The sequence below is a fragment of the Sorangium sp. So ce693 genome, assembly GCF_051521375.1.
Taxonomy (GTDB): Bacteria; Myxococcota_A; Polyangia; order Polyangiales; family Polyangiaceae; genus Sorangium; species Sorangium atrum.
The window spans coordinates 3,618,357-3,676,027 of the sequence record NZ_CP150347.1 but is presented as its reverse complement, the minus strand read 5'-3'; the positions used below and the strand labels follow the sequence as shown (position 1 = coordinate 3,676,027).

The 57,671-nt window shown below is 71.3% G+C and carries 44 protein-coding genes and 1 tRNA gene (2 of these 45 cut by a window edge); 19 read left to right on the top strand and 26 right to left on the bottom strand.

Translation table 11 applies throughout. The annotated features are described in order from the left end of the window. Together WMF14_RS14060 and WMF14_RS14055 are read left to right on the top strand one after the other, a co-directional pair. Window positions 1-683 carry the 3' portion of a transglycosylase SLT domain-containing protein gene (locus tag WMF14_RS14060; RefSeq protein ID WP_272103285.1) on the top strand. The gene continues 19 nt to the left of window position 1, outside the view, so 683 of the gene's 702 nt are visible here — the last part of the coding sequence; its start codon lies off the left edge, out of view; its stop codon occupies window positions 681-683. 233 nt (window positions 684-916) lie between these two features. Next, window positions 917-2,302, top strand: a complete 1,386-nt coding sequence (locus tag WMF14_RS14055; protein WP_272103284.1) for a KamA family radical SAM protein — start codon at window positions 917-919, stop codon at window positions 2,300-2,302. A gap of 54 nt (window positions 2,303-2,356) precedes the next feature. Here the strand turns inward: WMF14_RS14055 and WMF14_RS14050 are convergent, their stop codons facing one another. The 4 genes from WMF14_RS14050 to WMF14_RS14035 form a co-directional block, all read right to left on the bottom strand. After that, the gene (locus WMF14_RS14050; protein ID WP_437801461.1) at window positions 2,357-3,508 is read right to left on the bottom strand and encodes a helix-turn-helix transcriptional regulator; all 1,152 of its coding nucleotides are present in this window, start codon (window positions 3,506-3,508) and stop codon (window positions 2,357-2,359) included. A gap of 560 nt (window positions 3,509-4,068) precedes the next feature. Next, window positions 4,069-4,701: a hypothetical protein gene (locus WMF14_RS14045; protein WP_437801460.1), complete on the bottom strand. Its 633-nt coding sequence runs from the start codon at window positions 4,699-4,701 to the stop codon at window positions 4,069-4,071. 143 nt (window positions 4,702-4,844) lie between these two features. Next, window positions 4,845-6,905: a MopE-related protein gene (locus WMF14_RS14040; protein WP_437801459.1), complete on the bottom strand. Its 2,061-nt coding sequence runs from the start codon at window positions 6,903-6,905 to the stop codon at window positions 4,845-4,847. Between the two features lie 222 nt (window positions 6,906-7,127). Next, a complete protein-coding gene (locus WMF14_RS14035; protein WP_437801458.1) occupies window positions 7,128-8,795 on the bottom strand; it encodes a hypothetical protein in 1,668 nt (555 codons plus the stop codon). 211 nt (window positions 8,796-9,006) lie between these two features. On the opposite strand from WMF14_RS14035, the gene WMF14_RS14030 reads away from it, so the two are divergent. Both WMF14_RS14030 and WMF14_RS14025 read left to right on the top strand, forming a co-directional pair. Next, window positions 9,007-10,335, top strand: coding sequence for a porin (locus WMF14_RS14030; protein WP_437801457.1), 1,329 nt, complete (start codon window positions 9,007-9,009; stop codon window positions 10,333-10,335). Between the two features lie 11 nt (window positions 10,336-10,346). After that, window positions 10,347-13,991, top strand: coding sequence for a PHP domain-containing protein (locus tag WMF14_RS14025; protein ID WP_437801456.1), 3,645 nt, complete (start codon window positions 10,347-10,349; stop codon window positions 13,989-13,991). Window positions 13,992-14,153: 162 nt separating this feature from the next. Here WMF14_RS14025 and WMF14_RS14020 read toward each other — a convergent pair whose 3' ends face one another. Continuing rightward, a complete protein-coding gene (locus WMF14_RS14020; protein ID WP_437804205.1) occupies window positions 14,154-15,884 on the bottom strand; it encodes an OmpA family protein in 1,731 nt (576 codons plus the stop codon). A gap of 761 nt (window positions 15,885-16,645) precedes the next feature. Here WMF14_RS14020 and WMF14_RS14015 point away from each other — a divergent pair. Further along, window positions 16,646-17,425 carry a formylglycine-generating enzyme family protein gene (locus WMF14_RS14015; protein WP_437801455.1) on the top strand — a complete coding sequence of 260 codons (780 nt, stop codon included), beginning with the start codon at window positions 16,646-16,648 and terminating at the stop codon, window positions 17,423-17,425. Between the two features lie 307 nt (window positions 17,426-17,732). Here the strand turns inward: WMF14_RS14015 and WMF14_RS14010 are convergent, their stop codons facing one another. Together WMF14_RS14010 and WMF14_RS14005 are read right to left on the bottom strand one after the other, a co-directional pair. Continuing rightward, the gene (locus tag WMF14_RS14010; protein ID WP_437801454.1) at window positions 17,733-19,484 is read right to left on the bottom strand and encodes an FG-GAP-like repeat-containing protein; all 1,752 of its coding nucleotides are present in this window, start codon (window positions 19,482-19,484) and stop codon (window positions 17,733-17,735) included. 264 nt (window positions 19,485-19,748) lie between these two features. Further along, complete coding sequence (locus WMF14_RS14005) at window positions 19,749-21,200, bottom strand: IgGFc-binding protein (protein ID WP_437801453.1); 1,452 nt, start codon at window positions 21,198-21,200, stop codon at window positions 19,749-19,751. Window positions 21,201-21,345: 145 nt separating this feature from the next. Here WMF14_RS14005 and WMF14_RS14000 point away from each other — a divergent pair, with 145 nt between their 5' ends. Further along, complete coding sequence (locus WMF14_RS14000; RefSeq protein ID WP_437801452.1) at window positions 21,346-21,480, top strand: hypothetical protein; 135 nt, start codon at window positions 21,346-21,348, stop codon at window positions 21,478-21,480. A 401-nt stretch (window positions 21,481-21,881) separates the two neighbouring features. On the opposite strand, the gene WMF14_RS13995 is transcribed toward WMF14_RS14000, so the two are convergent. Both WMF14_RS13995 and WMF14_RS13990 read right to left on the bottom strand, forming a co-directional pair. Continuing rightward, complete coding sequence (locus WMF14_RS13995) at window positions 21,882-22,910, bottom strand: cytochrome d ubiquinol oxidase subunit II (protein ID WP_437801451.1); 1,029 nt, start codon at window positions 22,908-22,910, stop codon at window positions 21,882-21,884. Next, complete coding sequence (locus tag WMF14_RS13990) at window positions 22,900-24,411, bottom strand: cytochrome ubiquinol oxidase subunit I (RefSeq protein WP_437801450.1); 1,512 nt, start codon at window positions 24,409-24,411, stop codon at window positions 22,900-22,902. The genes WMF14_RS13995 and WMF14_RS13990 overlap by 11 nt, the downstream gene beginning before the upstream one ends. A gap of 146 nt (window positions 24,412-24,557) precedes the next feature. Between WMF14_RS13990 and WMF14_RS13985 the strand changes: the two genes are divergently transcribed. The 3 genes from WMF14_RS13985 to WMF14_RS13975 are packed head-to-tail and all read left to right on the top strand — an operon-like array spanning window position 24,558 to window position 27,707. After that, window positions 24,558-25,868: a thymidine phosphorylase gene (locus WMF14_RS13985; RefSeq protein ID WP_272103264.1), complete on the top strand. Its 1,311-nt coding sequence runs from the start codon at window positions 24,558-24,560 to the stop codon at window positions 25,866-25,868. Window positions 25,869-25,927: 59 nt separating this feature from the next. Continuing rightward, the gene (locus tag WMF14_RS13980) at window positions 25,928-26,953 is read left to right on the top strand and encodes a sensor histidine kinase (RefSeq protein WP_437801449.1); all 1,026 of its coding nucleotides are present in this window, start codon (window positions 25,928-25,930) and stop codon (window positions 26,951-26,953) included. Window positions 26,954-27,002: 49 nt separating this feature from the next. After that, window positions 27,003-27,707 (top strand): response regulator transcription factor, encoded by a 705-nt coding sequence (locus WMF14_RS13975; protein ID WP_272103262.1) that lies wholly within the window; start codon window positions 27,003-27,005, stop codon window positions 27,705-27,707. A 32-nt stretch (window positions 27,708-27,739) separates the two neighbouring features. Here the strand turns inward: WMF14_RS13975 and WMF14_RS13970 are convergent, their stop codons facing one another. Together WMF14_RS13970 and WMF14_RS13965 are read right to left on the bottom strand one after the other, a co-directional pair. Continuing rightward, entirely contained in the window at window positions 27,740-28,180 is a 441-nt protein-coding gene (locus WMF14_RS13970; RefSeq protein ID WP_272103261.1) for a hypothetical protein, read from the bottom strand. Window positions 28,181-28,309: 129 nt separating this feature from the next. Then, entirely contained in the window at window positions 28,310-28,777 is a 468-nt protein-coding gene (locus WMF14_RS13965) for a DUF3293 domain-containing protein (RefSeq protein ID WP_012235064.1), read from the bottom strand. Window positions 28,778-29,072: 295 nt separating this feature from the next. On the opposite strand from WMF14_RS13965, the gene WMF14_RS13960 reads away from it, so the two are divergent. The 7 genes from WMF14_RS13960 to WMF14_RS13930 all read left to right on the top strand — a co-directional run bounded on the left by WMF14_RS13960 (window position 29,073) and on the right by WMF14_RS13930 (window position 37,304). Continuing rightward, window positions 29,073-30,152 carry an ABC transporter ATP-binding protein gene (locus tag WMF14_RS13960; RefSeq protein ID WP_272103260.1) on the top strand — a complete coding sequence of 360 codons (1,080 nt, stop codon included), beginning with the start codon at window positions 29,073-29,075 and terminating at the stop codon, window positions 30,150-30,152. Then, a complete protein-coding gene (locus tag WMF14_RS13955; RefSeq protein WP_012235062.1) occupies window positions 30,149-30,895 on the top strand; it encodes an ABC transporter permease in 747 nt (248 codons plus the stop codon). The genes WMF14_RS13960 and WMF14_RS13955 overlap by 4 nt, the downstream gene beginning before the upstream one ends. Continuing rightward, a complete protein-coding gene (locus WMF14_RS13950) occupies window positions 30,895-32,589 on the top strand; it encodes a GldG family protein (RefSeq protein ID WP_437801448.1) in 1,695 nt (564 codons plus the stop codon). Before WMF14_RS13955 ends, WMF14_RS13950 begins: the two co-directional genes overlap by 1 nt. Next, window positions 32,589-34,928: a DUF4340 domain-containing protein gene (locus tag WMF14_RS13945; protein ID WP_437801447.1), complete on the top strand. Its 2,340-nt coding sequence runs from the start codon at window positions 32,589-32,591 to the stop codon at window positions 34,926-34,928. Before WMF14_RS13950 ends, WMF14_RS13945 begins: the two co-directional genes overlap by 1 nt. A gap of 69 nt (window positions 34,929-34,997) precedes the next feature. Next, complete coding sequence (locus WMF14_RS13940; RefSeq protein ID WP_272103256.1) at window positions 34,998-35,912, top strand: SH3 domain-containing protein; 915 nt, start codon at window positions 34,998-35,000, stop codon at window positions 35,910-35,912. 125 nt (window positions 35,913-36,037) lie between these two features. Then, window positions 36,038-36,610, top strand: a complete 573-nt coding sequence (locus WMF14_RS13935) for a hypothetical protein (RefSeq protein WP_437801446.1) — start codon at window positions 36,038-36,040, stop codon at window positions 36,608-36,610. A gap of 346 nt (window positions 36,611-36,956) precedes the next feature. Then, window positions 36,957-37,304 carry a hypothetical protein gene (locus tag WMF14_RS13930; RefSeq protein ID WP_272103254.1) on the top strand — a complete coding sequence of 116 codons (348 nt, stop codon included), beginning with the start codon at window positions 36,957-36,959 and terminating at the stop codon, window positions 37,302-37,304. 105 nt (window positions 37,305-37,409) lie between these two features. Here WMF14_RS13930 and WMF14_RS13925 read toward each other — a convergent pair whose 3' ends face one another. From WMF14_RS13925 to WMF14_RS13880, 10 genes are all read right to left on the bottom strand, one after another. Beyond that, a complete protein-coding gene (locus WMF14_RS13925; protein ID WP_272103253.1) occupies window positions 37,410-37,895 on the bottom strand; it encodes a response regulator in 486 nt (161 codons plus the stop codon). Window positions 37,896-38,224: 329 nt separating this feature from the next. Next, window positions 38,225-38,297 (bottom strand) — tRNA-Phe (locus WMF14_RS13920). 86 nt (window positions 38,298-38,383) lie between these two features. Continuing rightward, window positions 38,384-39,298: a hypothetical protein gene (locus WMF14_RS13915; protein ID WP_437801445.1), complete on the bottom strand. Its 915-nt coding sequence runs from the start codon at window positions 39,296-39,298 to the stop codon at window positions 38,384-38,386. Then, window positions 39,295-41,322: a M1 family metallopeptidase gene (locus WMF14_RS13910; RefSeq protein WP_437801444.1), complete on the bottom strand. Its 2,028-nt coding sequence runs from the start codon at window positions 41,320-41,322 to the stop codon at window positions 39,295-39,297. The genes WMF14_RS13915 and WMF14_RS13910 overlap by 4 nt, the downstream gene beginning before the upstream one ends. A gap of 112 nt (window positions 41,323-41,434) precedes the next feature. Further along, complete coding sequence (locus WMF14_RS13905; protein WP_437801443.1) at window positions 41,435-42,769, bottom strand: hypothetical protein; 1,335 nt, start codon at window positions 42,767-42,769, stop codon at window positions 41,435-41,437. Window positions 42,770-42,803: 34 nt separating this feature from the next. After that, complete coding sequence (gene dnaK, locus WMF14_RS13900) at window positions 42,804-44,633, bottom strand: molecular chaperone DnaK (RefSeq protein WP_272103249.1); 1,830 nt, start codon at window positions 44,631-44,633, stop codon at window positions 42,804-42,806. Window positions 44,634-44,793: 160 nt separating this feature from the next. After that, complete coding sequence (locus WMF14_RS13895) at window positions 44,794-46,605, bottom strand: DnaJ domain-containing protein (protein WP_437801442.1); 1,812 nt, start codon at window positions 46,603-46,605, stop codon at window positions 44,794-44,796. Window positions 46,606-46,689: 84 nt separating this feature from the next. Next, window positions 46,690-47,292 (bottom strand): hypothetical protein, encoded by a 603-nt coding sequence (locus WMF14_RS13890; RefSeq protein ID WP_437801441.1) that lies wholly within the window; start codon window positions 47,290-47,292, stop codon window positions 46,690-46,692. Continuing rightward, the gene (locus WMF14_RS13885; RefSeq protein WP_437801440.1) at window positions 47,292-48,146 is read right to left on the bottom strand and encodes a hypothetical protein; all 855 of its coding nucleotides are present in this window, start codon (window positions 48,144-48,146) and stop codon (window positions 47,292-47,294) included. Before WMF14_RS13885 ends, WMF14_RS13890 begins: the two co-directional genes overlap by 1 nt. Further along, window positions 48,143-48,805 carry an RNA polymerase sigma factor gene (locus tag WMF14_RS13880; protein WP_437801439.1) on the bottom strand — a complete coding sequence of 221 codons (663 nt, stop codon included), beginning with the start codon at window positions 48,803-48,805 and terminating at the stop codon, window positions 48,143-48,145. Before WMF14_RS13880 ends, WMF14_RS13885 begins: the two co-directional genes overlap by 4 nt. Before the next feature lie 310 nt (window positions 48,806-49,115). On the opposite strand from WMF14_RS13880, the gene WMF14_RS13875 reads away from it, so the two are divergent. The 3 genes from WMF14_RS13875 to WMF14_RS13865 all read left to right on the top strand — a co-directional run bounded on the left by WMF14_RS13875 (window position 49,116) and on the right by WMF14_RS13865 (window position 52,347). Then, the gene (locus tag WMF14_RS13875; protein ID WP_437801438.1) at window positions 49,116-50,120 is read left to right on the top strand and encodes a rhomboid family intramembrane serine protease; all 1,005 of its coding nucleotides are present in this window, start codon (window positions 49,116-49,118) and stop codon (window positions 50,118-50,120) included. Between the two features lie 93 nt (window positions 50,121-50,213). After that, entirely contained in the window at window positions 50,214-50,915 is a 702-nt protein-coding gene (locus WMF14_RS13870; RefSeq protein ID WP_272103243.1) for a PA14 domain-containing protein, read from the top strand. A gap of 130 nt (window positions 50,916-51,045) precedes the next feature. Then, window positions 51,046-52,347 carry a GTP-binding protein gene (locus tag WMF14_RS13865; RefSeq protein WP_437801437.1) on the top strand — a complete coding sequence of 434 codons (1,302 nt, stop codon included), beginning with the start codon at window positions 51,046-51,048 and terminating at the stop codon, window positions 52,345-52,347. 21 nt (window positions 52,348-52,368) lie between these two features. Here the strand turns inward: WMF14_RS13865 and rodA are convergent, their stop codons facing one another. The 5 genes from rodA to WMF14_RS13840 form a co-directional block, all read right to left on the bottom strand. Beyond that, complete coding sequence (gene rodA / locus WMF14_RS13860; RefSeq protein WP_272103241.1) at window positions 52,369-53,505, bottom strand: rod shape-determining protein RodA; 1,137 nt, start codon at window positions 53,503-53,505, stop codon at window positions 52,369-52,371. Continuing rightward, on the bottom strand, window positions 53,502-55,457 hold the full coding sequence (gene mrdA / locus WMF14_RS13855; RefSeq protein WP_272103240.1) for a penicillin-binding protein 2: 1,956 nt from the start codon (window positions 55,455-55,457) through the stop codon (window positions 53,502-53,504). The genes rodA and mrdA overlap by 4 nt, the downstream gene beginning before the upstream one ends. Continuing rightward, window positions 55,454-55,978 carry a hypothetical protein gene (locus WMF14_RS13850; protein WP_272103239.1) on the bottom strand — a complete coding sequence of 175 codons (525 nt, stop codon included), beginning with the start codon at window positions 55,976-55,978 and terminating at the stop codon, window positions 55,454-55,456. Before WMF14_RS13850 ends, mrdA begins: the two co-directional genes overlap by 4 nt. A gap of 4 nt (window positions 55,979-55,982) precedes the next feature. After that, entirely contained in the window at window positions 55,983-56,840 is an 858-nt protein-coding gene (gene mreC, locus WMF14_RS13845) for a rod shape-determining protein MreC (RefSeq protein ID WP_272103238.1), read from the bottom strand. Between the two features lie 149 nt (window positions 56,841-56,989). Further along, window positions 56,990-57,671, bottom strand: partial view of a rod shape-determining protein gene (locus tag WMF14_RS13840; RefSeq protein ID WP_276598056.1) — the 3' portion only. Its footprint extends 353 nt past the window's final position; only the last 682 of its 1,035 coding nucleotides appear in the window; its start codon lies off the right edge, out of view — the gene reads right to left on this strand; its stop codon occupies window positions 56,990-56,992.

The window sequence follows — 57,671 nt, the reverse complement described above, 5'->3', positions numbered from 1 at the left end:
CTGCCCCGCCGACCTCCGGGCCTTCCCTTCGCGTGCCCCTGCGCGCCCTCGCCGCCGCGCTCGGGCTCGCCGTCCTCGCGCTGCACCCGGGCAGCGCGCTCGCCGACATCTTCACGTACACCGACGCGGATGGGACGGTGCACTTCGCGAACCGCCCCACCGGCGACGCGCGGTTCAAGCTGTACATCAAGGGCGACGGGCGCCGCTCCTCGGCGCGCGCCGGCGTGACGCCCGTCGCGCCGAGCGACAAATCGCTCGAGCGCTTCGGCCGCTACGACGCGTGGATCCGGCAGGCCGCGGCGCTCTACCAGATCCCCGAGGAGCTCGTCCGCGCGGTGATCAAGTGCGAGAGCGACTACGATCCGCGGGCCGTCTCGCCCGTCGGCGCGCAGGGGCTGATGCAGCTGATGCCGGAGACCGCGCTCCGCATGCAGGTGCGCGACGCGTTCGACGCGCGAGAGAACATCTTCGGGGGAACGCGGTACCTGCGCATCCTCGCCAACCTCTTCAACGGAGATCTCGATCTCACCATCGCCGGCTACAACGCCGGTGAAGGGGCGGTCATGAGGCACGGCGGCATCCCGCCGTACGCAGAGACCCAGGCGTACGTGACGCGCGTTCGGACCTACTACGCGCGCTACCGCACCACCCGGGACACCACGGTCGCATCGATCGAGCCCTGACCGGCTCGCCCGCCGCGCGCGCGTAGACACGCCAACCAACCGCCCGCCCGCCCGCCCGCCGGAGACGCCGTCGGCGACGAGCGGCGCACATCGCCCCCGACGGGGTACCGCGATGCTACGCTCCCAGGAACCGCTGCCGCAGCCTCTCCCGGGCAGGCCCCGAGACGCGCAGGCGCAGGCACGCGGCCATCCCTCGACGCTCTCTTTGCTCCTCGCGAGCAAGGGTCCACGACATGACGACCACCTCGAGCCTCATCGAACTCACCAAGCGAAGCCACGACATCGCGCCCCTCAAGCCGCCGGTGGACCCGGCGTCCCTCCATCACGCGACCCTGCTCGAGCTGCCCGATTTCCGGAGGATCCCGGCCTACGCCGACGTGACCGACGAGCAGTTCATGGACCACCGGTGGCAGGCGAAGAAGTCGATCACCCGCCCCGACAAGCTGCTCGACACGCTGCGCGGGATGGTGTCGGACGACTTCATCCGGGACGCGACCGAGGGCTTCGCGCGCGCGCCGATGAGCGTCCGGGTCTCGCCGTACATGCTCTCTCTGATCGACTGGAACGATCCGTACGGCGATCCGCTCCGCACGCAGTTCATCCCGCTGGCCTCGCGCTTCCTGCCGGATCACCCGAAGCTCGGGCTCGACTCGCTGCACGAGCGCGCGGACGCGCCCGTCCCCGGGCTGACGCACCGGTACGCCGACAAGGCGCTCTTCCTGCCGCTCGACACGTGCCCCGTGTACTGCCGCTTCTGTACGCGCAGCTACGCGGTGGGCATCGACACGGAGGAGGTCGAGAAGACCCACTTCAAGGTCGACGAGGAGCGCTGGAAGCGGGCCTACGCGTACATCGCGTCACGCCCCGAGCTGGAGGACATCGTCGTCTCCGGGGGCGACGCGTACAACCTGCGGCCCGAGCAGCTCGGCGCGATCGGCGAGACGCTCCTCAGGATGCCGAACATCCAGCGCATCCGCCTCGCCACGAAGGGCCCGGCCGTGATGCCGCAGAAGATCCTGACCGACGACGAGTGGATCGACGCGGTCACGCGCACGGTCGAGCTCGGCCGGAAGCTGCACAAGGAGGTCGTGATCCACACGCACTTCAACCACCCGAACGAGATCACGGGCATCACCCGCGACGCGATGAACAAGCTCTTCGAGCGGGGGATCACGGTCAGGAACCAGTCCGTGCTGCAGCGCGGGGTGAACGACACGCCCGAGACGATGAAGCTGCTCGTGAAGCGCCTGGGGCACGTGCACGTGCACCCCTATTACGTCTACATCCACGACCTCGTCCGGGGCGTGGAGGACCTCCGGACCACGCTGGCGACAGGGCTCACGATCGAGAAGCACGTGCGCGGGTCGACCGCCGGGTTCAACACGCCGACGTTCGTCGTCGACGCGCCCGGCGGCGGGGGCAAGCGCGACGCGCACTCGTTCGAGCACTACGATCGTACGACCGGGATCTCGGTGTTCGAGGCGCCGAGCGTGAAGCCGGGGCAGCGGTACACGTACTTCGATCCGATCGATCAGCTCCCGCCCGAGGGGCGCGCCCGCTGGGCGGATCCGGCGGAGCACCAGAAGATGATCGACGAGGCGCTCTACGCCTCGCGCTGAGGCGGGTCGGCTCCGTGGGTCAGCGATCCGCCAGGGGATCGCTGGACCGCGGAGCTAGACCTCGGCCGGCGGCTCCTCGTAGCGGGCGAGCGCGCCGGCGAGCTCGCGCTTCACGCGGTCCACGAGGTCGGGCGGCTCGACCACGCGCGCGGTCTCGCCGAAGCCGAGGACCCACGTCGCGAGCTCCGTCATGTCGCCGATGAGCATCGTGAGCCGCACGCCGCCGCCGGACAGCGGCGTGATCTCCTGAGAGGGATGCACCTTGCGCGTCCGCACGAACTCGGTCACGCGCTCGTCGAAGTCGATCACGACGCGCCGGGGCTCGCCCCCGCGCCAGATGCCGAACTGGCCCTGGAAGTAGTCGTCGATCGAGAAATCCGGGGGCAGCTCGAACCGCTCGGTGACCGCGCACTCCGTGTCGCGCATGCGATCGAGCAGGAACGTGCGCACCTCGCCGCGCCCCACGTGGAGGCCCACGCAGTAGATCGCGTCCTTGTAGAGGACGAGCGCGTACGGGTGGATGAGCACCCGCTCCTCGCGCCCGTCCCGCGAGCGGCGGTAGCGGCACCGCAGGGGTCGCAGGTCGGCGACGGACTGGAACAGGTCGTCGAGCTCCTCGGTGCGCGCGGCGTAGTCCTTCGGGGCGAACGGGAGATAGAGGAAGCGCTCCTCCAGCCGCGCGTCGGCGACGCCGGCGTTCGGGCCGCGCCCAGGCCTGCGCGCGACGCCGAGCAGGCGCTGCGCGGCGAGGTCGATCTCCTCGAACAGGGTCGAGCCGCGCATCGGCTCGAACAGCCGGCGGGCAGCGAGCAGGGCGTACGCCTGCGTCCGCCGCACCTCGACGCGCCGGGGCGCCTCGCTCGGAGACAGCCGCCAGAGACGAGGGCCCCCGGGGCGCGTGGCGACCGACACGAGATCGAGCTCGCGCTTGACCTCGACGAGGTAGCGCCGGAGCGAGCGCGGCGTGACGTTGAGCTCGCGCGCGAGATCGTAGATCGTCAGGCCGGCAGGGTGCTTCTGCAGCAGGCTGCGCAGCGAGTCGAGGCGCCGGTGCTGCGTGAACGGGCCTCGCGGCCGGCCGCGCTGCGCGCCGCCCCGCGCGTCGTCGTCGTCGTCGTCATCGTCGTCCTCCGGCGGAGGAGGCCGCTTCGAGGCGGCCGCTGGAGCACCCGCGTCCGCCCGCGCAGGGGCCGCTGGAGGGCGCACGCTCGGCGCTGCTGGGGGGCGCACGCTCGGCGCCGCTGGAGGGCGCACGCTCGGCGCGGGCGGGGCCGCCGTGCTCGACCTGACGTCGAGGGCCGTGTCCCCCGTGAGCCGCGGCGCCGCGCCCGTGCGCGGCTTCGAGGGCGGCGTCGCGCCGCTCGAGAACGGGTCGGCGGCCTGGCCGACGCGCGGGCGCGGACCAGCCGCTGCACCGCTCGATCTGCCGGCCCCCCGCGCGCGAGTCGACGAGGTGGCAGGCGCATGGGCACCCCCGGGGCCTGTGCGAGCAGCGCGCGCCATCAGATCAGCGCTCTATCGCATCACCCCCGCCCGTCCAAGATGTTTGTCCCGCGCCCTGCCGGCCGAGCAGCGATCGAGGGCCGGGCGCGCGACGGCGACGCTCGCCGCTCGCGGCGCTCCAGGAAGCGGCGCGCAGCGCTCGCGAGGGCGCCGTGAGACCGCGAAATGCCGTTCGGTTACGGGAACTTCGCTGCGGCGAGCCGCGGGGGCGCAGCGGCGAGCGGCGCGAACCGGAGCGGGTCCGCCGCGCCGCTTGCGGGCGCTCACCAGGGGCGATCGCGCATCGTCTTCTTGTACTGCTCCTTGTAGAGGTCGTGGCACTGCTTGCAGCTCGCCTTCGCGCCGTCGACGTCGCCGGCCTTCGCCTTGGCGATGCCGGCCTTCGAGATGCCCACCCAGCTGCCCATGCCGGGCGGCGGCTTGCTTGCCACGTACTGCAGCGCCGTCGCGATCTTCGCGGCGTCGCCGCTCGAGGTCGCGGAGGCCATCGTGCTCTTCATCCAGGCCTGCATCGGGCAGAGCTTCTGGCCCTTCGCGCCGCACTCGAACTTCTTCTCGCCCGCCTGCGCAGCGCCGGTCGACGCTGGTCCCGCGGCCGCGACGGCAGAGGCAGCGGCCGTCGCCTTCGGCGCGGCCGTCTCCGCCGGCTCGGCGGTCGCCGCGGCCGTCTCCGCCGGCGCGGCCGACGCAGCGGCCGTCGGCTCGGCGGTCGCCACGGCCGGCACGGCCGCCGTCGCCGCCGGCGCGGCCGTCGTCGCCGCAGGGGCGGCGCTCTCGGTCGGCTTGCCCTCGGCCACCGCCCCCGGGGTCGCGTCGCTCCCCTTGCTATCGCAGCCGAGCGTGGCGAAAGACAGGCTCGCGAGCAACAGCGCGAGCGGCGTGATCGTTCTCCTCATGCAGTCTCCTTGGGTGATGAACGGAAGCGCTCCTGACGAGCGCGAGGCCGAGGGATGCGTGCCGCGGTCCTCGGTGCGCCGCGCAGTGTAATCGGGTCGCCGTCCGTCCGCTGCGGTCGCGCGCCCCCGCACTGCGCGGCGCTTCACTCGCGCGTGCCGGGCGTCGAGGCAAACGTCGACCACTGGAAGTTGTCGAGGAGGGCCACGGAATCGTTCCAGGGATCGCCGGTGTCCCAAAGTGCGAAGCGCAGCTCCATGATCTCACCTGGGGTGACATTGCCGTGCATGACCAGCCATCCGGTCCCGCCGCCCGCGCGCTCGCTCGAGCCGCACCAGCCGGGCTCACCGTCGAACTGGGCGCGCGGCCTCGTGGCATCGAACCCCGTCCCCCGGAGCTGGGCGATGCTCGTGCAGGTGGTCGTCGTGCCGGGGGTGGCGCCGCCGCCGCACCCGGTCGGTCCGTTCACGCACTGGGTGAAGAGCCCGGTGCCACCGAACGCGAGGTTCGTGCCCAGCGGGTAGACCGGCGCCCCGGCGGGCGGCGGGTCATAGAAGGCGAGGTTCCCGTCCGCCGGGTTCGCCGTCTCGCCTGGAAAGGGCTCGAACGTCGAGTCGAGGAGCGCCAGAAAGAAGTCGTTGAAGCGGCTGCACACCCACTCGGGATACTCGGACGAGAGGAAGAACGTCGAGACGCTGAACGCGCTCGCGTTGGTCGGCACGCGGACGCGCAGCTTCAGCATCACGGGATCGTAGGCTGTCGCGCCGCCCTGCGGGTCAGGGCACCCGGGCGCGTTCGGGAGGTTGTCGCCGTTCGCGTCGAGCCAGTCCGCGGGCACCCTGCTCGACGTCCCCATGTCCTGGCCGCCCTGGAACGGGGCGAAGCTCGGCCTCGTGTTGTTCGGCGCCGCCTCGGCCGCGGCGACGCCGGTCGAGAGCACAGCGAGCCGCGCGCCCCGGAGCGGAGCGATGCCGGAGCCGAAGCCCTGGCGGATCGACCGCTGGGCCGCCGCCGGCGCGCCGGCGCCGTCGGCGCGGTGGAAGCTCGCGGAGAGGACCCCCCACGTGCGCTGCGAGCGCGACGGCGGGCTCGCCGTCGTGGTGACGCAGAGGTCGATCGCCTTCGCGTAATCGAGCGCGGTCGCCGAGTCGCTCGTGAGCCCGGCGTCGCAAGGCGCGGTGTTGTCCGCCACGCCGTCGCAGTCGTCGTCGATCCCATTGCCCGCCACCTCGAACGCGCCGCGGTTCACGAGAGCCGGGGCGCTGCACCCGTCCGACGGGGAGTCGCAGCAATCGCCATCGCAGATCGTCCACCCGTCGCCGTCCTGATCGGGTGTGTTGTCGACGGTACCGTCGCAGTCGTTGTCGACGCCGTCGGCGCACACGTCGAGCGACGGCAGCACCTGGTGGAGGCACGGCCCCCACGAGAGGCCGCTCGGCCTGCACGTGGAGACCCCGGGGGCACAGGGAGCGACCCCCTCGGTGCCGGGCGGTCCCTCGTAACACGCCCTCGTGTCGCCCGGCGTGCACGAGCAGCGCCCGCGCTCTGCTTCATCGTGCTCGCACCCGTCCGCCGGGTCGTGGTTGCAGTCGAGGAACCCGTCCTCGCAGGCGGTGAGCGCGCACGCGCCCGAGACGCAGCCGATCCCGGCGTGCGAGAGCTCCGGACAGGCGCGACCGCACATGCCGCAGCTCAGCGCGTCCGTCTGGAGGTCCCGACAGACTCCATCGCAGCACGCCGCGCCGCTCTCGCACGGGTGCGCCGCCGAGCAGCCCTGAACGCACTCGCCCTCTCCGGTGCACAGCGCGCCCAGGGGACAGTCGCCGTCGACGATACAGGCAACACAGGCGTGCTTCGCTGGATCGCAGGTGAGCGGAGCAGCGCAGTCGGACTCGGCTTCACAGCCGGCCAGGCAGCGCTTCGCCTCGGGATCGCAATAATGACCGGGCGGGCACGCGACGGGGCCGGGCAGGCAGGCCACGCAGTCGCCCGTCTCCCTGTCGCACAGCGGGGCGGTCGGGTCCGCGGCGCAGTCGGCCGGACAATCGGCAGCGCCCTCGCCTCCGCCTCCTCGCGGCATGTCGGGGCCTGCCGCGCCGGCGCAGGACGGCGCCACACCGGACGCCAGCGCGAGCCCGACCACGGCGGCGAGCCCTCCGCTCCAGGCCAGCGGGCGGCGACGGACTGCGCGGGTTCTTGTCGACATCGGCAAGCGGCTCCCCTCCTCGGCGCGACGCACCCGAGGGGTGGCCGACCGCAAGGATCGTAGACTACCCTGTCGGTGCCTGGAACGACGGCAGATCGGCGGGGATGAGGCGCCTGGCCTGGACATCACCGATGCGCGCCGGGTGTTCGGCGACACGCGACACGCGACACACGACCGCGGCGCTCTCGGCTGCGCCGAGCGGAGGTGCGACCGGGGCGTCGCTCAGCGCGTGTGCTGGTACAGCGTGAAGGCGCCAGCGCGCTCGATCCGGCGAAATGAGGGGTGCGCCGCGGTGAACAGCGGTTTATCCGGCCGCTCGTTCCGGAGGATCACGTAATCGTACGCGACGCCATGGACATCCGGCTTGAACCACTCACCGCGGTTCGACGGCGGCGCGGGGAGACGACGCTTCAGCGTGAAGGGGAAACCCACGTTGTGCCAGCCGTCCGCGCTGAAGCCCCCGTGCAGGATCTGCACCCACGACGAGAAGTGGTTCGTGCCCTCGATGATCAGCGATTCATCGGTCCTTGGAGGCAGGGTCAAGAAGAGGACCTCGGCGCCCGGCGGGATCCGCTCCACCATCCGGGCGAACGGCTCGACCCGCTCATCGAAGCGCGCATATTTCTCCGAGAGGTGGAGCGGCAGCACGAGCGCGGCCGCCGCGGCGGGGGCCATCAGGAGGCGCGAGCGGCCCTGGAGCGGCGCCGTGATGGCCAGGAAGCCGAAGAAGCAGATGAACGGGGAGAAACGCCCGCTCACGAACCACCAGTCGAAGGGGCGAGCCAGGTGCAGCGGCACGAGGAAATAGCAGAGCGCCATCGCCGCGCAGAGGGCGAGAGAGCGATGGCGGTGCAGCCGGTCGAGGAACGAGCCGGAAGGCGGGGCCAGCTCGCGCGCGGGAAGGCTCCGGCCCGGGAGGAAACGCCGAGCGACGCCGGAGAGTCCCAGCAGCGACGCCACCGCGACGAGCACCCAGAAGAGCCGGGTGTCGAGATCACCCGATACCGAGTCGAGCGTGTACTCGGGGAACGATCGGAGCATCTCGTGCCATGGCACCCAGACGCCCTGGAACCGCGGGCCGCTCCGCAGATCGACCATGGGGCTCTTGAAGGCGACGAGCTGCCACAGGACGAGCGCGACGGCGGGCGCGAAGAGCGGCAGCGCGACGGCGATCCGCGACCACCGGGGCAGGTGGCAGAGCATCAGCACGGCGACGCAGACGTAATAGCCGAAGAGGATGAGCGGATGGCTGAGGCCGCAGCCGACGCTGAGCAGCGCGACGGCGACCCCGCGCCCGGGGCTCGGCCGATCGAGGTAGGCGTCCAGCGCGACGACGCCGACGAGCAGCAGCGCGACCCCGACGAGGAACGGCAGGAAGCCGCACGCCCAGGAGAGGCTGAAGGCCAGCGGGAAGGTGAGGAACGAGAGCCAGGGGCTGCGCCGCGTCCGGCGCGCCCAGCCGAGCGCCGCCGCCGGAATGGCGAGCACATAACCGGAGAGCACGACACGATTCGCGTTCTCGAGGCCGACGGCATAGGCGATCACGTGCGTCAGGATGTGATAGGCGCCGTACGGGGCCGGACGGAGGCTGAGCTCGTAGAAGTCCCTGAAGCGCGTCCAGGGCTCATCGAAGCTGTGCCAGATATGGACGGCCGCGAGGTGGTTCGGCAGATCGAGCAGCGGCAGGAACCGCACCCGCCATATCGGCACGACGGCCGCGACGGCGAGGAGCACGAACGTCGCGACGAACGCCCTGTCGCTCGACCAGCGCTTCTCGCTCCCGACCGCGGGAGGCGCCGCCGCGCCGGGAGGTGGGGGTGCTGGGGCGGCGGACGCGTCGGCCCGCGGCGCGGGATCGCTGTCGGGCGGGCTCGAACCGGGCATTTCCATAAGAAGTGTGGCGCTCCCCTTCCCTCCGCTGCTGCGCGAGGAGCGGGCAGACCGCGAGCGTTAGCACAGCGCGCCGCGCGGATTGCAGCGCCGCGTGTCTTCCTCTAGTTTCCCGGGCACCTCGCCGGGTGGACACGGCGCGGGGGGACGACCACTGGCCATCCGGAGCGGCACGGGGCGCTCCAGGCAGCCCTCCAGGAGACCTGAATCCATGAGGCACCTCGCTCGCGTCGCAGGCGGCGCCGCAGTCCTCCTCGCCGCCGCGACGCCGCGCGCGCAGGAGCCCGAGCCCGCGGCGGAGGAGCCCGCCGCCGCGATCGCGAGCCCGGGTGACGCGCAGGCAGGCGGGGTCGAGGCGGCCGGCGAGCCGGAAGGCGCAGCGGCGCCGGCCGCTCGGGCGAGCGCGCCCGCGCGGGAGCCACGGCCGCGCGAGGCGCCAGCGCCGGCGTCTCCGGCGGCCGCGAGCGGCGACCTCTTGCCGCCGGGCTTCCGGGAGCGGGTGCGGGTCGCGCTCGGACCGCTGGAGATCGCGCCGATCGCGCTGCTCGCGCTGCAAGCCGCGCCCTACGTGGGCGACGACGCGCTGAGCCAGGCCGGCGACAGCGCCGAGCGGCCCGGCTTCCGGCTGCGCCGGGTCCGCGCCGGGCTGCGCGGCGACGTCGCGGGGCTCGTGCGGTTCGCCATCTCGACGGAGCTCGCCGGGGACGACGAGGGGACGGCGCGAATCCACGAGGCGTGGGCCGGCGTCACGGCGGCGCGCGCGTTCGAGGTGATCGCGGGCGCGCGCACCGTGCCCTTCTCGCGCTCGGCGATGACCGGCGCCGGTGACGGCGCCCTCGCCGAGCGGCCGCTCGCCGTCCGCGCGATCGCCCCGTTCACGCAGGTCGGGATCCAGGCCGAAGGGCACTTCCAGGACCGCGCCTTCAGCTGTCACGCGGGCGTCTACAACGCCTTCCAGCGCTCGGATCAGTTCTACGCAGGTCCCTCCGAGAGCCTCGCTCCCCTCGGCAACCGCTTCGAGGGGATCGCCGTCGCCGGCCGGGTCGCCACCGAGCCGCAGGGCCCGCTCGGCCGTACGCTCCAGGACGTCGCCCGCTCGCCCTTCCGCCTCGGGGTCGGCGCCGACGGCTTCTTCAGCGACGGCGGCGCGCGCGCGCTCTATGGCGCGAGCGCCGACGTCCTGGTGCACGCCGCGGGGCTGCACGTGCTCGGCGAGGTGCTCTGGACCGGGGCGAGCCCCAAGGCGGTGCCCACCCAGCCGATCGCGCAGATCACCTCGGTCTCGTCGCTCGCGCTCGTCTTCGAGGCAGGCTACATGCTCATCGCCCGGAGGCTCGGTGTCTCGGGTCGGGTGGAGTGGATCGACCCCAACCTGGATATCGACGATGAAGGAGACAACCTCGTGCTCACCGGCGGCGTGAGCTACCACGCGTACGACGATCTGGTGAAGGCACAGCTCGAATACACGCATCGTGAGGAGCTCGGCGGGCTGTCGCTCTCGAACGACGCGCTCCTCCTGCAACTCCAGCTCTCGCTGTAGGGGAGATCTCTGTGCGGCGAACCCACCGCTCGCTCACCAGGGTAGCGCTCGTCCCGCTCGCCGCCGCCGCGCTCGCCGCCCCCGCGCTGCCGAGCTGCGGGGGCGATCGGCTGCTCCGCGCCAAGCGGATAGAGCAGCGCGCCGAGCTCGTCGGCGGCCCGGTGGCGATGGCGGACATCGGCGACTTCCTCCTCGAGAACGACCAGATCCGCGTGGCGATCCTTGGCGGGCGGGACTCGCCTGGGCCGGGGATCTTCGGCGGGGCCATCGTCGACGTCGACCGGCGGCGCGGCCGGATCGGCGAGGAGGGCGGCCAGGGGCGGGACCGGTTCGCGGAGATGTTCTCGCTCGCCAACCTCATCGTGCCCGACCCCACGGCGACCGACGTCTCCGTGCTCGCGGACGGCTCCGACGGCGCAGAGGCCGGGATCCGCGTCGAGGGAGACGGAGAGTTCCTGTTCGAGGCGATAGGCCTGCTCCGGGCGCAGGAGGATCTGCTCGGCCTCTTCTTCCCCGACGTCCGCTCCAGGATCCGCTTCCGGACAGACTACCTCCTTCACCCGGGCGATCGGTTCGTGACGGTGCGCACGGTGCTCCTGCTCGACGACAGGCCGCCGCCCGGCTGCGAGCCCCAGAGGAGCTGCGCGCCGTGCCCGAACGGGGTTCAGCAGGATCCGGGCGGCTGCCTGACCTGCGCGTGCAGCGACGTCCTGCCGCTGGACAACGCCACGGCCCCGGTCTCCGTGTTCGGCGGCATCCTCGGCGACCCGCCGGAGGCCGCGCAGGAGGCGTCGTCGCGCCGCGCCGGCATCGTCGCCGGAGATTTCGTGTTCTTCGGCAACCAGAACGACGTCTTCGCGCCCGGAGCGGGCTTCGACGAGGACACGGCGGTCCAGGACGCGTGGAACGCGGGGCGGAACTCCTTCCAGGCGCCGCTCACCTTCGATTTCGTGGCCGCGGCGGGCGGCGACGTCAGCTACGGCTACTTCACGAAGGCCGAGGAGGGCGCGGCGCCATCGGTGGTCAACGTGCCCCTCTTCGCGAGCGCGGCGACGGCGTTCTTGTCCGCCAGCCGATCGTGCCTGTTCAGCGAGGAGGACGACGCGGCGTGCGACGCCCACCGCGCGTTCAGCTACGAGCGCTACCTCGCCGTGGGCGACGGCGACGTCTCGAGCGTGACGGGCGTGATGCACCGGCTCCGCGGGACCGCGACGGGCGCGGTCAGCGGCCACGTGCTCTGGGAGGACACCCTCGAGGCCGCGCCGAACGCCCGCGTGTTCGTCTTCGCCGATCCCGATCCCGCGCGGCCCATCGCCTCGCTGGACGAGCTCGTGGCGGCCAACCGCGAGGCGCGCGGCGACGTGGGCCTCATCGACGAGATCGACGCGGATCTCGGCCTCGACCCGTCCGAAGACGGCGATTTCCGCGGCGCCCTGCCGCCCGGCAGCTACCTGCTCGTGGCGAGGAACGCGGCGGGGACGGCGATGTCGGCGCCCGTCCGGGTGAGCCTGCGGGCCGGACAGGAGGTCGCCGTGTCGCCGCGCCTCCCCGCGCCGGCGAGGGTGCGCTACCGCGTCGCGGACGAGGCAGGCCAGCGGGTGCCGGCCAAGCTCGCCTTCGCCTCGCTCGACGAGGCGGGGCGGAGGCTCCAGGGCGACGGCCGGCGCAGGGTCTACCTCGGCGACGGGCGTCTCGGGAACGGCAACCGCGCCGTCGAGGTCACGGCCACCGGCGAAGGAGAGGTCGAGATCGAGCCGGGGCGATACCGGATCACGGTGTCGCGAGGCATCGAGTACGGCATCTACGTGGAGCGCGACGTCACGCTCGCGCCGGGCCGCACGTTCCAGCTCGACGCCACGCTCGTGCGCGAGGTCGACACGAGCGGGTGGATGTCGGCCGACATGCACCTCCACTCCGAGCCGAGCTTCGACAGCGGCATGGCGCTGCCGCGGCGGGTGGCCGCCGTGGCGGCGGAGGGCGTGGAGCTCGCGGTGTCGACCGACCACGACGTCGAGACGGACTACCGGCCGACCGCGCGCGCGCTCGGTCTCGCGCCTCACCTCGCCACGGCGGTCGGGGCGGAGATCACCACGCTGGAGCAGGGGCATTTCATCGGGTTCCCGCTCGAGTACGACGAGCTCGACGTCCCGGGCCACGGGGCGCACGACTGGACGTGCGAGCCCGGCGGGGCGATCCTCGACGCGATCCGGGCCTCCGGCGACGGCACGGTGGCGCCGCTGACCATCGTCGCGCACCCGCGCGACGGCTTCTTCGGCTACATCGACCAGCTCGGCGTCGACACGTACACGATGGGCCGGACGCCGACGTTCCTCGAGGAGAACAACCCCGTCTTCCGGACCGCCAGCTGCGCGTTCGACGCGATGGAGGTCATCAACGGCAAGCGGTTCGATCTGGTGCGCACGCCGAGCGTGGCCGAGGTCGTCGACTGGAACCGCTGCCTCGCGCGGCTGAACGCCGCCGGGAGCGCCGCCGAGATCGAGGCGGCGTGCCCCGAGGTGGCGGGCTGGCTGCGAGCGCCGTGCGCGGCGGCGTCCGCGCCGGGCGGCGCCCCAGGCGCAGGCGCGGCTGGCGTCGCTCTCGCTCTCGCTGTCTCCGACTGCAAGCGCCGCGCCCGCACCGAGCTCGCGTGGGCGCTGATGAAGCGCATCCTCGCCCGGACGCCCGACGAGCAGGCGAAGAACTGGGGCTTCTCCGGAACAACCTCCGACAGCCAGGAGCTCTGCGGGCCCGCGGCGCTCGGCGGCGATCCGGTCCCCGAGGACGCGCGCGACGCGCCGTGCACGTACCGCGCAGGCCAGGTGGACGACTATTTCCGCTACCTCGAGCGGGGCTTCGCGCCGGCGCAGATCGCCAGCAGCGACAGCCACGACGGGTCGAAGGAGCCGGGCTTCCCGCGGACCTATTTCCGGAGCGCGACCGACTCCCCTGCCGCCCTCGAGGCGCCGGCTGCGGTCGAGAGCTTGCGGGGCGCGCACGCCTTCGCGACGTACGGCCCCTTCATCCGCGCGACGATCCGCGGCAAGACGTATGGTGAGGTGGCGGCGGCGAGCGCCGGGGAGTCGCTCGAGCTCCTGTTCGACGTCCAGACGGCGAGCTGGTTCGGCGTCGATCGTGTGGAGATCTACCTGAACGGCCGGATGGTCCGCTTGCTGGAGCCGGCCATGCCGCCGAGCGCGATCGTGGACGTGCGCGGCAAGGTCACCTTCACGGCGCCGGATCGCGACTCCTGGGTGGTGATCATCGCCATGGGGCTCGAGGACAGGAACCTCATGAGCCCTGTCTCCCTGGACGTCCCCTTCGGTGAGATCCAGCTGTCCCGGCTGGCCGGCGACGCGTTCGGCAGGATCCCCGCGCTCAGCGCCCTGTTCGCGCCCACGCCGACGGTGCCCGACTGGTCGCCGGTCCCGCCCTATGCGATCACGAACCCGATCTACATCGATGTCGACGGCGACGGCCGCTACGACGCCCCGCTGGCGAGGCCCGATTTCTGCTCTCGTCCCTGCGATCCGGACGTCCTCGATCCGGACCAGTGCCCCGCCCAGCAGGTTTGCCTGACGGAAGAGGCGGTCTGCGGCTTTCCGATCCCCGGCAAGTGCGACCATCGTCGCCCGGCGCTCGCGCACCGCGACGACTGAGCGCCGGTCCCCGGGAGCGCGCTTGCGTGGGACGCGCCCGCGCGGCCGGGTCGAACCCGGCCGGCGCTCAGGAGACGACGTTTGCGTGCACATGACGGGGCACGTGCACGCAAACGTCGCTTGATCTCGGGGGGAGAATAGGCCGGCCGCTCCGGCCGGAGCTTAGCGGCCCTCGATCGACTGCGACTTGATATGGAACTCGACGCGCCGGTTGCGCTGCCGGCCGTCCGGCGTGTCGTTGGACACGAGCGGCCGGCGGGAGCCGTAGCCGACGGAGGTCAGCCGCTCCGACTGAATGCCCTTGTTGATCAGGTAGACCCTGACCGCGATAGCGCGGTTGTGCGCGAGCCGGTCGTTGTAGTCGATGGTGCCCTGGTTGTCGGTGTGCCCCTCGATGCTGAGCAGCTTGATCTCGGGGTTCGCCTTGAGCAGGCGCACCACCTCGTCGAGGATCGGATAGCTCTGCGGGAGGATCCTGGAGCTGTCGAACTCGAACTCGACCTGCTTCATGATCTCGATCTCGGCGGAGCCCGTGATCCTGCGGATGTAGAAGGGGCAGCCGTTCTTCTCCGGGTCTTCGACGACGACCTGCCCCGGCTCTTTCGGGCACTTGTCCTCGGCGTCGGGGATGCCGTCCTGGTCCGCGTCTTCCTCGGGGCAGCCGTCGCGATCGTCGATGCCGTCCTTGTCCTCGGGGTCGTCCGGGCACTTGTCGACGACGTCGGGGATGCCGTCGCCGTCGCGGTCGGGCATGTCCGGACATCCGTCGCTCGGCTTGGGCTGCTTGCCGTCCTCGGGGTCCTCCGGGCAGAGGTCGATGACGTCGGGGTAACCGTCGCCGTCGGTGTCCTTCTCCGCCGTGATCACGTAGTTGAAGCCGGGCGAGCGGGCGTCGGAGTCGGCGATGCCGAACGAGCCGCCGACGAGGGCGACCCCCCGGAAATCGGGCGCGTAGCCGCCGCTCATGCGGGTGCCGACGCCGGCGCCCACGTAGACCGCCTTGTCCTTGGTGAGGAACATCTTGCTGTTGAGCTGCCACTCGATGGGCGAGGCATCGAGCTCGCCCGCGGTCTCCTTGAGGAGGCCGAACGAGCCGAAGATCTCGGCCCCGAGGCGGAGCTTGCCGTCGAGGAGCGGGACGTAGCCGCCGACGCCGTACGTGAGCTCGCTGCCGACGACGAGCTCGTGGAGCTGCACGCGCGGCCGGATGGCGACGCCGGTGTTCAGGGTGACGAAGAAATCCTTGAAGTCGTACTCGGCGCCGAGGCCGAACGAGCTGCTCACGCCCCGGTCGCCGGCGAAGGAGTAGTTGTTGCCGATGGGCACGAAGACGGCGCCGGTGACGCCCAGCCGGAAGCGGCGCTCGTCGAGCTCCAGGGCCACGAAGCGCGCGTCGACCCGGAGGTCCATCGGGGAGGCGGTCTTCAGGTCGACGCTCTGGTTGAGGCCGATCTCGCGGTGGTAGGTCTGGTTGCCGTCCTGGAAGAGGACGATGGGGAACGAGACCTGGAGCGCGCCACGGCCGAGGATCTCGACGCCCGCGTTCAGGTAGGTGATGAGCTGGGCGGTGACGGGTCCGTCGCCCTCGATCCGCTCCTCGACGGCGAGGTTGTCGACGTAGTTGTCGTCGCGGAGCGGGTGGACCGACATCCCCAGCCCGAGCTGCCCGAAGAAGCGCGTCCGTTCCCCCATGTGCGGACGCCAGACGCCGATCCCGTCGTCGGGGGCGCCGGCCATCCTGAGGCGATCGAGGTAGAAGGTCCGGTCCTGCGCGCGGGCGGCGGAGGGCGCCAGCGTGGCGAGGGCCGGTGCGGCCAGGGCCGCTGCGGTCAGCGCGCAGCGAAGGCGCGACGGGCGTCGCGGCGCACGGCCCGGCAGGTTTCGTCGATCCATCACGGTGAGCTGTCCTCCAAGCAACGCTCGAAAAACGAGGTTGACGCGGGCGTTCCGCCGCATGCGGGCCGGCGTCCGGGCGGGAGACTACTCGGGCCGGGGGAGGATGTCTCCTGGGTCGAACCAGGGGGTGCGAGGACCGCCGCCGAAGACGGCGGCTGTGTCCGGGGCGCGCGGGGTTGAGGCGGCGGGCTGGCGCGCGGTGCCTCCGCGACCTCGGCACGGTGTGTAGCGTGGGCCGCATGTCGACGGTAAAAAGGCGGCGCACGGGCCACGACGCGGGCGCGCGGATGGCTCCGCTGGCGATCGCGGCCGGGATGACGGGCTGCGGCCTGGTGCTCGGGCTCGACGACTTCAAGGACGCTCCGCGGGCGAGCGCTGGAGGAGACGGAGCCGGCGGTGACATCGACTCGAGCTCCGGCGCAGGAGGTTGCGAGCACGGCACGCGCGACTGTGTCGGCGATACGCCCCGGCAGTGCGCAGATGGGGAGTGGGTTCCCCAGCGGCCTTGCAGTGGAGAGGCGCCAGTCTGTGCAAAGGGCCGATGTGTCCCATGCACCGAGGGCGAGCGCGGGTGCGCAGGTGAGAAGCCGCGGCGATGTGAAGGGGGCGCATGGGTCGAGGAGGCGCCGTGCGCGCCGCCCTTCCCGGGGTGCCGCGACGGCGTGTGCGTCCCGACCAGCTGCCAGGGCGGCGACGCGCCTGGCACGGGAGTGAGCTGCGGGCCCGACGGAGACGCGGATTGCTGCGCCGCTGACCTCGTGCCGGGAGGCACGTTCTACCGGAGCAATGAGGAGAGCTATCCAGCCACCGTCAGCGACTTCAGGCTCGACAGATACGAGGTCACGGTAGGGCGATTTCGGGCGTTCGTGGAGGCGCTCAAGGGGACGCGCAGAGAACCCCCGGCGCTCGGAGCCGGGGAGCGACCAGGCGTGACCGATAGCGGGTGGCAATTCGAGTGGACATCTTCGCTCACAGCAAACACCGAGCAGCTCAAAGCACAGCTAGAATGCCAGTACTACCCGACATGGACCGCCGAGCGGGGCCCCAACGAACACCGGCCGATGCATTGCGTCACGTGGTACGAGGCCTTCGCATTCTGCGCATGGGACGGGGGCTACTTGCCCACCGAGGCCGAGTGGAACTACGCCGCCGCCGGCGGCGCGGAGCAGCGGGTGTATCCGTGGGGCGCCTCGAGAGAGCGCGGGTTCGCCGCCAACGAGTGCAGAGGAGACGGCTCCTCCAGCGGATGCAGCGTAGCCGCGTTCCTGCCTGTTGGCTCGTTCTCACCGTCCGGCGACGCGAGGTGGGGCCATGCTGATATGCTAGGAAACGTCTCGGAGTGGACCTTGGACTGCAACGGTGGTTATCCGATGCCGTGCGAGGACTGCTCGAACCAGGGCTGCTCGGGCTCATCGGGATACGTGGTTCGCGGTGGGAATGCCATCGTAACGCTCTATGATACGACGTTCAGAAACAGCGAAGACCCCACAAACCGGACCCAGGGCGTGCGCTGCGCCAGAAAGATCCATGAAGAGTGACAGAACCGGCCGAGGCCGAAACTTCAGACGTCAGCGCCGACGGCCGCGTATGAGAGCGGCGGACAGAGATTGACACAGGCGTTCCACCGCACGCCGATCGGCCCGCGGAATAAAGTCGCTAGACATCTCGCGCGTCGAACCACGAGGAGTGCTGTGGGATGGGACCACTGCATCCACGGTGCGCGGCGGTCGGCCGACGGGGTAGCCGGACACGCGGGCGTCCGCAGCAGGCTGTGTAGGATGAGCCTGTGGTGGCTCATTTGCTGTACCTCCCGACCGATTCCGGCGCTCGATACTGCGCATAGCGCTATCGCCTTGCTACCGCCGAACCGAACGTCAAATCAATCAACGGCTGTATTACAGAGCCGTCCTCTGGATCGGGGTTCTCCGTCTTCGACTTGCCGAAGAACACAAAAATGGCGTCATCCTGCGGCGCAGCGACCGTGAGATCCGAGAAGCCATCGCCATTCACATCCCCCGAGGAACCTAGGACCGGTCCAAATCCATCACCATTGACCGGTCTATGAAATGCCACGTCCGCGCTGCCATTCAGCATCGTCCCCGAACCGCCCATGTAGATGTATACCGTCCCAGGGTCATTACTGTAATCGCTCGTACCGACAGCGACGTCGCCAAACCCGTCCCCATTCATATCCCCGGCGGACGCGACAGCCAGACCGAAATTTGTGCGCGCCTTTCCCTCGAGCGTCAAGTACGGTGCAGGTTTCAATCCATCTGGCCCGCCGATGTATATATAGCTACGACTGAGACCATGTGACCCGACGATCACATCCCCGAATCCATCTCCATTCACATCGCCTGCCCCGGCGATCGCAGAACCGAAATTCGAGTCCTCCATGGGCGCGGCGAGCTCGATGTCTGGGACTGCATCGAACCCAAGCCCTGTCCCCCCGAAGTACAGCCCCACCGCTTGATGCCCCAGAGAGTCACGAGGCTGAAACGATACCATCACATCGGAAAGACCGTCGCCATTCACGTCGCCTGCCGATGCCACCGCTGCAACCACGCTCGACGCATTCACATCAAGAGAGAGCGATATCGGATCCGCAATACGCTCTGAGGAGTCCCCGCGATAGAGGTATGCATAAGGTCCTCCCAACTCTCCTACGATGATATCGTCAAATCCATCCCCATCGACGTCTCCAGCCGCGGACAGGGTTCCGCCAAACTCGACCCCCTCTTCCAAACCATGTCGAAGCTCCCATGGCACGCCCGAGAAAATATCGCCGCCGTCGCTAAAATAGACCCATGCGTCACCGGTCAAGTGGTCGCTGAAGGGCGCCCCTACCAGGAGGTCAGCGAAGCCGTCACCGTCGACATCGCCCGCGCAAGAAAGCGCCGTACCAAAGCCGGCAACCGAGTCAGACGGCCTTGTCTTTGTACCGTTGGATGCTGCATCGAACTCTACTCCGGCGGATCCATAGTAGAAGTACACAGCATTGATGTCATTCCTGGTAACCGAGACAGCGCCTACGGCCACATCATCATACCCGTCCGCGTTAAAATCACATCTTACCCGACCGACATTGAACCACCACACAGGAGAGAACGAAGAGCAGTCCCCCTGTGAACAGGCCCGCACCCGCCAATAATAACGTCTTCCCACAGGAGGAAGCAGCTCGCCTTGCAGATCTGAATCGATCTGGTACTCGGCTCGCTCGGTAGTGATCGTTACAACATCAGCCATCGTCGGGTCGGTGCCATACTGGAGTTCGTACTCGACAGGGCGGTCCGTCATCCCCGTCGACGCCTCCCACGCGAACCTTGGACGTCGCGACCCGCTCTTCCGCATCGTGCCAACATCTGCGCCGTTCATGGGCATTCTGGGGACAGGCACCGTCAGGGCCAGACCAGGGTCTGCACCGCCCGTGGCCGTCGAGGCGCCGCCGCCTGAGTCCGCAGACATCGCCATCGAACCGCTGCCCCCAGCGCCTGCAGCATCGGCAAACTCATCGAGGCCGAGAATCAGGCTGCAGCCGGGTGCCCAGCCGAGAAGCGCAACCGACACCACGACCGATGTCGCATGGGTCTTGTTCATGCGTTCTTCCATTCATGCACTGGCCGTCAGGGCAGACTCAGGCACTGTCGCGCGGACGTCATTATTTCGCCGGCTCCACACCGCATTGCCGCCAGAGCGATGAGCCTTGCGAATCACCCGAATTATAATGATGGCCGCCCCAGGCGTGTCTCAAGCTTACTTCCAAAACACCCGAGAACACACCCGAGGCCGTCTAGTAACGTGAAGCGCACTACAAAATCAACTCATCCGCTGGTTACCACGACATCACGAACATCCTCTGCATCACAGAGGATCTACAGGAATCGTGATCTGGTTAATCGGCTGGAATCCAGCGCCTGCCGGGTACGCATATGAGACCTCGAGCGAACCTGAAATGGCGCCCCATCCCCAGACAGTGACGCCAAATGGGAGCTCGCTCGACATCACGTGGCGCCCGTTGATGCAGTCGCCGGTGCCCTCAAAATTCCCGCTCACCAGCTGAACACGCGTATACTCGTAGTCTCCAATCGGCTCCCATCCGGAGAGCTTCCCCATGCAGTCCAGGGTCACATCTGCGAACTTGCCGTCACGCTTCGACTTGGTACGCACAACATTCAGGCTGGTCTGTGGGTATGAGGGGTCCGTAAACAGAACATAATAATCCAAGAACTGAGACGGAGGAATGACATTGACCCATTCCGGATCACCTACCCGCTGAAAGCTCTCGCCTCCAGTCATGTAACCACCAAAATAGAACGGATGCTCCCCGTTCTGACTCCGCACAACGAAGGGACCGGCTGCGCTGAATTCGACAACGTCACCGAGTTTAAGCGTGTCAGGAGCCCCCTCTGGCTTCGATGGCTCCCAGTTCAGTTTTGTACCGTCGACCATGCCGACCAGGCGCCACGGAGGCGCTTCTTCGACGCCCTCTTCCCGCCCCTGATAACGCACCGCCACATACTCGCTTCCTGTCGCTCGTACTGGCGCAATCTGCTGATGCGCCGAATCGCAGTCCGCGGCTTCAAGCGGAACGTTCATGCAGGAAGAGGCCCCAAACACACCAACGGGCTTATCCGACGAGATCGGGCTGCCTGTAAGCTCAGCATCCTGAGAAATCTGCAAAAACTCACCCTTGTTCAGGGTATATGTTACTGGCATTCCCTTCGTAGCCGGAGCGACCACTGGATTATCGACCGGCCCCGCACCTTTGATATCTTCCCTAGGAAGGAGGGTAACCGATGTATTGTCTTCGCGGGCCACGATCTCCAATGACGGCAGCCCATCGGTGTTCAACGGAGACACCGGATAGGCATTAACGGCGACATAGTTCGTGTCCCACGAGCTCGTGGGCAACAGCAGAGTCGCCGAAGTGTAGCTGGTCGGGCCTCCACCATAGGGGGCGATCTGGTACGCAACCGCGGGGTAATCCGTGGTTATATGGAAACCCGAACCGCGCCCTGTACCGGCGACACCAGTCTCAGCCCTCATCGCAGGTTCTTTGGGGCAATCCAGCAGACCGCCGCTACTGCGTGACAAGAACAAGACAGCGACCTCGCCAACACCAAGCCCCACATCAGGATTGTATGGCTGGTATACGATCTGGCTCCCTTGCCCCTGTGGGATGAAGGCAAAGTCCTCAACGGGCAACGTCTCGCCGTTTCGTTGCACCGTGAGCTTTACCTCCTTTTCCCATGTATTGGCGATAACCGCCGCGAAGCAGGCTCCCTTCGCCTCCGCCCGCTGCGCGGTCTTCACCGCCCAGAAGTCGCACCCGTACGAGCTCTTCGACTGCTCCGCCGCTTGGCACGGGTTGGGCACGCACTCGGCGTTGACACACCCCTCCTCCGGCTTGCAAGTCGTTAGCGTCACCCCGTTGCAGCTGAGGATCTTCTTCAGATCGTTGGAGCAGATCGGATCGCACCGCCCCCCCTCCCCGAACGTCCCCGTGCTCCCCGCCTCCCCGCCCGCGCCGCCGGTGCCGCCGCTGCTGCCGCCGGTCCCGGTGGGGCCCGAGCCGGAGCCGGTGAGCCCGTGACGGTACGAGTCTGTGCACGCGGCGAACGAGCCCGTCACACCGGCTGTCGCCGCAAGTAACCCCACAATCGCGTGTCGACGGTATCTAGCCATGTTCGCCATCTCCACAGGGCTCCTTCCCCCACAAGCATCCTGAAAACTTCGCGCTTGCGAGCGTAACACGGTTCGCCCGCCGTGGGGAGGCCCGCGAAAGCGTTCGCATTTTTTCGAGGGAGCCGCGAGAGCGGGTTGCAGGTCCCAGGAATGCAATGGGCCGCCGGCATCGCGCCATCGCGCCCTAGCGCCGGGACGGACACAGAGCCACTGTTCAGCCAGCCGTCCTCACGCCTCTCCTGCGGGTAGGTGAGGTGGTGCATCAAATTTGGCCACCGCGACTTCCACGTACGTCGACCCCACTCCCGCTCAATGCTCGTCGTCGCCGTCCGACGCCGCCCCCGCCCGGCCGCTGCCGAAGACGCGGAAGAGCACGTACAGCGAAGGGAACAGAAGCACGGATCCGACGCCGAGCACCCAGACAAGCAATCGCAACGTCCTCGGGTTCGCCGCCGCGCCCTCGAGCGTCACGTCCGGCACCACAAGGAACGGGTACTGCGAGGCCGCCCAGCCGAGCAGGATCAGGGTGACCTGGGCCGCCGCCGCCAAGCGCGCCAGACGGAAACGGCGGGTCCACAGCCCGAAGAACGCCGCGGTGGCCGCGAGGCCCGTCGTGACGTGGAGCGGCCACGTGATCGGATGATCCGTCAGCCCCTCTCGAATGAGCGGGGCGCCCCGGAACGACGCCGTGAACGACGCCAGCGCGAGCGCCGCCACCACGCAGCCGGAGGCGAGCGCACGCAGCCGGAAATCGTCGACGAGCGCAGGCTCCTTCGCCTCGTTCGTCAGGTACACCGCCGCGAGGAACGCGAACAGGGCCAGCGCGAACAGCCCCACCACGAACGGAAACAGCGAGAGCCACGGCGCGAAGAAGCCGCTCGTCACCACCCCCGACGCCACCCGGATCCGCCCGGACGCCACCGCGCCGACGATCATGCCGAGCAGCACAGGCGCGATCACGCTCGCGAGCGAGAAGACGAACCCCCAGCGCTTCTGCCGCCGATCCCCCCGGGAGTCGTAGCTGCGGAAGCTGAACGCCGAGCCGCGAAACACGACGCCCACGAGGAACAGCGTGATGGGGACGTGCAGCGCGATCGAGATCGCCGCGAACGCGGGAGGAAACGCGGTGAAGAGCAGCACAACGACCAGGATGAGCCACACGTGGTTGGCCTCCCAGATCGGGCCGATGACCCGCTCGATGAGCGCGCGCTGCTCCCGCTTCCGGGGGCCGGAGGCGAGCAGATCCCACACGCCGCCGCCGAAATCGGCGCCCCCGAGCAGCGCGTACAGCACGAGCGCCGCCATCATCACCCCGCCGAGCAACCACTCAGTGCGCATCGGCCTCGCCTCCGCCGGACGCGCGCGGCGCGCCGCCGCCTCCCGTCCCCCCGAGCGGTGCGCCGCCGCCGCCCGTCACCCCGAGCGGCGCGCCGCCGCCGCCCGTCACTCCGAGCGGCGCGCCGCCGCCGCCGCCCGTCACCCCGAGCGGCGCGCCGCCGCCGCCCGTCACTCCGAGCGGCGCGCCGCCGCCGCCGCCCGTCACCCCGAGCGGCGCCGCGCGGAGCTGGCGCACCAGCAGGTAGACCACCACAACGCCGAGGAAGACATAGAGCGCCGTGAACGTCCAGAAGGGCGCCGCGAGGTGCGGGAACGGGGTCACCGCGTCGCGCGTGCGCATCGCGCCCCGCACGATCCACGGCTGGCGGCCGAGCTCCGTCACCAGCCAGCCGGCCTCCATCGCCACGATGCCGAGCGGGCTCGCCAGGATCACCGCCCAGAGGAACGGGCGCTGATCCGGGATCCCCCTGCGGCGCCACGCGAGCACCGCCCCGACCACCGCGAGCAGCGCCATCGCGGAGCCCGCCCCCACCATCACCTGAAACGAGAGGTGCGTCGCCGTGACCGGCGGCCACTCGTCCCGAGGGACCGCATCCAGCCCGGGTACCACCGCGTCAGGATCCGCGTGCAGGAACACCGAGAGCCCCGCCGGGATCTCGATCGCGTAGTCGACCTCGCCCCGCTCGACGTCGGGCAGGCCGCCGACGAGGAGCGGCGCGCGCGCCGAGGTCTCGAAGTGCGCCTCCATCGCCGCGAGCTTGGCGGGCTGCCCCGTCCCGACCTCCACCGCCGCATAGTGACCGACGAGCGGCTGCGCCAGCGCCGTCACCCCGGCGACCACGAGCGTCACCGCGAACGCCTTGCGGAACAGCGGGCTCGACGGGTGCCGCAGGAGCACCAGCGCGTGGATCCCCGTCATCACGAACGCCGTCGCCTGATAACACGCGAGGATGCCGTGCAGCGTCTCGTGCTTCCACGGCGGGCTGAACATCGCCGCGACCGGGTCGATGTCCGCGGGGCGCCCGTCCACCATCGTGAAGCCGGCAGGGTGGTTCATGCACGCGTTCACCAGGATGACGAAGAACGCCGACAGCGCGCCGCTCAGCGCGACCAGCGCGCCCGAGAGCAGGTGCAGCCTCGGCGAGAGCTTGCCGCGCCCGTAGAGGTAGATGCCGAGGAAGATCGCCTCCGTGAAGAACGCGAACCCCTCGAGCGAGAACGGGAGCCCTATCACCTCTCCGAACGTCCCCATGAAGCTCGGCCACAGGAGCCCGAGCTCGAACGAGAGCACCGTCCCCGACACGGCGCCCACCGCGAACAGGATCGCCGTCCCCTTCGCCATGCGCTTCGAGAACTCGAGGTAGTCTCGATCGCCCGTCCGGTGCCAGAGCGCGTCCGCGATGACCATGATCAGCGGCAGCGCCACCCCGGCGGCGGCGAAGATCATGTGAAATGCCAGCGACAGGCCCATCTGGGCCCGGGCATAGAGGAGGCTGTTCATGAGGCCCAGTGCGGCTCCCTTCTCCCGCGCGACAGCGACCGGCGCCGTGTCCGCTCTCCTGCGGGGACGGTCCGCGCGCTCCCGCCGACCATAGGGGGGCCCGCGCCAGGGACAAATAGGGGCGAACCCGGCTAAGCTCGACGCCAATGCAGACCCTTGTCGAGCTCGTCGCGAAGAAGCGCGACGGCGGGCGGCTGTCCGAGGACGAGATCGCGCGGATCATCCGCGCCCACAGCGACGGCGAGCTGGCCGATTACCAGATGGCCGCGCTGCTCATGGCGATCTTCTTCCGCGGCATGGACGACGCCGAGACCGTCGCCCTCACGCGCGCGATGCTCCACTCGGGCGACGTCCTCGACCTGTCCAGCGTGCCCGGACGGAAGGTCGACAAGCACTCGACCGGGGGCGTCGGCGACAAGGTCTCGATCTGCCTCGCCCCCCTCGTCGCCGCCTGCGGCGTCCCCGTCCCGATGGTGTCCGGCCGCGGCCTCGGCCACACAGGCGGCACCCTCGACAAGCTCGAGGCGATCCCGGGGTTCGACGTCGCGCTCGACGTCGACGCGTTCGCGCGCATCGTCCGCGAGGTGGGGGCGTGCATGATCGGGCAGACCGCGCGGATCGCGCCCGCGGACAAGCGCATCTACGCGCTGCGCGACGTGACCGCCACGGTCGAGTCGATCCCGCTCATCGTCGCCAGCATCCTCTCGAAGAAGCTCGCGGAGGGCATCGACGCGCTCGTGCTCGACGTCAAGGTGGGGCGCGGCGCGTTCATGAAGACCCTCGACGACGCCCGCGCCCTCGCGACCGCGCTCGTGCGCGTCGGGACCGCGGCCGGCAAGCGCGTCTCCGCGCTGCTCACCGACATGAGCGCCCCGCTCGGGCGCACCGTCGGCAACGCCATCGAGACCCGCGAGGCGATCGAGGTGCTGCACGGCCGCGGGCCGGGCGACCTCGTCGCGTGCACGCTCGCCCTCGGTGAGGAGATGCTGATCGCCGGCGGCGCGGCGGCGAGCGCGGCCGAGGCGCGGCCGAAGCTCGAGGCCGCCATCGCGAGCGGCGCGGCGGCCGAGGTCTTCGCGCGGATGATCGCGGCGCAGAAGGGCGATCCGGCCGTGGTGCACGACGCCGGCCGGCTGCCCCGCGCCCCCGTCGTGGTCGAGGTCGCCGCGCAGGACGAGGGGTACGTCGCCGCCGTCGATCCGCTGGAGATCGGCCTGTCGGCGGTCGCGCTCGGCGCCGGGCGGACGCGCGCCGACCAGCGCGTGGACCCCGCCGTGGGGATCGAGCTCGCCGCGGTGCGCGGCGATCGCGTGGACCGCGGCGCGCCCCTCGCCCGCATCCACGCGCGCCGGGCGGACGACGCGCGGGCCGCGGCCGATCGCGTCCGCGCCGCCTTCCGGCTCGGCCCGACGCCCGCAGAGGCGCCCGCGCTCGTGCTGGAGCGGATCGAGGCATAGCCGCGCGCGGGCGCTCGCGGACGGTCGCCGGCGGCGCGGGGTCCCACTAAGCTGCCGGCATGCGGACCCCGAGGCGCGACCTCACCACGCTCGGCTACCGGCGGATCATCCAGCTCCTCGTCTACCTGGTCATCATCCCCGGCGTGCTCCTGTCGGGCGTCGGCTTCCTCCTGCTCGTCCTCGGAGAGGCCCAGTACAACCTCATCATGGGGATCATCGTCCTCACGTTCTGCGGGACGCTCGCGACCGGGGTCATCCTCGTGTGGGTCTTCCTCCGGCGCGAGCGCAACCTGTCCGAGCTCCAGGCCGATTTCGTGTCCAAGGTCTCGCACGAGCTGCGCACCCCGCTCACGTCGATCCGGATGTTCACCGAAACCCTCACGCTCCGGCGCGGCGACACGATCAGCGAGGATCGCTGCATCGAGGCGCTCACCAAGGAGAGCGCCCGCCTCCAGCAGCTCATCGATCGGCTGCTCGACTGGGGGCGGATGGAGAGCGGCCGGCGCGTCTACGAGCTCTCGGAGCACCACATCGGGGAGATCGCCGACGAGGCGATCCACGCCTTCGAGCCGACCCGCGAGAAGCGCAGCGTCGAGCTCGACGTCTCCATCGACGCGAACCTCCCGCCCGTGCTCTGCGATCGCAGCGCGCTCGTCGACGCGATCGTGAACCTCCTCTCGAACGCCTACAAGTACGGCGGCCAGCCGAGGAAGATCAGCGTCTCCGCCCATGTCCTCAAACGGTCGGCGATGCTCACGGTCCGCGACAACGGCAAGGGCATCGCCCGCGCGGAGCACAAGCGGATCTTCGAGAAGTTCTACCGGGTCGACGATCTCCTGGCCCGGCAGCAGGAGGGCTCGGGGCTCGGGCTGTCGATCGTCAAGCATGTCATCCGGGCGCACGGCGGCAAGATCCTCGTCGACAGCGAGCCCGGGAAGGGCAGCACGTTCACCCTCGTGCTCCCGCTCCGGAGCACGCCCAAGGCGAGCGCCGCCGAGCGACGCGCGCAGGTCGCGGCGCCCGCGGTCGCCGCGGCGCACAACGACGCGTCGGATCACCGCGCCGACGCGAGCGCGCCGCCGTAGCGCGGCCGCCGCCGGTCAGGACATGAACATGCTAGAGGACCTCCTCAGCATGACCCGAACCCCTCAGACACCGGCGCGGACCGTCCTGCTCGTGGAGGACGACCCCAGCATCGCGATGGGTCTCGAGATGAATCTGACCGCCGAGGGCTACCGCGTCCTCGTGGCCGAGGACGGCGAGCGCGGGCTCGCGCTCGCCCGCGCCGGCGGGATCGATCTCATCATCATCGACGTCATGCTCCCCCGGCTGAACGGCTTCGAGCTGCTCCGCATGCTCCGGAACGAGCGGCGCACCCTGCCGGTGATCATGCTGTCGGCGCGCGGCGCCGAGATGGACAAGGTGATGGGCCTCGAGCTCGGCGCCGAGGACTACATCACGAAGCCGTTCAGCCTCGCCGAACTGCTCGCGCGCGTGAAGGCCGTGCTCCGGCGCGACGCGATCGCGCGCGCCGACGGGGCGCAGCTGCGCGCCGGCGACATCGTGATCAACGCGGCGACGCGCGAGGTCCGCCGCGGCGACGCGCTGATCGAGCTCACGGCGACCGAGTTCGACGTGCTGCTCTGCCTCGCCGAGGCGGGCGGCCGGGTCCTGTCGAGGGAGCAGATCCAGGCCAAGGTCTGGGGCCCGACGCACCACGGGACGCCGCGCACCATCGACAATTTCATCCTCCAGCTGCGCAACAAGCTGGAAGAGAACGCGACGACGCCGCGCCACCTGCTGACGGTGCGCGGCGTCGGCTATCGCTTCGTCCCCTGATCGCAGGGCGAGCGCCTCGGGGGCGCGCCCCGTCAGGGCGCCTGACAGAACTTGTTGATGTTGTCGACGAGGGGATCTTCCTGCTTGATCGCCTTCTCGATCGCCGCCTGGGCGGCGTTGCTCTTCTCCGCGTCGTTGGCGTCCGCCGCGGTCGCGAGATCGCGCGCCGCCTTGGCGACGTCCTTCGCCATGGCCTGGTACTCGCCCGAGAACTTCTGCAGCTCCGGGGTGGTCAGCTTCACCTGCGCCGCGTCGGCCGCCACCTTGTCCATCGCGTCGGCCATCGTCTTCAGCTCGCTCGACCCGCCCTGGTCGGTGCCGGCCTTGGTGCCTTTCTCGATGCTCTGAACGCCCTTGTTGATGACCTCGATGAGCGCGTTGCACTCCGAGACCTTGTTCTGGCCGCAGCCGCCAGCGCCGGCGACGAGCCCGAGCGCAGCGACGAGCGCTGCGCGGGTGACCTGGGTGCGCATTCTGCTGTGTCTCCTCATGTGGTGAGCGAGGCCGGTCCGCCCATCCCTAAACGCCTAGGCATGAACCCACATTTTGCGGGTACGTTTCAACATGGAATCGGCGATCGGCGTCCGCGGCCGCCGCGTGGGTCAGGACCGCACCCGCCAGTTCCCCTGGAAAGTTCGGCCGATGTCGTCTGCTGTCGGATCGGTGATGATGAGCTCCGGCCGGCCGCCTTGCGCGAACACGATCGTGTTCTGCCGGAAGACGCGGCCGAAGGCGATCGCCTCGTCCCGGTCCATGCCGTGGACGAGCCACGCCGGCTCGCGCCAGATGCCCTCCGGCTCCGCCTCGGAGCCGACGCACGGCTCCACCCGGTAACAGCCGAGGATCAGGAGATCGCGGAGGACGTGGTGGCGCTGATCGTTGACCCGGCGAGGGATGAGCATCGAGCGCGGGTTGTACGCGGTGAGCACCGCGAACTTGCGGGTCAGGAGCTCGGGGAGCCCGGCCTGATCCTGGACGATCTCGCCGTCCAGCGAGACGCGCAGCGTCCCCGCCGGGGTGGGGAACTCGTAGATGGTCGAGAAATACGACCGGAGGAGCGTCTGATCCATCGTGCAGCGGTGGGTGTGAGGGGGCCGCGGCGCTCGGCGTACCGGGTGCGTCGCCTTGCAGAGGGGCCCGTGGCGTGAGCGCCCGGGCCGCCGGGCGCGACGGCGCAGGGTTACCAGAGACGCGCGGCTCTGGCTACTCGCCGGCGCCGCTCGTCGCCAGACCACCGCCGGACCACGCCAGAGCCCGGCGCGCGCTTCCCCTGACCCGCCCGGTGCGCTAAGCGTTCCGCGCGATCGACCGGCCTGCCCGCGCGCACCGCGCCGGCGGCCCTGACCCCCTGCGCCCGATGCCACGATGATCGAGGTCGAGCACCTCTCCAAGTCCTACGGCCCCCACCAGGCGGTGAGCGACCTCTCGTTCCAGGTGAGCCAGGGGGAGATCGTCGGGTTCCTCGGGCCGAACGGCGCAGGCAAGAGCACCACCCTCCGCATCCTCGCGGGGTTCCTCGGCGCGACGTCCGGCCGGGTGCGGATCGCCGGCCACGACATCGCCGAGGAGCCGATGCGCGCGCGGGCCTCGCTCGGGTACATGCCCGAGACCTCGCCGCTCTACCCGGAGATGCGCGTCTCGGAGTACCTCGCGTTCCGCGCCGAGCTGAAGCTCGTGCCGCGGCGCGCGCGCGGCGAGGCCGTCGCGCGCGCCCTCCGCGACGCGCGCGTCGAGGACGTCGCGAGCGTCCTGATCGGCCACCTCTCGAAGGGCTACCGCCAGCGGGTCGGCCTCGCGGACGCGCTCGTCGGCGACCCGCCGCTGCTCATCCTGGACGAGCCGACGGCGGGCCTCGATCCGAACCAGATCCGCGAGGTGCGCGCGCTCGTGCGCCGGCTCGGCCCGGGCCGCACGGTGCTCCTCTCGACGCACATCCTCTCCGAGGTCGAGGCGACGTGCACGCGGGCGCTCGTGATCGCCCGCGGGAGGCTCGTCGCGGAGGGCTCCATCGACGAGATCCGCGCGATGCGCCGGTCGTCCGGCGCGCGCGTCGTCGTGCGCGGGGCGGCGGACGCGGCGCTCGCGGTGGCGCGCGGCGCGGCGCAGGTCCGCTCGGCCGAGGCGGAGGACGCCGGCGAGGCAGCGCGGCTCACGGTCGAGTTCGACGCCGGCGCCGACGCGGGCGAGGCCGCCGAGCGCCTCGTCGCCGCGCTGGTCGCCGCGGGCTTCGGGGTGCGCGAGCTCGTCCCCTGCGCCCCTTCGCTGGAGCAGGTCTTCTCCGAGCTGACCGCGGCCGACGACGCTGACGCGCGGGGCGCCGCCGGAGAGCCGGCCGAGCCCGGGGCGGAGGGCGGCGAGGCGCCTCGGCCGGCGGCCGGGAACCGGAAGAAGAAGGGCAGCGCGGCTCGGCGCGGCGAGGGCGGCGCGGTGAAGGAGCGGCGGTGAGGGGCTTCTGGCCGATCTTCAAGCGAGAGCTCTTCTCGCTCTTCGTGACGCCGCTCGCGTGGGTGCTGATCACCACGTTCCTGCTGGTGCAGGGCGTGCACTTCTTCCTGATCGCGACGCAGTTCGCCGGCGAGGTGGAGCTCTCCGCCGACACGGGCCCGGTGCAGGTCTTCTTCGGGCAGACGATCCTGATCTACCTGCCGCTGCTCTTCGTCTGCCCCCTGCTCACGATGCGCCTCTTCGCGGAGGAGCGCAGGAGCGGCACCATCGAGGCGCTGCTGACGGCGCCGGTCGGCTCCGCCGGCGTGGTGCTGGCGAAGTACGCGGCGGCGCTCGTGACGTACGTCGCGATGTGGGCGCCGACGCTGCTCTACGTCGTCCTCATCGGCAGGACCGGCGAGCTCGACTGGCGGGTCGTGGGGTCGAGCTACCTCGCCGTCTTCGCGGTCGGCGCCGGCTACCTCGCGATCGGGACGATGACCAGCGCGCTCACGAAGAGCCAGCTCATGGCCGCGGTGCTCAGCACGATGGCGGTGATGGGCATGTTCATCCTCGGCATCGGCGAGTTCATCTTCCCGGACGGCCCGGCGCACGACCTCTGCGCCTACGTCTCGGTGTGGACGCAGATGAACGACTTCTCCCGCGGGATCGTCGATCTGCGCCGCCTCGTGTTCGACGGGACGGTGGTCGCGCTGCCGCTGTTCGTGACCGTGCGCGCGGTGGACGCGTGGAGGTGGGGCTGATGTCCGGAGAGCGGCCCGCGCAGGCCGGGGCTCCGCCGCCGGGCACCTCGCTCGGCGAGAAGCTCTCGGCGAGCGTCGGGATCATCGCGGCGATGGTGCTCGCGGTGCTCGTCAACTTGCTCGTCGCCCGGCACTACAGGCGCTGGGACTGGACGCAGGGCGGGCTGTACACGCTGAGCGACGCGACCGTCTCGACGCTGCGCTCGATCGAGGAGCCGATCCGCGTCTACGTCCTGCTCTCGGAGGGCGATCCCCTGACGCTCTCGGTGCGGCACCTGCTCGACGCGTACCGGGCCGAGAACCCGCGGATCGAGGTCGAGGTGACCGATCCCGACCGGCGCCCGGCGGAGTTCCTGGCAGTGCAGCAGCGCTACGGCGTCGTCGCGGGCAAGACGGACGACGGGCGCATCGTCACGGACGCGGCGATCATCGTCGCGCGCGGCGATCGGCCCCATTTCCTGACCGCGAGCGACCTGGTCGAGGTCGAGGACGAGGACGACCTGCGGTCGCGCCCGCGGCTCGAGCAGGCGCTGACCGGCGCGATCCGGAGCGTCCTGCGCAGCGAGCGGCCGCTGGTCTGCTTCGCGGCCGGGCACGGCGAGAGGTCGATCGAGGCCGGCGGCGCCGGCGGGCTCGCGGCGCTCAAGGACAGGCTCAACAAGAACAACTACGAGGTCGTGGAGCTCGGCGGCGGCCGCAGCGGCGGCGGCCGCGACGACGACGGCCACGGCGACGAGGAGGAGGCCGGCGCCGCGCCGTCGGAGCCCGCGCCGGAGGTCGATCTCGACCGGTGCCGGGTGCTCGTCCTCGCCGGGCCGAGCCAGCCGGTGCCGGCCAGCGACGTGGCTCGCTACCGCGCGTTCATCGAGAAGGGCGGCAGCGCGCTGATCGCGCTCGGCCCCGTGCCGGACGAGAGCGATCAGCGGTACGTCGACCTCGGGCTCTCGGGCCTGCTCGCCGTGGCGGGGGTCCAGCTCCGGTCGGACTTCGTGTTCGAGCTCGACCCGAAGCTCCGGTCGACGCAGGGCTTCGGCGAGACCTTCGCGCCGATCGTCAGGCCGCATCCGATCACCGAAGGGCTCATCAAGGCGGCCGATCAGGGGCTCGGCCCGGTGCTCACGGTGGCGAGCTCGCTCGCGCCCACGGCGAGCGGGCCGGTGGCCCCGGCGCCCCTGCTCGTGACGAGCGACCAGGCCTTCGGCATGGTCGATTTCTTCGGCTGGGCCCGGGACCCGTCCGAGCCGAAGCCGCGCGACGGCGATCACCCGGGGCCGCTCACGGTCGCCTGCGCCTCGGAGCTGCCGAAGCCCGCGGGGTCCAGCGCCGCGCACGGGCCGCGCGTCGTGGTGGTCGGCTCACCCGGCGTGCTCTACGGCGCGAACTGGCAGAGCCCCGAGCTCCGCGGGACAGCCGTGTTCGTCGAGAGCGCGCTGTCCTGGCTCGCCGCGAGCCCGCCCATGCTCGACATCCCGGACAAGCCGGCGTCCACGGCGGGCCTCCGGATCAGCGAGGACTCGCTCGCCGGGATCTTCCGCTACGTCATCGTGTACATGCCGCTCGCCGCGGCCCTCCTCGGCCTCGCCGTGTACCTGGCCCGGCGCGGCTCCGAGCGCCGCCCCGGCGACAAGGGGGGCCCCGGCGCGCCGGCCGGACGCGGCGCGTCGGCCGAGGCCGAGCGCGAAGGATCGCCGTGATGCGGCCCCTGCGCCGGCACGCGACGACGTTGCTCCTGGTCGTGCTCGCCGCCACGGCGGCCGTCGCGCTGCTCGTCCTCGACCGGGGCTCGGTGTCCACCGACGAGGCCGAGCGCCGCAAGAAGCACCTCTTCGAGGCGTGGCGGCCCGACGAGATCACCGAGCTCACCGTGACGATGGCCTCGCCCGGCGCGCCGCAGACCGCGCGGCTCACCCGCGGCGAGGTCGACGACGCCGGCCAGCGCCCCTGGAACGTCGAGATCGACGGGCAGCGTTACCCGGCCGACGAGCCCACGGTCGACCAGCTCCTCGGCACGCTGGAGTTCGCGACAGCGGAGCGGCGCGTCTCCGCGGAGGCGAGCGACCCGGCCGCCCTCGGCCTGGCCTCGCCCAGGCTCTCGATCGCGCTCGCGATGGGCCCGCGCCGCGAGCGCCTGCTGCTCGGCGGCGGCGCCCCGACGCCGCCCGGCGCGGTCTACGCCGAGGTCGCGGGCCGAGGTGTCTTCGTCATCACGAAGCAGCTCGCCTCGGCCCTCGATGTACCGCCGGATCGCTTCCGGTCGCGGAGCTTCGTCCCCTACGTCGCCGCGGAGCTCTCGGGCCTCACGCTCGACGGCGACGGCGGATCGCGGCGGTTCTCGCGCGCCCCCTGGGGCGGCGGCCGCGGGGCCGGCTTCCGCTTCGCGGAGGGCTCGCCCGAGGGCAGCGGCGTCCGGGTCAGCGCGCCGGCGCTCGACCTCGTGCTCTCGGCGCTCGGCCGCATGCAGGCCGACGCGTTCCTCTCCGAGGAGGAAGCGAGGCAGGCCGCGGCGTCGGGCGGCCCCCGGGTCACGCTGACGCTGGAGCCGAGCGATCCCGCGGCGAAGCGCGGCGTGATCGACGTGGGCGGCGCCTGCCCGGGCCGGCCCGACCACGTCGTCGCGGTGCGGCGCGAGCCCACGCGCGCGGCCGCCTGCGTGCCCGCGAGCGTTCTCGATCCGCTCACCGAGGAGGCGCCGCGCTTCGTCGATCTCGCGCTCGTCGCCGCGCCGCTCGACGAGGTCGCCGAGGTGAAGCTCGCCGCCGGCGAGCGTTCGCTGGAGCTCGCGCGCGCGGGCAGCGAGTGGCACCTGCGGGCCCCGCAGGACCGTCCTGTCCCGACGGAGACGGGCCGCGCCCTCGTCCAGGCGATCCTCGACGTCCGCGCCACGCGCCTCCTGCCCGGGGCGAGCGATGTCGCGGCGCTCGGCCTCGCCTCGCCTCGGGCCACCCTCCGCGTCGTCTCGACGCCGCCGGGCGCGGCAAGCGAGGGCGAGCCGCAGGAGCGGATCGAGACGCTAGAGATCGGCGCCGAGCAGGCCGGTGTGGTGCACGTCCGGCGGCTCGAGGACGGAGCGATCGCCGAGATCCCTGCCCTGGCCGCCGGCGCGCTCCTCCCTTCCGAGGTGTCGCTGCGCTCCATGAAGGTGTTCGATTTCACCCCCGATCAGGTCAGCGCGCTGCGGATCGAGCGCCCCGGACTGGTCCAGCGGCTCCGCCGGACGGACGAGGGCGCCTGGCGGCTCATCGAGCCGAGCGGCGACGGCCTCGAGGCCGACGGCGGGCTGGCGGACGAGCTCGCCGAGCTGCTCGCCGGCCTCCAGGCCGAGCGCTGGATGACCGCGTACGCTGACCAGAGCTACGGGCTCGGCGCGCCCCGGCTCACGGTCGAGGCCGAGCTCGACCCCGCGACGGAGTCCGGCGCTGGAAGCACCGGCGCGGCGACGCGCGCGGCCCGGGTGGAGCTCGGCGCGCGCGCCGGCGCGGGCTCCTTCGCTCACGCCGGGGACGGCGCTGCGGTGTTCGTCGCGCCGCCGTCGCTGGAGGCCGCGGCCGGTCGCCTGCTGCTCCGCCGCGACGTCTTCCTCGTCCCGCCTCACGAGATCGCGCGGGTGACGCTGGCCCCTCGGGGCGCGAAGCCGGTCGTGCTCGAGCGCTCGGCGGAGGGCTTCACGATCGCGGGAGCGGCCGATCGGGCGCGCGCCACCGCGCTGGCCGCGGGCGTCCGGGACGCGCTCGCCGATCTTCGGGCCGAGGGCGCCGTCGCGCTGGGCGAGCCGGAGCGGCATCATGGCCTCAGCCCGCCCCGCCTCCGGATCTCCGTCGAGCTTTCCAGGCCGCAGGCCGCCCCGGCGGAGGACAGCGACGCGGTCCCGCCGCGGGCGCCCGCGGGGTCGTTCACGATCGCGATCGGCGCGGGCGACGCCTTCCGCGGCACGAACGTCGTCTACGCCCGGCGCGACGGCGTGCGCGCGGTCTACGCCATCGCGCAGTCCCGGGTGCGGCCGCTCCTCGAGGCGGCGGGCATCGCGGGCGACTGAGCGGCCGCGGCCCGATCGAACGGACTATTTCGTTCCGATGGCTCACCTGTGCTAGGCGACGTGCTGGACATGGCGAAGGCGGACATGGCGAAGAGGCAGCGCCCGCTGACGGTCGACATCCCCCGTCCCGGCGATGAGCAGCCGGTCTGGTCACGGGTCGGGGTGATCGCGCTGGTGGGGTTTGTCGTCGGCGTCGCGTGGCCCAAGCTCGCCGGCGTCCGCATCGGCCCGAGCGTGCCCTCCGACGTCAAGGCGACGGCCGAGGCCACGGCGACGCCCGCGTCCCCTCCCCCCGCGGCGGCCGCGCCCGGGACCGCGGAGCCCGAGGCCAAGCCTCCGGAGGCCGCCGCGAAGAACCAGCAGCAGGTCGTGGTCGGCCCCGGCAGGATCACGCGCTGCTCCGACAAGAAGAACAAGAAGGTCGAGGACTGCGGAGAGCTCCAGTTCGATCCGATCGCGCTCCCCCGGCTGAAGGAGCTCGCCCAGTGTCCGGCGGCGCTCGGCGTGGACGGCAAGCTCCCGATCGGCTTCGAGCTCAACTTCGAGAAGAAGGAGGTCCAGGTCGTCAAGGGGAAGAAGACGAGCCTGCCCGCCTCGACGGCCAGCGGCATTCTCCAGTGCGCGGCGCGCGAGTTCTCGAACGTGTCCCTCGAGGAAGTCCCGCACAAGTACCGCCGATACTCCCTGGTTTACACTGCCACCTTCTATCCCCCCGGCGCGCAGGCCGACACCGCGAAGGCAGAGGCCGGCAGCGGCGAACAGGAGCAGGCCGCCGGCACGACCACGAGCGAGACCGCCGCCAGCGGCCTGGCCACGGTGAGCTGGGATACTGCGCTCGTCCGCGGTGCGCCCAAGGAGGGAGATGTGGTGATGCGCCTGGTGCGTGGCACTCGGGTCAAGCTCGTTGGCCGGCAGAACGACTGGTACAAGGTCGAGCACCGCGGCAAGACGGGGTGGATGTACCGCGGCGCCATCGGCATGTAACCGACGGTAACCGAGCGGGGCCGCGAGCGCCGGCCTGCCTGGAAACACGCAGGCGGCTTCAGGCGCGGATCCCAGGGCTGCATCCGAGCGAGGGCGCGTCGGTTCGCGTAGAATGGTCGGGGCCGATGACGCGCAAGTTTTCGCTCCCCCTGCTCCATCGGGGCCGCGCCGATCGCGCCACGGCGCCTGCGTCGACCACGCCCACGGTGGACGCGGTGCGTGAGCGCCTGGGCGGGCGCGCGTCGACCGAGCCCGGCGTGGGCGAGCTGGTCCAGCTGACCACCGCCGCGGGCGAGGCGCTCCCCGGGGTGGTCCTGTACAGGCGTGGCACCACCGTCGATGTGTGGATTGACACCACAACAACCACATCCTCCACCCAGGACGAAGCTCGAAGCTCGGCGCGTGCTCAGGCCGTGGCCGGTCGGGGCGTTGTTCACCGAGCGCGCCCTGCCAACCTCGCGCCGTTGCGCGCCGGGGCGCCGGACTCGCTCCTTGCCGTCGCGGCCGACGCGCGCGTCTTTGCGGCCCTGAGCGAGGGCCAGCGCATCCGGTTTCAGGACGGCGGAGACCTCGCCGAAGGTACGCTGGTGGAGAAGTGCCGCTTCGGCGGCCTGGTGCAGCGCGACGACGGCGCGCTCCTCGGCGTCGGGTTCCGCCGGCTCTGGCCAGCGCAGGCCGATGGTGCCGCGAGGAACTGAACGGAGCTGAACGGAACCGCGCGGGAGTCGAGCAGAACGAAGCGAGGGAGGGTGGCTCCGGGAATGCCTGCGTGAGCAGGGGCCCGTGGCCAACACCGCTGGTTTTCGGCGCTGGATCAGCCGTAGACGCCCTGGTCGGGCTCATGATGCCTGGCAGCAGCCGAGTCGGCGCGCCGCGCCCCCGGCGTGACGCGCCGAGGGCTGCAAAGGCGCCAGGAGGCGCCCGGATTGACGCGCCGCCGCGCGCGTCCGGGACGCCGAACGTGCGGCTTGTACCCCCTCCGCGGACGCGATAGACAGGCCACGACATCGTAGCTCGCGCGACGCGCGACCAGTCGGAGGTACAATGTTGAAGCTCGCTTGCTCGTTCACGGTCGTCCTCGCGCTCGCCATGCTTCCGGGCTGCGGGCCCTCCATCTCGGGTCTGTGCGAGGACAGGTGCGATTGCACCGGAGACTGCAGCCCGGACGACGAAGAGGACTGCGTGGACAACCTCGAAGACGCCGAGCGCGAGGCGGCTTCGCAGGGCTGCGAGGAGCAGTTCGACGAGGCCCTCTCCTGCGTGGATGACGAGTTCGCGTGCCGCAGCGGCGCGGTCGACGTCGATGGGTGCCGCGAACAGGTCGACAACCTGAGCGGCTGCGCCGATCTGGCGACCGGGCTCAAGTTCTGGGCCGCCTTCAATCTTAACTGAGGGTTGACCGCGTGACGGGCGCCGGGCGCCTGTGTGGGCGGAGGCTCGGCTCGGCTCCCGGAGCCCAGCCTCTGACGCCCGCGCGCGCCGAGGGGGCGAGATCGCTTATTCGCCTAGGTGGGTGCGGACCTTCGTGAGCAGCGTATTGCTGTCGAAAGGCTTGATGAGGTAGTCGGTACACCCGTTCGCGAAGCCGATCTTGATGCTCGTCTGATCGCTCCTCGTCGTCATCATGATGATCGGGACGGTCTTCGTCGCATCGAACGCGCGGAGCCACCTGCAGGCCTGGAAGCCGTCCATCGCCGGCATGACGACATCCATCAGGATGAGATCGGGGCGCTCCGCAATCGCCTTCGCGATGGCCTCCTTGCCGTTGCGCGCGATGACAATGTCGTAGTCGTCCACGCCGAGCGTCAGCTGCTGTGACAGCAGCGAAGTCAGCGAGTCGTCGACGACGAGGATCTTCTTCTTTCGAGCGGTCTCGCTGGGCTGGCTACTTGGCGCGGACGGCCGGCTCCGCGGCGCCGAGTCGGAAGCGGAGGCCGTTTCCGGAGAGCTCTTTCGCGAGGAGTCGACACGACGATCGGCCATGAGGGAGCCTCCATGAGGAGGCGCGTTCCCTGGGGCGCCTCCGGAGTGTTCAGGTTGCAACGAGTGATCCCCCCGTCACCTTATCAGGATCGCTACCGCACCGGAACCAAGTTCCACTGTCACCCGATGTGGCCAAACCCGCGAAAGTACTCCTGAACAGACCGCTGCGCCCTGCCCTCTTCCGCAGCGAGCCGACGAGGCCAGCTGGCGAGAGGCGGAGTTACCCGCGAACCCACGACAAGCGGCTGCGCCGTGCAGAACGGCTGCTCACGCTCGCGTGAAGACGGTACGGCGGCGTTTGCTCGCCGGTCCAAGGAAGGAAACAGTAGTGCCCAGGGACGGAATCGAACCGCCCACACGAGGATTTTCAATCCTCTGCTCTACCAACTGAGCTACCTGGGCTTTGCTGCGGGCCCCGCGCTTACGCCGGAAGCGTCGGTCACGGGCGGGCTACGTTACGTGGATGTGGCCGAATGTCAAGGAATTCTTCAGGGGGCGGAGCGATCGAGTAGCCGGAGGGCGGCCGTGAGCCACGAGGCGCGCAGGTAGGCCGCGACGGCGAACGCCGCGAGCTGCACGGCGAGCGCGGCCGCGACGCGCAGGCCCGTGCTGACCCCGGCGAGGTGCACGACCCACGCCCCGCCGGCGAGCGCGACGGCAGCAAGGACGCCCCTGGACGCATAGGCCCAGGCGGCCGCGAGCGGAGCAGCACGCAGCGCGTCGAGCCCTCTGGAGACGGCTGTGTAGAAGCCCCGCTGCTCGCCGACCACAGCGACCCGCGCGACATCGTGGAGCAGGCCGATGGCCGCGACAGGTACCAGCGCGGCCGCGGCGACGGCGATCGCCGCGAGGTCGCGGCCGCGCGGCAGGACCGGGAGCTCCGCGCAGAGCTTCGTCCCGGGGAGCAGGACGAGCGCCGCGGCGGCGACCTGCGCCGCGAGCGCGACGCCCCAGAGCAGCGCGAGCGGGCCCAGGGCGCGCGCCGCGCGGCCTCCCAGGTCCTGCGCGGAGAGCGGTCCCTCCTGGCTCAGCGCGGCGAGGAGCACCGCGAGCGGGAGCAGGCCGAGCGCGGCTGCCAGCAGGGTGCCCAGGCCGAGCTGCGCGGCGAGGGCAGCGGCGACATGCGCCGAGAGGCGCGTGAGCTCGCCGAGCATCAGGCCGCCGGGATCGAAGAGGATCGCGTCGCCGCGCGGGTACTCGCCGACGACCTGGGCCACGAAGACGGACAGCGGCGCCGCGACGAGGAACGAGGCGAGCGCCCTGTAGCCGAAGTACAGCGCGACCGCCGCTGGCCGCTCGTGCGCGGCGGGGCGCCCCACCGCACGCCGCCCGCGCCCTGGATCGGCCACCGCGGCCCCCTCCGAGCCCGGATCGCTCGCGCCCCGCTCCACCGGCGCGCTCATGGCCCGAGGAGCGTGAGCGCGAGCCCCACGGCGAAGCTCGCGCGCGAGAGCACGCCAGGCGCGAGGAGGTCGGGGCGCGATCGGCGCGCGTTGTTCGCGAGGTCCTCGTCGAGCAGCACCCGGTGGTCGGGGTCGATCACCACGGCGACGAGCGGCGAGGCGCCGGCGTAAGGGATCGCGGCGACGCTGTCGCGCGCGTCCCACCGCGCCCGCTGCACGCTCCCGTCGGCGCCGTGCAGCGCGACGTCGACGGGGAGCACGAGCGAGCCGCGGCGCCGCACGACGGCGCGGCCGCGGTAGCCCGCCGCGTCGATCCCGGCCTCGCCTGGCGCGGGCGCCGCGCCGTCCGCGGGCCACGCATCGAACGCCCCGACCGCGTAGTCGACCCACGCCCGCTCGAAGAGCCCGGCGCGGAGCGCCTCGGCCGCCTCGTCGCCCACCTCCCGCCGCACCGCGTCGAGCAGCGCCTCGGGGCCGGGGTGCTGGAACCGGTTCTCACGCGCGTAGCGGCCGACGGCCCGCCGCACGAGATCCTCGCCGTACACGCCGGCGAGCGTCGCGAGGAGCACCGCGGGCCTCCCGTACACGAGCCCGAGGTAGTCCGTCCCGTCGACGAAGCCCGCGGCTGGCTGGGCGACGGCGCCGTTGTGGCCCGACCTGAGCGCGTCGGCGCGGTACTGCGTGCGGAGGTCGATCTCGAGCCCGAGCAGCCGCGCCGACGAGCCGTCGCCGTAGCGCGCGCGCAGCGCGTCCGCTTCCGCATAGGTGGTGAGGCCCTCGTCGAGGAACGGGTAACGGTGCTCGTTCGTCGCGACGAGGCCATAGAACCACTGGTGCGCGAGCTCGTGCACCGTGACCGCCTCGACGTAGCGCACGCCCACGACGGGCCAGAGCCAGCTGCCGCCGGTCGTGATGAGCGTCGGATACTCCATGCCGCCCGCCTCCTCGGCGCCCTCCGGCGGGTGCACGATCGTGAGCGTGCCGTACGGGTAGCGTCCGAACGCCGCGCCGAAGCGCTCGAGGCCGAACCGGACGAGGTCGATCTCCAGCGCCGCCTCGCGCTCGCTTCCTTCGGGGAAGAGGCACCGGATCGCGACGCCGTCATCGGTCGTGGCGCGCAGCTCGCGGAAGCGGTCCCACGCGGCGAAGGCGAAGTCGTGCACGTCCTCCTGTACGAACCGGCGGATCGCTCGGCCGTCGGCCCGCCGCTCCTCCACGAGCCGGCCGGTCGCCCCGACCGCGAAGCGCTCCGGGACGTCGACCGTCACGTCGTACGCCCCGAAGTCGGCGTAGAACTCCGAGAGCCGGTGGTATGGGAAGTGCGCCCAGCTCCCGTCGGGCTCGAGGCGCGCGATCTTCGGGAACCACTGCGCCACCATGTGGAAGCTCCCGTAGTGACCCGTCCTGAGCGCGAGCGACGGGAGGTCTGCGTCCCACGCGAGCTCGATCGTGATCGCCTCGCCCGGAGCGACGGCCCGCGGCAGCTCCACCCGGATGTCGGTCTCGTCGTCGCGATCGCCGGGCGTCGTGGGCTTCCCCTGGGGCCAGACGTCCGCGCCTTCCATCTCGCGAACCGCGAAGCGGGTCACCTGGATGTGACCGTAATCATACAGCATTTCGCTGCCGCGAAAGCCGTCGATGGACGAGCGGAGGAACACGGTGCGCTCGTCCTTGAAGGCGTTCAGGTAGAGGTGGACGAACAGCTCGCGCTGCGGCGCGCGCGACGCGTTCCGCCAGACCAGCGTGCCCTCGCCGTGCATCGTGTGCTGCGCCGGATCGAGGCTCGCGCGCAGCGTGTAGCTCGCGACAGGATCGGCGTGCGCCGCGAGCTCGGCCTCCGGCGGAGGCGCGGGCGCCGGAGCTGCCAGCGCCGGCGCGGCGCTGGCGCCGGAGGGAGCGGACGAGGACCGCCGCGCCGGAGCGTCGGGCTCGATCGGCTGGATCGTCGAGACGAGCGACGCGCCCATGCGGCCGGCGAGCAGCGCGAGGAGGAGACCGACAGCGGCCTGGAGAGCCGTGCGCACCGGTGCAACCTAGCGAGCTTGCGCCGTCGCGGAAAGGCGGGTCTGGGGACGCGGCGGCCCGCTCGGAACGATGAGGCGAAGGCGACGCCGCGACGTCAGGCGAGGCCGGCGCCTAGACGCTGCAGACGATCCCCTCCTGCACGAGCTCGTACAGGAGCCGCAAGGCCTCGAGCGTCTGCATGCCCGACACGTCGAGGATCTCGTCGATCGAGCTGTAGCCGTCGATGCACGAGAGCAGGAAGCCCGCGCGGTGATCGAGGTTCAGCGAGCGGAGCTGATCCGGGGGCACCGCGAGCCGCAGCACGCGCGAGCCGTCTCCGAGGCGCGACTGGTACATCTGCCGGAGCGTCTCGACGCAGCTGTCCGCGTACTGCCGCGCCATCCAGTCCTTCGGGTTCTCCTCGAGCAGGCCCTCCGCGAGGACGAGCGCTCCGCCGAAATCGCCCTGATCGAACCGGTGCTGCATCTGCTCCCGCGGCCCCTGGGCGCTCAGCTGGGGCTCGGTCGCGCGTGAATGAACCCCCTTGTCGGCCTTCGCGACGGCCGCAGGCGCGCGCTCGGTCTCGGATCGGCGCGGAGCGCGCCCCGCGCCCTGCGCCTCGCCCGAGACCCTGTACGAGGTCGAACCGGCGAGCGCCCCCGTCCCGCCGCGGAACGCGGACTCGTCATCCTCCACGAGCAGGCCGTAACGGAGCGTGCCGGGCGGCGGCGTGATCGGCGGCTCGTCCATCGGCGGGCCCGGCTCCTCGAACCCGAGATCGAGGCGGAAATCGATGCCCAGCGGCCCGCCGTCGTCCGGACGAGGGACGCGCCCCTTCGCGGCCGGGGGGACGTGGACGTCCCGCGCGTCGACCGGCGGGCCACCGAAGACGTCGATCTCGCCAAAGCTGCGCGGGTACGGCTGGCTCGGCTCGCGCAGGAGATCGTCGTCGAGCTCCGCCCCGAAGTCGCGCTCGGCGTCGAGCGATCCGAACCCCATCCGCCCGCTGGGCCGCGACGGGACCCCGGGCTCGTCGCACTCCAGGCCGAGCCTCGCCGCCTCTCGGCCGGAAGCGCCGTGTTTGCTCGAGAACGAGGAGCCGGGCGGCGGCTCCCACGGGATCGTCCTGCGCGGCGGCGGGGCGGGCGGGTACCCCTCCGGCGGAAAGGCCTCCGGAGGGCGCTGCCGCTGGGCGGTGATCTCGGAGCTCGAGTGAGAGCGGCGGGTCATCATCTTTGCCACGTAGTCGCTGACCGGGATCGGCGGCGGGAGCGTGATCTTGCCCTCGCCGTCCGGCAGCAGGGGCGTGCCGGCGGGCGGGGTTTCCATGCGCGGTGAGCCATTCTCCTCGCGGGCGAGCGCGGCGAGCGCGAGGAGCTCCTCCGAGGCGACCGGTTGGGTGTCCTCGAGCTCGTCCACCTCGTCGAGCCCCCAGGAGGAGTCCAGGGTCTTGGAGTCAGGCGGCACCGACCGCATCGTCTTCCCTCATCGCGGCCACCCATCACCCCTGTGGCCTGGCTACGACGCCCTTGAACATCCGGTGGGTGCGCGAGAGCGCCTCCATCTGCTCCTTGACCGCGGCGGCGTCGCGCCGGCCGATGGCCTGACGCGAGCGATCCACGATCCCGCGCGCCTTGCCGATGGCGTCGCGGCCGAAGTCGCTGGACGCCACGATCTGCTCGACCTGCGGGAACATCCGCTCGATCTCGGCGATGAGCTTCTCGGCCTCCTGCCGGACGCCCTCGAACTGGTCGCTCGCGCGGCGATCGACGAGGTACTCCTTCGCCGCCTCCATCATCTCGCCGACCTCCTCCTTCGTGAGGCCGCTCGACGCGGTCACCTGGATCGACTGCTGCTGGCCCGTCTCCAGATCCTTCGCGCTCACCGAGACGATGCCGTCGCTGTTGATCTCGAACGTGACCTCGATCTCGACCTGCCCCTTCGGCGCGCGGCGCAGGCCCGTGAGGATGAACTCGCCGAGCAGCTCGTTGTCCGTCGCCTTCTGGTGCTCGCCTTGCATGACGAGGATCTTCACGGCGGTCTGGTTGTCGCGGCTCGTCGTGAAGATCTTCGACCGGCTCGTGGGCACCGTGGTGTTCTGCGGGATGAGCTCCTCGAAGTTCGACCCGAACGTCATGATGCCGAGCGCGTGCGGCGTGACGTCGAGCAGGATCATCTGCTTCGTCTCGTCCACGAGCGCCGCGCCCTGCACCGCCGCGCCGAGCGCGACCACCTCGTCGGGGTGCACCCCCTTGCACGGCTCGCGCTCGAAGAAGTCGCGCACGGCCTCCTGCACCCTGGGCATGCGCGTCATGCCGCCGACGAGCACGACGTCCTCGATCTCGTCGCGATCGAGCCGCGCGTCCTCGAGCGTCTGGCTGCAGATCTCGATGCACCGCTCGACGAGGTCCTCGCACAGCTCCTGCAGCGTGGCCCGCGAGAGCGTCCGCTGGAGGTGCAACGCCTCGTTCCGCGCGCTCGAGATGATGAAGGGCAGGTTGATCTCGGTCTCCAGGACGCTGGACAGCTCGCACTTCGCCTTCTCGGCCGCGTCCTTGAGCCGCTGGAGCGCCATCCGGTCCTGCCGCAGATCGACGTCGTGCTGCTCCTTGAAGCCCTGCACCAGCCAGTCGATGACGCGGGCGTCGAAGTCCTCGCCGCCGAGGAACGTGTCCCCCGCCGTGGCGATGACCTTGAAGACCCCGCCCGCGCCGATCTCGAGCACGGAGATGTCGAACGTGCCGCCGCCGAGGTCGAAGACGGCGATCGTCTTCTCGACGTTCTTGCCGAACCCGTACGCGAGCGCCGCCGCCGTCGGCTCGTTGACGATGCGGATGACGTCGAGCCCCGCGATCTGGCCCGCGTCCTTCGTCGCCTGCCGCTGGTTGTCGTTGAAGTAGGCGGGGACGGTGATCACCGCCTTCGAGACCGGCTCGTTGAGGTAGTCCTCGGCGAACAGCTTCATCTCCTGGAGGACCATCGCGCTGATCTCGGGGACCGAGTACGTCTTGTCGCGCAGCTGGATGCGGACGTCGCCGTGCGGCCCCTCGACGATCTTGTACGAGGCGGTCAGGATCGCGTTCTTCACCTGCGGGGACGACCACTTGCGGCCGATCAGCCGCTTCGCGGCGTAGACCGTGTTCTCGGCGTTGGTGATCGCCTGCCGCTTCGCGATGTGCCCGCAGAGCCGCTTGCCGGCCTCGGTGATCGCGACCATGGACGGCGTCGTCTTGTACCCACCGCGATTCGGGATGACGGTCGGGACGCCCTCCTCGACGATGGCAACGCACGAGTTCGTGGTGCCAAGGTCAATGCCGATGACACGCTCCATCGATGCCGCTGCTCCTCTTGTGATCTTCGGCCCGAACGGCCGCTGAGGCCACGATGCTAGACCGTTTCGCGGAGCCGAGCGGGCCAATCGTGCGCCGTCCCTGCGGAAGGCGCCGCCCCGGGCCTGCCCGAGGCCGGCGCGCCTTCTGTAAGGGCCGGCGCTAGACTTGCTTCCCCTGCTGTTTGGCCTGCTCGCGCGCCTGCGCGACGAGGCCGCGCAGCCTACCATCGTTCCCTGCGAGCTCGGCGGCGCGTTCGAGCTCGCCGGCCGCGCTCTTCGCGAGCCCCGCGGCCGCGTACGACAGCGCGAGCGTGAGCCGGTACTCCACGGAGGCGGGCACGAGCTCCACCGCCCGCCGCGCAAACTCCACCGCCCGCCGCGTGCTCTCCCCGGCCTGGAGCGTCGCGTACGCGACCCGCTCGTGCGCGCCGGCGTCGTCCGGGCGGCCGTTGCACACCTTCACATAGCTCAGCGCCGCATCGACCCAGCGGCCGTTCTGTGCCTCGTACTCGGCCTGCTTGAGGTAGCCGTCTGCCAGCGCCACCGCCGCGAGGCGCTCCACCTCGGCCGAGGCCCTCTGGAGCTCGGCGTCCTCTGGAGCCAGCGACGCGGCGATCCGGTAGGCGTTGGCCGCGCTCGCGAACTCGCTCCGCTCGAGCGCGGCCCGAGCCACCTCGGAGTACCGCGCGATCTGGCTCCGGAGCGCATCGTTGCGGGCGTTCTCGTAACGCGCCTTGAGCGCCTCGACCGCCCGCATCGACTCCGGCGAACGCACGCCGGAAGGGGCCTTCGGCGGCGCCGCAGGGGCGCCTGCCGCTGCAGTCGGCGCGACGGCCGTTCCAGGCGCAGCGGTCGCCACAGCTGGCGCGGCGGCCGCCCGAGGCGCAGCGGTCGCAGCGGCCGGCGCTGGAGCCGCGCCGGACGCAGCGGCCGCCGAGGCAGAGGGCGCCCCCGGCGGATGGCGCCTCAGGCCTCCGGTGAGCTTGCGCGCGAACGTCTCACGCCGGTCCTTGGCGGTGGGAGCAGGCGCGACAGGCGTGGTCGGCGCTGCGCTCCGCGCCGGCGCACCTCCGTTGTCGGGCGAGGCTCCTGCGGGCGGCTGCGCCGGCGACGGCTGAACCGGCGCGGCGGCGCCGGAGGACGCAGCGAACGCGCCCTGCTCTGCGGGCGCGCGCTCGGAGGAATAACGCCCGGGCGACGCGCCCATGTCGCGCGGATCGGCGAACGCGGCGCGCACCGTGGCGTCGACGGCGGTCGTGATCGTGGCGATGTCGCGGGGCGTCTGCTCGATCAGCGCCGCCATCGTCCGGTTCTTGTGGGTCTGCTCGAGGTACGCGTCGTACTCGGCGCGCCGCTGCTTCGACGTCAGCGTGTCGTGCGCCAGCGTGATGCGCGTGAAGATGGCCTCGATCTTCGGCTTGTACGAGCCGAGCTGCTTCCGGAAGTAGGTGTCCGGATGGAACTCCGGCGCGAGCTGGTAGTAGGCGCTCTTGATCTGCTTCTTGTCCGCCTGATCCGCGACGCCGAGCAGCGCGTAATAGCTGAGATCCTCGAGGCGGTAGTAGAGGTCGAGGATGCGCCGCTTCCGGTCGGGGGCGAGCTCGACCGGCTCGTCGAGCTCGGCGGGATCGTAGAGCGGCAGGGACTCCATGTGCTGCAGCGCGTCCCGGCCGAGCGGGGTGGCCTCGGACCCGGACGGCATCGTCTTCTCCGGATCCACCGCGGCCGTGCGCCGCGCGGCGTCCCGCGGCGGAGGCTGTCCGGAGGGCTCCCCGTCCAGGAGGATCGCGCCGAGGTCCCGCAGGCGGCGCAGCGCCTCGACGGTATCGCCGTGCGACATTCCCGTGATCAAGGACAGATCCCGATCCGTCAGGACGCCGTCGATCCGGGACAGGAGGAACGCCTCCGCGGGTTTCAGCGGGAGCGATTTGAGATCGTACCCGGGCTTCGGCCTTGGAACACGCAACGTCATCGGGTCGAGCAGCGGCCCCCTCCCGCTCGAGTCTAACGACGAACGCGCGCCCGTCGCAATTGCAGACCACGGTGAGCGCGCCCTTCAGCGCGGCTTTTCCCCGGGGCCCTTCAGGGCCTCGGTGATCACCTGGTCCTGGATCGAGATCGCCCGCTCCAGCAGCCCGACCGCCCGCGCGCGGGCCTGCGTCGCCGCCTCGCGGTCCCCCTTCGCCTCGAGCGCCTTCGCGCGGCGCTCCTCGACAACACCCGCGACCTCATAGAGGTGGCCCTGATAATGAGAAGGCGCCGGCGCCGACCGGAGGCCCGCGTCGATGTCGCGCGCCGCGGCGTCGAACTCGCCGGCCTCGCTCCGGAGCTCCGCCAGCCGAGCGTACGTATCCGCCGTCACCTCGGCGACCTCCGGCGGCGCCCCCGGCGGCCTCGGCGCGGCGATGATCCCCTCCAGGGCGCGGAGCGCAGCGGCGCGATCGCCCGCGTCGAGCGCGACGTCGGCGGCATGGTGCGCTGCGCGCGCCCTCGAGAGGAAGGCGAGGAGCGTGGGATCGACGACCTGGGCCGGGGCGCACGCGCACGCCGGATCGCCCGGGCCCCCTGCAGCGCGCGCCCGCTCGTCGCCCGGGGCGCACCCGAGGTGCGCCGCCGCGAGGAGCCCCAGGCAAAGGGCGACCAGGTGCGAGCCCCGCATCAGCGCACCCCCCACGCCGCGTAGCGGTTCTGGCGCAGATCCGACGCGCGCGCGGCGGCGATGCGGTCGATCCGCTCCGTCTGACCGCCCTCCCGAGGAAAGGGCGCGGCCGGATCGAAGAGAGCGGCGGTCGAGCGCGCCTCGATCAGCAGGGGCCGCGCGGCGACCGCCGCGGCCGGAGCAGCGGCCGCGGGCGCGCGCGCGACGGAGGCGCGCTCCTCGCTGCTGTGGCCGAAGATCAGCGCCACGGCCGCCGCAGCCGCGGCGAGGGTCGAGAGCGCCGCCATCGTCACAGGCGCGATGCGCCGGGGGCCGCGCGCGGGCGAGGCGCGGAAGGCCTGGTCGATGAGCGCGCGCCCCCGGAGCTCCGGGAGCGCCGCCGGACGCCACGCGGCCCGGAGCGCAACAGCGAGCTCCGCGAGCTCGTCGCGCGCGTCAGGCGAGCCGAGCGTCCCCTCACCCCCGGAGCCGCCGCCGTGCCCCGGCCGACCGCCGAAAGCGGCGCGGGGCTCGATCGCCTCCCGCAGGCGCTCGGCGGCGCGCAGCTCGGCCTTGGTCGGCGGCGCGCCCTCGTCACCGAACGCGCGCGCGAGCAGCGCCTCGTGCTCCGCCCTGTCGAGTCCGGCGGGGCGAGCCGCCGCCCTGAGCGCGTCCGCGAGCGGCACCTCGCCGCGATCGAGCGCCTCCGCGAGCTCGCGCGCCGCGCGCAGCTCGTCGTCGGACGCAGGCGCGAAGGGCTCCGCGGCAGGCGCGACGAGCGCGAGCCGCCGGCCGCGATCCGCGCCGGCGCGGCGCTCCAGGGGGCCGTCTCCGTTCGGCGGCGAGCGCGGATCCGAGGGCGGCCGCGGCTTCATCGCGCTCCTTCCTTGCGCTCCGCGCGCGGCGCGGCGAGCGCCTTCTTCAGCGCGGTCATGGCGCGGTGCAGGACGACATCGAACGTCGCCACGCTGACGCCGAGCGCGAGGGCCACCTCGTCGCGGGGCCGCTCGTCGAGCACCCGTAGCCGGATGGCCTCGGCGTAACGGGGGTTGAGGCGCCCGAGCGCGTCCTCGACACGCGCCCGCGCGTCGGCGAGATCGCGCTTCTCGCAGAGCTCGGTCTCTCCGCGCGCGGTGAGGTCGGTCTCCGCGGCGTCGATCTCGCGCTGAAGATCCTCGGGCTCGAAGAGCGCCTCGCGGCGGCGCGCGCGGAGCATGTCGAGCGCGATGCGCAGCGCGATGACGCGGAGCCAGGGATAGATGCCGCAGCTCTGCCACTGGAACTGGTAGAAGCGCTCGATCACGCGCGCGTACGTCTCGGCCAGAGCGTCCTGCGCGGCCGCGTCGGAGCCGAGGCGGGGCAACAGCACCGCGCGGTACAGCGCCGGCCCGTACTTGCGGAGCAGCTGCCCGAGCGCGAGGCGATCGCCCTGCGCGGCGCGCTCGCACAGCAGGCGCTCCGCCTCGAGATCGGGCCTCGCTGCTGCCACCGCCGTCACAGCGGCGACGATACCCGGACGCAGAACGGAGCGCACCGGTGTCCGCCTCGCGCCCCTCTCGGGCCGGCGCGCCCCGCGGTCGAGGAGCCCCCGCGCGCCGCCGTCGGGCCGCCGCGCGCCCCCGGCGAGGAGGGCGCGCGCACCGGCAGGCGGAACCGCAGGCGAAACCGAGCGCGGGAGGGCCACGGCATTCACCCCTCGACAACGGCCCAAAGCCGTGGACCTTACGGCCAGGAGCCGCCACATTGTGCCGGCCTCCACGCGGAGCGTCCGACGTGAAAGGAGCCCAGGTGACCCTCGATACAGCGTTCAGGTCCCCCCCATACCCCGGCTTCGGGACCGCCCTGTGACGGCGGGGCCGTCCGGCGAACGGAGGCGCTCGCTGCACTGCGCGCGCTGCGGCGCCCTCAACGGCGGGGACTTCAGCCGCTGCATCCGCTGCGGCGCGCCGCTCCTCGCGCCTCCTGCCCACGCCGCGCCGACCCGAGGACGCCTCGACGGGCGAAGCCTGCTCGCGACCAAGATCCTGGGCGGGCTCACGGCGTTCGTGTTCGTCGGCCAGCTGATGGCCGCGCACTCCCGCGATCTCGGCCTCCTCTCGCCGTGGGACGCGTCGAGCTACCTCCGCTTCGGCGCGCTCCTCCTCGTGCCCGACGCGCCCTTCGAGCCGTTCCGGCTGCTCTCTGCGGTCTTCGTGCACATGGGCGTCCTCCACTTCGGCATGAACATGGTGACGCTCGGCATGCTCGCCCGCGCCGCCGAGCCCGCCGTCGGCTCGGCGCGGTTCGCGATCACCTACGTGCTCACGGGCCTGTGCGGCTTCGGCGCGAGCGCCGCATGGAACCTCGTCGTGCAGCCCGAGGTCGTGTGCACCGCGGGCGCGAGCGGCGCCGTGTTCGGCGTGATGGGCCTCCTGCTCGGCTGGCTGCTCCGCCGCCGCGACCCGCGATGGAAGGACCTCGCGCTCCAGGCCGTGTTTTACATCGTCCTCTTCGGCTTCGTCGTGAACGCATCGAGCACGGGCGTCCGCATCAACAACGCCGCGCACATCGGGGGCCTGGCCAGCGGCGCGCTGCTCGGGCTGGCCTACGCGGGCCCCGCGCGCGGCCGGTACGAGGGCGTGATGAACGCCGGCGCGCTCGCCAGCGTGCTCGCCTGCCTCGCCGCGCTCGTGCTCGCCCAGCGTTCTCCGGTCTGGCGCGCAGCGGAATCGCTCGACGGGAACGCGCGGCAGGAGGCGCCCGGGCCCGCGCTGCACGGCCAGTCCAAGCGGCCTCCCGAGGACGCGCTCGAGGCGCTCGGCCCTCGGCCGGCAGGCTCGCTCGTGCCGGGGGCCCCTGACGCGACGTGACGCTGATTGCGGCGCACGGCTCGAACGTCTAAGCGCCATCCTCGCATTCACGCGGGGACGGGCCAATCCGCCCGTTCCCTCCCAGGAGACGTCATGGTCCGAACCTCGTCGCACATCGCCTCGTGCGTGCTTGCCGCGTCTCTCCTCAGCGGCTGCCATGTCACCATCCAGAGCGGCAACACGCCGGCAGAGGCCTCGCCGCCGCCCCCGCCGCCCGCAAAGAAAGCCTCCCGGTCACGCAAGCCGGCCAAGCCCGACCCGGAGCCGGAGCGGCGCAGGACCCAGAAGTGGCGTCTGCCCACGAACAACGCGCCGCGCATCACCGCCCCGAACGCGTTCGGCAACGGGGAAGGCGGCGCCTTCCGGGGGCTCGCCTACGTGCTCCCCGAGAACACCCAGAAGCTCCCGAGCTTCGACGGGCTCGTGCCGTTCGCTGTGCTGTACACGGACAAGTTCGAGGTGAAGTCACAGGACTTCTCCGGCGGCTTCCCTGGCGCGCTCGCGCAGAACGAGTGGTTCGCGATCCGGTTCGAGGGCGAGTTCAAGGCGCCCCAGGAAGGCGTGTTCCAGCTCAGGCTCACCTCGGACGACGGCGCGATCCTCTACATCGACGACAAGCGCGTGGTCGCGAACGACGGCGTCCACAGCGCGAAGACCGTGGACGGCGAGGCCCGCCTCACGGAGGGGACGCACCGGCTGCGGCTCGACTACTTCCAGGCGCAGCGGGGCCAGGTCGCGCTCTTGCTCCAGATCGGCCAGAAGGACAAGTTCGAGCCGCTCGTCGGGCTCCGCTGACGGAGCGCCGCGCGGGCCGCTCCGCGGGCGATCCGCCCTGGCGGGCACGCGGGGCGCGCGGCGGGCTTTCATGCGCCCGCGCACGCCGCGGCGCCCTCGTCCGCCTTTTCGTGTATCGTCGCCGGCGCCCATGGCGTCGGTGAACCCACTGTCGCGCGAGCTCGTCTTCAAGATCGTCTATTACGGGCCCGGCCTGGGCGGGAAGACGACCACGCTGGAGTACTTGCACGCCACGGCGAAGCCCGAGTACCGCGGCAAGCTCGTCTCCCTCGCGACGCCGGTCGATCGAACGCTCTACTTCGACTTCTTGCCGGTCCGGCTCCCGCAGCTGCGCGGGATGAACGTGAGGCTCCAGCTCTTCACGGTGCCAGGGCAGGTCTACTTCAACGCGACCCGAAAGCTGGTGCTCACGGGCGCGGACGGCATCGTGTTCGTCAGCGATTCGCAGGCCGTGCGCGCCGACGCCAACTTGGAGAGCATGGAGAACCTGCGCGAGAACCTCGCCGAGCAGGGGCGGGCGCTCGATCACCTCCCGCACATTTTCCAGCACAACAAGCGCGATTTGCCTGATTTGCTGCCGCTCTCGGAGCTCGACGCGATGTTGAACCCGTCCCGCGTCTCCTCGCTGGCCACGTCGGCGAAGACGGGGCTCGGCCTCTACGAGGGGCTCGAGGAGATCAGCGCCGCGGTCCTTCGCGCGTTCGAGAGCCGCCTGCCTGACGCGATGGGGAGCGGGCTGGGCGGGTTCGACGCGATCGAGGGCGGGCTCGCCACCGCCCTGCGCGACGCGTCGCCGCCGCCGTCGGCGCCGCTCGACGCAGTGATCTCGAGGCTCGCGCCGCCCAGCAAGCCGTGGTCGACGATGCCGCCGGACTCGACGATCGGCGATCCGAGCGAGGGCGCGGCCGCGCCCGGCGCGACGGCATCGCCTCGCGTCGAGCTCGCGCCGCGCAGCGCCGGCGTCAGGGATCCGGTGAGCCGCGGGCTCCCGCCGTCGCTGCAGCTCGCGGCCCGGAGGCTGGCCGCGCCGGCGGACGCCCCGGCGACCGCGCGCGCGGACGGCCCGTCCGCGGCGACGAAGCACCTCGCCCAGCCGGGCCTCTCGTTCGTCGCGCTCTGGCCGACCGCCGAGCGGGAGGCGATCGCGGAGATCGAGGCGGCGATCGCCGCGGAGGGGTATGCCGTGGCGATCGAGCGCTGCGACGCGCTCGTCGCGGCGATCTTCGACAAAGCGGCGGAGCTCGCGGGATCGAGCGGTACGGCGCGCGACCCCGCGACGGTGCCGGCGCTGCTCGGCCTCGACGGGCGCCGTTACCTCGGCTTTCGCGCCGTGGTCCGCAGAGCGCGCGCTGGCGGCGAGATCACCGAGCGCGACGCGCTCAAGGCCTTCGCGTTCGTCGTCGAAGCGCGGCTCGCCGAAAGCACGATCTGACGCGGTCCGTACGGCGCGCCATCACAGCCGATCGAGCGAGGCGACGCCGGAGTAGCGGCGCATCGACACGCTCATGAGGAGCGCGATCGCCACCATCACCGTGGTCACGCTCGATCCGCCGTACGAGAACAGGGGCAGCGTGACACCGACGACCGGCAGCACGCCCGACGTCATGCCGAGGTTGATGACGGCGTGCCAGAAGATGATCGCGGCGCAGCCGACGCCGAGCACCGCGCCGAAGCGATCCTTCGCCATCGACGCGATGCGGATCCCCCACACGACCAGGAACGCATAGAGGCACACGAGGACCATGCACCCGATGAACCCCCACTCCTCGGCGAAGACGGGGAACGGGAAGTCCGTGAACTGATCCGGCAGGAAGAGGAACTGGTTCTGGGTGCCCCGCAGGTACCCGCTGCCGAACAGACCGCCGTTGCCGATCGCGACGCGCGAGTGGTGGGCGTGCCAGCCGCGGTGCAGGAGATCTTCCTCGGGGTGGAGGAACACGAGCACGCGCGCGCGCTGGTAGTCGAGCAGCACGTACTCCCAGACGATCGGGATCGCCACCGCGATGGACACGACGAACAGCGCGGCGCTCCTCCACCGCACGCGCGTGACCGCCGCGATCGTCAGGAAGACGAACACGAGGATGAGCGCTGTCCCCAGATCGGGCTGCTTGAGCACGAGGAGCGCAGGGACCGCCGTCAGCGCCGCCGGGATCGCCAGATCGCGGAGGGTGCGGCCCTCGTTGCGCGGATCGTCGTGCAGGAACTTCGCCAGCGCGATCACGAGGAACACCTTCATGAACTCGCTGGGCTGGAACCGGAACGCGCCGAACTCGATCCACCGCGCGGAGCCGCGCACGTCGCGCGCGAGCACGAAGACGAGCGCCAGCGAGAAGACGCCGAACGTGTAGAGTACGTAGCCGAGGCGCTCCAGGTGCCGGTAGTCGAGCGCGATCAGCACGCCGCCGATGATGCCGCCCATGAACAGCCAGTACACCTGGCTGATGTAGAGCTCCGCGCGCGCGCCAGAGTAGACGCTCGTCGCGCTGTAGAGGTTGACCACGCCGAGCACCGCGATGGACACCGCGGCGATGAACAGCGGCCAGTCGAAATGATCGCGATCGCGCGAAGAGAGAGAGTCACCCCGGATCATGGCGTGCGCCCCGACGCGGCGGGCGCGCGGCCCGCGCTGCTCTTGCCCGCTCGCGGCCCCTCGTTCGGGCCGCCGCGACGCTCCTTCGCGAGCTCCTGGTACGCGCGGACGACCTCGAAGGCGACCGGCGCCGCGTGCTTGCCGCCCGTGCCGCCGTGCTCGACGAGCACGACCACGGCGACCTCGGGCGAGCGCGTCGGCGCGTAGCCGGCGAACCAGGCGTGCTCGCGGTTGAAGTACCAGACCCGCTCGGCCTCGACGCCGCGGGTGAGCCGGTGCGAGACCTGCGCGGTCCCCGTCTTGCCCGCCATCTCCACGCCCGCGACGCGCGCCTTGAACGCCGTGCCGCCCTCCTCGTTCACGCCGGCGACCATCGCCCGGTGCACGAGGGAGAGGTTCTCCGGCCGGATGTCGATCTGGCGGCGCACGCGCGGCGTGAACTCCTGGACGACCGTGCCGGCGCTCGTCTCGACGGCCCGCACGATCTGCGGCTGGTACAGCGTGCCGCCGTTCGCGAGCGCCGCGTACGCGAGCGCGAGCTGGAGCACCGTCACCGTCGTCGCGCCCTGGCCGATCGCCGCGTTCAGGCCGAAACCGAGGCGGAACTGGCCCTTGTTCCGGAGCGTCATCCACGCCCGGGTGGGCATCCTGCCCCCCGCCTCGGCGTTGATGCCGAGCCCCGTCCGCGCGCCGAGCCCGTAGCGCTGGCCCATCTCCGCGATGACGTCCATGCCGACGCCGTACTCCGCCGCCAGCCGGTAGAAGTAGACGTTGCACGACTCCGCGATCGCCTGCTGCATCGCGACCGGCCCGTGCACGTGCGTGCACCGGAAGGTGCGCTTGCCGAACGTCAGCGCGCCCCGGCACCGCGAGGACTGGCGGGGATCGATGAGCCCCTTCTCGAGCGCCGCCAGCGCGGTGAACGGCTTGAACGTCGAGCCGGGCGGGTACGCCCCGGACAGCGTCTTGTCGAGCGCGGGCTTCAGCGGATCGGAGTAGAGCCGCCGGAACGCGTCGCGGATGACCTGCTTCCCCGAGCCGCCGGAGAGCGCGTTCGGGTTGTAGCCGGGCTTCGAGTACAGCCCGAGGATGCGCCCGGTGCGCACGTCGATGACCGCGACGCCGCCGGCGAGCTCGCCGCGCATCGCCTTGTCGATCGCCTTCTGGATGTCGGCGTCGAGCGTCAGCCGGAGATCGCGGCCGGGGATCGGGTCCACCCGCCGCGGCTCCTCGATGATCCCGTCGCCGCCCGCCCTGCGCCGCCCCTTGGCGTCGACGAGCACCTTCTCCCAGCCGCGCGTGCCGCGCAGGTAGCTCTCCCAGGCGCGCTCGATCCCGGTGACGCCGATGCGATCGCCCTCGATGTAGCCGACGCTGCGGAGCGACGCGAGCCGCTCGGCGTCCACCTCGGCCATGTAGCCGAGGACGTGCGAGCCGACCTCCTCGTACGGGTAGTAGCGCACCGGGACAGGCACCACGTCGACCCCCGGCAGCTCGGCGTCGTGCGTCGCCAAGGTCGCCACGGCGTCGCGCGAGATGTCCTCCTTGAGCAGGATCTGCTGGTTCTTGCGCGGGCCCTCGTCGGCGCGGATCGAGGTGATCAGCGCCTCGAGCCTCGCGCGCTCCTCGATCCCGACGCCGAGGTACTCGACGAGCTTCGGCCAGATCGTCTCCATGTCGAGGCGCCGCGGGACGACGTAGACGTTGTACGACGGCCGGCTCGCCGCGAGCACCTTGCCGTTCTTGTCCCGGATGATCCCGCGCGTGGTCGCGAGCGTCACGCGCCGGACGATGTTCTCGCGAGCGATGGCCTTGTTCTCGTCGACCTCGAGGACCTGCAGGTAGAACAGGCGCCCGAGGAGCACCATGAAGCCGACGACCATGCCGAGCGCGATCCACCGGAAGCGCCGGCGGAACTCGCTCACGTCGGAGCGCTGGACGAGCAGGCTCACCGCGGGCTCTCCCCTGGCCGCGGGACGTTGATCGTCGCCTGGTGCACGCGCTCGGCCAGCCGGAAGACGAACGGCGCGAACAGCGCCGTAGAGACAGCGTGCGGCGCGACGAGCCGGGCGAGCGCGCGGGTGCGCGCCGCGTCGCCCCCGAAGATGGCGGTGAGGATCACGATGAGCACCCCCTCGACGAGGCCGAAGACGAAGGCCAGCGCGATCTTCGTGAGGAGCGTCTGCGCGGCGAGCCGCACGCCGGCCGCCCGCGACACGACGAAGGTCGCGACGGTGATGAAGGTGAACAGCCCGACCGGCGCGCCGGTGAAGAGATCGAGCAGGTACCCGAGCAGGAACGCGAGCGCGGCGCCCCGCGCGATCGAGTACTCGTGCACCCCCATGAACACGACGAGCGGCAGGAGAAGGCTCGGCGTGGAGCCCGGGATGTTCAGCTTGCCGATGAGCCGGAACAGGTTCGACTGAAGGATCAGCAGGGCGGCCCCCATCGCCAGGAACGCGGAGTTTCTCATCGCGTCACCTCCGCTGCGCCTGGGGGGGCGTCTCCTCCGGCGGCGTCGTCGTCACGATGAGCACCTCCTCCAGCCGCGAGAAATCGACCGCGGGCGCGACGTACACCTGCTGGTAAATGCCGAAGTCGCGGCGGACGACCTGCGTCACGGTCCCGACCGGGATCCCCTTCGGGAAGCGCCGGCCGACGCCGCTCGTCACGAGGAGATCGCCGACCTCGATCTCGTCGGTGCGCTGCACGTACTCGACGCTGCAGGAGTACTTGCTCTCGTCGCCCGTGCCGCGGACGAAGCCGCGCGCGCCGGTGCGCTCGACCACCACGTCGACGCCGCTGCCCCCGTCGACGACGAGCCGCACGTCGACCGTGTCGCCGGCGCTCTTCAGCGTGGTGCCGACCACGCCGTCCGCGGAGAGGACCGGCAAGTTGGAGACGATGTCCCGCGCCTCGCGATCGAGCGTGACGCGAACGACCCGGAAGAAATCGTTGGTGCTCTTGCCGACGACCTGGGCGCTCACCACGTCGGTCCGGAGGCTCTGGCGCAGGTCGAGCAGCCTGCGCAGGCGGCGGTTCTCTTCCTCGAGCGCCTCGAGCTTCCGCACCCGCTCTCGTAGGCGGGCGACCTGCGAGGCCTGCCTGGCGTTGTCTTCCTTGACGTCGACCAGGTAGATGTAGTCGCCCCAGAGGTTCGAGATCCCACGCGCCAGCGTCGCGGCCGCGTACTGGATCGGCGCCGCGATGCTGATGATGATCCGGTCGGCCCCCGTGTTCTGCTTGGGGTCGCGCATGCTGGCGCGCAGGAACCAGAACGGCACCGCGAGCGCCAACAGCACGATCACGAAGTCGCGGTAGCGTTTGAGGTTCACCGTGGCTCCCGGACCCAGGTAGTACGAGGCGCCCCGCGAGGCCACCCCTCTCGACGCCGCGCGCGGCGCCCACCCCGGCGCGGGGCGGCTCGCCGCGCGCCGCAAACACCCCCGCCGGCGTGCTCACGGGCGGGACACGAAGACGCCCCTCAGCTGATCGTGACCTCTTTCAAGAGCTCGAGGTGATCCAGCGCCTTGCCGCTGCCGAGCACCACGGCGCTGATCGGGTCGTCGCACACCATCACGGGCAACCCCGTCTCCTCGCGGAGGAGCACGTCGAGGTTCTTGAGGAGCGAGCCGCCGCCGGTGAGCACGATGCCCTTGTCGACGATGTCGGCCGCCAGCTCGGGCGGCGTGCGCTCCAGCGCGATGAGCACGGCGTCCACGATGGCGTTCGTCGGCTCGCTCAGCGAGTCGCGGATCTCGTCGGAGTTGACGACGACCGTCTTGGGGATGCCCGCGACCATGTCGCGCCCCTTGACCTCCATCGTGAGCTGCTGCTCGAGCGGGTACGCGTTGCCGATCGTGATCTTGATGCGCTCCGCGGTCTGCTCGCCGATGGCCATGTTGTACTTGCGCTTCATGTAGGCCATGATCGACTCGTCCATCTTGTCGCCGCCGACGCGCACGCTCTGCGAATAGACGATGCCGGCGAGGGAGATCACGGCGACCTCGGTCGTGCCGCCGCCGATGTCGACGACCATGTTGCCGCTCGGCTCGGTGATCGGCAGCCCGGCGCCGATCGCCGCCGCCATCGGCTCCTCGATGAGGTAGACCTCGCGCGCGCCAGCGCCCTCGGCGCTCTCCTTCACCGCCCGCTTCTCGACCTCG

Bases quoted from the DNA above. Each gene is read 5' to 3' on its own strand.
- WMF14_RS14035 (WP_437801458.1), bottom strand. From the start codon at position 8,795: ATGGAAATGCCCGGTTCGAGCCCGCCCGACAGCGATCCCGCGCCGCGG.
- WMF14_RS13950 (WP_437801448.1), top strand. From the start codon at position 30,895: ATGTCCGGAGAGCGGCCCGCGCAGGCCGGGGCTCCGCCGCCGGGCACC.
- WMF14_RS13895 (WP_437801442.1), bottom strand. From the start codon at position 46,605: ATGACGTTGCGTGTTCCAAGGCCGAAGCCCGGGTACGATCTCAAATCG.
- WMF14_RS13980 (WP_437801449.1), top strand. From the start codon at position 25,928: ATGCGGACCCCGAGGCGCGACCTCACCACGCTCGGCTACCGGCGGATC.
- WMF14_RS14010 (WP_437801454.1), bottom strand. From the start codon at position 19,484: ATGAACAAGACCCATGCGACATCGGTCGTGGTGTCGGTTGCGCTTCTC.
- WMF14_RS14055 (WP_272103284.1), top strand. From the start codon at position 917: ATGACGACCACCTCGAGCCTCATCGAACTCACCAAGCGAAGCCACGAC.
- WMF14_RS13850 (WP_272103239.1), bottom strand. From the start codon at position 55,978: ATGAGAAACTCCGCGTTCCTGGCGATGGGGGCCGCCCTGCTGATCCTT.
- WMF14_RS13970 (WP_272103261.1), bottom strand. From the start codon at position 28,180: ATGCGCACCCAGGTCACCCGCGCAGCGCTCGTCGCTGCGCTCGGGCTC.
- WMF14_RS13965 (WP_012235064.1), bottom strand. From the start codon at position 28,777: ATGGATCAGACGCTCCTCCGGTCGTATTTCTCGACCATCTACGAGTTC.
- WMF14_RS13985 (WP_272103264.1), top strand. From the start codon at position 24,558: ATGCAGACCCTTGTCGAGCTCGTCGCGAAGAAGCGCGACGGCGGGCGG.
- WMF14_RS13960 (WP_272103260.1), top strand. From the start codon at position 29,073: ATGATCGAGGTCGAGCACCTCTCCAAGTCCTACGGCCCCCACCAGGCG.
- WMF14_RS13945 (WP_437801447.1), top strand. From the start codon at position 32,589: ATGCGGCCCCTGCGCCGGCACGCGACGACGTTGCTCCTGGTCGTGCTC.
- WMF14_RS13990 (WP_437801450.1), bottom strand. From the start codon at position 24,411: ATGAACAGCCTCCTCTATGCCCGGGCCCAGATGGGCCTGTCGCTGGCA.
- WMF14_RS14040 (WP_437801459.1), bottom strand. From the start codon at position 6,905: ATGTCGACAAGAACCCGCGCAGTCCGTCGCCGCCCGCTGGCCTGGAGC.
- WMF14_RS13890 (WP_437801441.1), bottom strand. From the start codon at position 47,292: ATGCGGGGCTCGCACCTGGTCGCCCTTTGCCTGGGGCTCCTCGCGGCG.
- WMF14_RS14045 (WP_437801460.1), bottom strand. From the start codon at position 4,701: ATGAGGAGAACGATCACGCCGCTCGCGCTGTTGCTCGCGAGCCTGTCT.
- WMF14_RS13975 (WP_272103262.1), top strand. From the start codon at position 27,003: ATGACCCGAACCCCTCAGACACCGGCGCGGACCGTCCTGCTCGTGGAG.
- WMF14_RS14020 (WP_437804205.1), bottom strand. From the start codon at position 15,884: ATGGATCGACGAAACCTGCCGGGCCGTGCGCCGCGACGCCCGTCGCGC.
- WMF14_RS13930 (WP_272103254.1), top strand. From the start codon at position 36,957: ATGTTGAAGCTCGCTTGCTCGTTCACGGTCGTCCTCGCGCTCGCCATG.
- WMF14_RS13885 (WP_437801440.1), bottom strand. From the start codon at position 48,146: ATGAAGCCGCGGCCGCCCTCGGATCCGCGCTCGCCGCCGAACGGAGAC.
- WMF14_RS13925 (WP_272103253.1), bottom strand. From the start codon at position 37,895: ATGGCCGATCGTCGTGTCGACTCCTCGCGAAAGAGCTCTCCGGAAACG.
- WMF14_RS13935 (WP_437801446.1), top strand. From the start codon at position 36,038: ATGACGCGCAAGTTTTCGCTCCCCCTGCTCCATCGGGGCCGCGCCGAT.
- rodA (WP_272103241.1), bottom strand. From the start codon at position 53,505: ATGATCCGGGGTGACTCTCTCTCTTCGCGCGATCGCGATCATTTCGAC.
- WMF14_RS13940 (WP_272103256.1), top strand. From the start codon at position 34,998: ATGGCGAAGGCGGACATGGCGAAGAGGCAGCGCCCGCTGACGGTCGAC.
- WMF14_RS13915 (WP_437801445.1), bottom strand. From the start codon at position 39,298: ATGAGCGCGCCGGTGGAGCGGGGCGCGAGCGATCCGGGCTCGGAGGGG.
- WMF14_RS13865 (WP_437801437.1), top strand. From the start codon at position 51,046: ATGGCGTCGGTGAACCCACTGTCGCGCGAGCTCGTCTTCAAGATCGTC.
- WMF14_RS13995 (WP_437801451.1), bottom strand. From the start codon at position 22,910: ATGCGCACTGAGTGGTTGCTCGGCGGGGTGATGATGGCGGCGCTCGTG.
- WMF14_RS13870 (WP_272103243.1), top strand. From the start codon at position 50,214: ATGGTCCGAACCTCGTCGCACATCGCCTCGTGCGTGCTTGCCGCGTCT.
- dnaK (WP_272103249.1), bottom strand. From the start codon at position 44,633: ATGGAGCGTGTCATCGGCATTGACCTTGGCACCACGAACTCGTGCGTT.
- WMF14_RS14030 (WP_437801457.1), top strand. From the start codon at position 9,007: ATGAGGCACCTCGCTCGCGTCGCAGGCGGCGCCGCAGTCCTCCTCGCC.